The sequence below is a fragment of the Paenibacillus sp. 10L310 genome (assembly GCF_056395745.1).
On record NZ_JBFTKC010000007.1, the window covers coordinates 1 to 57,671 of the forward strand.

Sequence of the window (57,671 nt, forward strand, 5' to 3'; positions counted from 1 at the left end):
TTGCAGAAAGGCCAGCCCTACCAAGTGTAATCCATATTTAACCAAAACCTCCATACCCGTGGAGGTTATTCGTGTTGGTCGGAAAAAGTATACCACGAAAAGAGAACTCATCCAACCAGAAATGCTTGACAAACATTAGCTGGTTTTTGGTAGGTCTATATAATTTAATGACTAAAATTGTGGAGGCGAAATAACTGGAGAATATACTTACAGTATTAAAAGTGAAACATTACTATTTTTTTGATAATTTTATCATTTAATGAAACATTATGGGATATTTCACGTCTTAACTTATGAAGTGTTTTATTTTAATACTCTGATTGAAAGGAGGTCAAACTTTGAAGCAAGTATCCATCATCCTTATGATTTCTCTTATTCTATTTGGGTGCTCCAATCCTTCAATGGACAATTCTAATGCTCCTGATCAAATGCAAAGAGATGGTGATCAAATGATAGCGAGCAAACAAATTGGGGAATATGAGCTCCAATTGATCATTGAAGAAACAAAAGATCATACCTTCATTTTTCAACCAGGAATAAAGTATATAGGGATTGAAGCAGATAATGAAATTCTTCATTCCAAGCAAATCCTCGATGTAGATTTGCAAATAGATGGCGAGACAATTCTGCCACCAAGGTCAAGCACAAGTGAAGGGTTAACAACGAAATTAATGAAAGACCACTGGTATTCCGAAAAGTATGAGATCACATTAACATCAGAGCAAATTGAACAAATTAAGAATTCAGACGTAGATATTGTTCTAAATGCAGTATTCCAATCTGATCAGTCAAGCTTTGAAGACGAGAAAAAAATAATAATTAGTGCAGAAGAAGTTCTAGTAAACTAAACACTTGTAGGAGGTAAGTATGGGTCTCAAAAGAATCATTGCATTATTATTTAGTGTATCTCTTACATTATCTATTAGTGGAGTAATGTATGCTGAGAACGTAGAGAAAGATAGTCAAGCCCTTATCAATCAAAAGTACAACTTAGAGGAAAAGTTCAGAGATGAATTTGGCTTTAAAAACAATAATTATCAACTCCTATCTATTGAAAACGAGTCTTCTGTTCAAAAATATGGAGTTCATTTAACAGCTCAGGAAGAGGCGGAAATGGACAGAAGAGTTGAGGTTGAACAAAAATTTATACCTGACTTTGAAAAAGCGATCAGGGATTCATCTTTATCCAAAAATTACGCAGGAATGTATATACAACAAGCTCCTGAACACAAAATTATAGTAAGATTTACAGGGGAACCAACTAAACGTTTTATTAATAACAATCAAGAAGGAGAGTCATTTGTCGAAAATTTAAATCTTATTGTATCCAGACAAACTATAGATGCTGCTTATTTACTCTCCCCGAATGAGATTGTATATGAAACAGTCGAATATAGCGAAGAGCAACTAATGGGATTTGTAGATAATATCGTTAGTAAACTCAATCTTTTAAAAGAGAAAAATGTAAATGTTACAAAAATTCATTCTGACTTTCCTAACCAAAAAGTTGTGGTGTCGCTCGGAAATGATCTAAGTACTGAAAATCAAGAAATTATTCAATCCATGTTTAGCACATATCCACTTGATTTTAATGGGGACCTTGGACTAATTGAAGAAACTGCAAGAAATACGTATACAGGAACGATTATGGGTGGTCATGAGATAAACAGCACTGGAAAGTGTACGGCTGGTGTACCGGCAAAATCAAGATCAAATGGAAATCTGTTTCTCATAACCGCAGGCCATTGCGCAGATCAAGGAACAAATTTTCGTCAAGGAGGATATCTTCTTGGACCAATGTCTAATGTTTTCATGGGCTCCTATGTAGATTCAGGGGCTATAAGGTTAAGTGGTGGAAATCATACCCCAAGTAATGTCATTTACAATACCTCGGGAATTAATCCTGGAAACCCTACTAGACTCACGGGAGTTCAAGCTATTTCCTCCAGTAAAATAGGTGAAACTGTCATTAAATCAGGAGCAACGACAGACACAACTACTGGAACATTACAAGGCAAAGATGTATATTTCACTAGTAGCACAGGCCCTGGCAGATATCTTTTTGAAACAAGCACAATTTCACAGCCGGGTGACAGTGGATCACCTGTATTTGCAGGATCCGGTTTTAAAGGAATTGTTCACGGAAGAATTTTAAGCAATGATAGCATGTTATATTCTCATGCAGAAAGAATTTTGAATGGATTGAATATGGACCTCTATGTTCCATAAATAATCGTTTTGAATAGACAAACATTGAAATCGAAAATCTAGAGTCGTTAATCAACGACTCTAGATTTTTTTTATAGCGTTCAGGAAAGCTGCATTCACGAGGGGAAAAGCTTGAATCTCTGTAAGTGGTAATAAATAAACAGTCAGTGCAAATAATCAATAATTCAACTTATATAGTTGTATTCATTTTACAGGGCAATCGGATGTGTAGTGTGGAATATACATTTGTAACTAAGCGTCATCCTGCCGATTACGGGTTATTTTGTTGCATACAGATGATCTGTGGTAAAATGTCGTTAGCTGTGACGTCCGGAGCGTCCGTTGTTACGGGTGCCGGGCGATCTTGTTGTGAAAGAATGTTTAAAATTAGGGAGAAATAGAGAGACAACCTAGGAGGAACTACTGTATGAGTGAACTGAAATACAAATTGCTTGCATTGGATATGGATGGAACATTACTTAACGATAATCATGAAATTACACAGGAGACCGCCAAGTGGATTCAAATTGCCATTCGTCGGGGTGTACATGTGTGCCTTTCTACGGGAAGAGCGGTATTCCACGCCATGCCTTATGCGGTCCAGCTTGGGCTGGAGACACCGATGGTTACTGTTAATGGCAGTGAGGTCTGGAAAGCCCCGCATGATCTGCATATGCGTCATCTGATGGACCCGGCATTGATTCGCAAAATGCAGGAGATTGGTGAGAAATATAATAGCTGGTACTGGGCATACTCCGTGGAAGAACTCTTCAATCGTGACCGCTGGACGGACAACATTGAAGGTCTGGAATGGTTGAAATTCGGCTTCAATACGGAAGTGGATGAAGTGCGTCACCAGATCATGATGGAACTGCAACAAATGGGCGGTCTGCAAATGACCAACTCCTCACCCGTTAATATTGAGATCAACCCTGCCGGCGTATCCAAAGCCAGTGGTGTAGCTGAAGTCTGCAAGCTGCTGGGCATCGAGATGTCCGAAGTTGTTGCTGTCGGAGACAGTTTGAATGATCTGGCTGTCATTGAGGCCGTTGGTCTTGGTGTAGCGATGGGTAATGCGCAGGAGCAGGTGAAGGAAGCGGCTGATCTGATCGTAGCGAGTAACAATGAAGACGGCATCGTCGAAGTGATCCGTGAACATATTTTGAAGGGGGAGTAACCTTTGCTCGCAACCGTTGCCTGGATTTTAATTGTGCTGCTGTTTGCAGTGGGGATGGCTGGAACGGTATATCCCATACTGCCTGGTGCTGTAGCGATTTTCTTCGCGTTTCTGGTCTACGGCTGGTTCTTCAGCTTTGATCCGTTTGGTGTGTGGTTCTGGATCATTCAGATTCTGATTGTTGTTGTGTTGTTTGTGGCTGATTATGTCGTCAGTGCATGGGGCGTGAAGAAGTTCGGTGGCTCCAAGTTATCAACAACGCTGAGTACCATTGGTGTTATCATTGGCCCATTTGTCATTCCGGCATTTGGACTGGTGCTGGGACCATTTATCGGTGCATTTATCGGGGAACTGATCGGAGGGTCTTCACCTTCCAAAGCGTCGAAAGTTGGATTTGGTTCCGTTGTGGGGCTATTTACGAGTACTGTGATGAAAATTATTTTGCAAATCGTCATGATTGTTCTCTTTATTATCTGGGTGGTAAGATTCGCCTAAACGTTCAGGATTAGCTTCAACGGGATGCACGTCCGGTGTGGAGGAAAGAAGGGGAATTCGTTTGTCTAAGAAAGAAACATTCATTAGGGGTACGCTCATTCTGGCGGCCGCTGCACTGATCGCAAGAGTACTCGGATTGGTTCAACGGGTGCCGCTGGAGCATATCCTCGGCGATATCGGTAACGCATCTTTTACCATCTCCAATACGGTATATTTAATGCTGTTAACTGTAGCAACGGCGGGCATACCGAGTACACTTAGTAAGATGGTATCGGAACGTTATGCGCTCGGACGCGCGAGTGAAGCCCAACAGATCTACCGTGCAGCCCTGATCTTTGCCGCTGTGGCCGGGGTAGTCATGTCTGCTTTGTTGTGGTTCGCTGCACCTTATTATGCTACGTATGTGTCCAAAGTACCGGAGTCGGTCAGCGCCATTCGCGCCTTGGCTCCAGCGTTACTACTTTTCCCGGCTATTGCGATGATGCGTGGATATTTCCAAGGACGCGGCAACATGACAGCGGGTGGTATTTCACAGATTGTTGAACAGTTCGCCCGTGTAGGTACAGCCATTATCGTGGCTTATGTCATGCTGCAATGGAATTATGATGACCAGACGATTGCTGCAGGTGCTTCATTTGGTGGGGTATTAGGAAGTGTGGGTGCCTTCGGTGTCATGCTGTACTTCACCTTGAAGCTACGTCGTAGCGACCGTGCGGCCCAATTGAATTACGAGCGTGCAGAGCAGTTACCGATGCGAGGTATCTACAGTGATATCTTTAAGCTGTCTATTCCAATTGTGCTGTCTTCACTTGCGGTTCCAGCCATTAACTTCATCGATTCATCCCTTGTGGTACCGCTGCTTAGTGGCCAGATCGGACTCGAAGAAGCGACTGGTGTACTTGCGATCCTGGGTGCGAAAGCCCAAAGTATTGCGGGTATTCCTCCGATTCTGGCTATCGCTTTGAGTCAATCATTGGTGCCTGTCATATCGGCAGCATTTGCCCGCAAGGATGAAGCGCATCTGAAAAGTCAGGTTACACTTGCCTTGCGCATTTCGATTCTGACTGGTATGCCGATTGTCATTGCACTTTGTGCGGCAGCGTATTCGGTCAACGGATTGCTGTTTACCAATCTGGATGGAACGCCGATCATTGCCTTGTTAACATTCGGTACCATTTTCCAGATTACGATGATGACCACCAACTCTATTTTACTAGGGGTAGGGAAACCGCGGATTACGATGATCAGTGTCGCAGCAGGTGTTGTGATCAAACTGATCGCAAGTCTGATTCTGGCGCCGATCTTCGGCATTTACGGCATCATTATTGCAACGGCCCTCTGCTTCTTGGTCATCACGTACCTGAATCTGCGGGTCCTTCGCAAAATCGTTGATTTCTCCATCATGGGAGATCGTTGGAAAGGATTTATCATTACGGTCTTGCTTGCAGCAGGTGTAGGATTTGCAACGAACTGGATTGGCAATACGATCTTTGGATTGTTCCTGCCAGCGCGTGTATCCTTCTTGCTTACCTGCCTTGTGGTTGGTTTGCTTGTTGTGGTGGTGTATCTGGTTCTCATGGTTGTGCTGCGTGTACTGCGCAAGGACGAGCTGGGCAGTTACCCCCGTATTCTGCAAAAAATTCTTCGTCCACTTATGCGTCTTCAACGTGGAGCTGGGCAAAGAGGTTAAACATGCAAGGAGCATCATCCATGCTCCAATATTTTGTGAAAATAGGATACAAGCTCTGTCTGCTATTGAAGCGGACAGGGCTTTTTGTTTAGCTAAGGAGAGCTGAGCGACTGAACTCGACATTAGCCCAGCAAGCGAGGATTAGCGGTACATCGGATATCACATCATCCGTCTTTGCCTGCTCTATATAGTCTTCAGCATTAGTGTGTGATAGCTTTAGCATCATGAGCCAGTGCTGTTTTCAGCATGCCATACCGGTGTTCGTGACTCATCTCAAACAGCCATGGGCGACGCGGTGCCGTCAGATAACCGAGACAATCCCGAGTCTGAAGCCAGTCCTGTCTGGTGATCGGTTCATAAGGCGTGTCCCCCCATACGGAGAGCAGTTCCGGACTATATAATCGTTGCCCTTCTGGAAGCCATTCTTCATCCATTAGCTCCTGAGCATAAAGTGTATGTTCCCCTGCCTCGTCTTCACGATTGGTAAACAGCCCAGGCCAATATTCAGCGCGCGAGCCACGATGGGGAACCAAGCGTGCGAACTCCAACACTTGTGTGTGTACTTGCTCCACGCCAAACAACAGGGCATATAGCCCTTTACCAAACATGATTCGCTCATCTAGTTTGCCAAAATGTTCAATGACGCGTCCTGCGAGTCCTGCTCCCTGTCCAAGAGGAAAGACGATATGATTCAGACCGGCCAGATTATGCAGATGGAATGCGGGTTTGGAAAGTACTTCTTTTTGAAAATAAGGATGTTGCACCACCCGGCTCTCGATATAGTTCTGCTCATTAATAATTAATGCCACACTTAGCAGTGAACTGCATCGTTCCAGCCAAAAGCGTTCCCAAAACGGCGTCATAAACGCCGATACGTGAAAGTGCGACAAGAGATGGAAACAGCTACGTCCGATCCGGCGACTGTTCATATACAGCAGAAGCTGGGGATAGGCATCCTGGAAAATGAGTGCATTGCACCGCTCCAGCAGCCGATACATATGCTCGCGATCGCTTTGATTCTGTAGATTATGCATTAAGTCACTCTGAAGATCTGTCATGTGATATCCGCCGTTGCGAGAGACTATATGGGCCAGTAGTGCCCAATGCAGTTCGGGATATTGCTCATAACATTCCAGATAGGCTGCCGTGCGGGTGATATTACTCCGATTGTGCTCCTGAGTCAGTGTCTTAATCTCTTCCAGAATGATGCAATCTTCTTCGCAGACGAGTGCGCTTTGAACCTGGTCCGTGCGTGTAAAAGATTTGTTGCTGGTAGGTAACAAGCGCTCCACCTCAGACTGTAAGGCAGCTGCCGTATCGGTATCCCACTCGATGTCACGCAATGGGTGACGAAGCTGTGCTGAAGCTTGCCATGCAGCCTGTTTGCCACGCCAGATTTCACGGGCAGCACCCGGAATGGAACGGACCATCTGCAGAAGGGACCCGTGATGTTGTTCGCTGGAAGAATCGGTTCTGGTGGAAGTCATGATGTGACATCCTTTCATGATGTTCTGGGTTTATTTTCACAGACCATGTGGTTATTCTAAGTATGCGCTGATTATTTGACTTCCACTCGCCAATTTGCTTCACTTAGGGTAAGACAAGGTACAGAAAGGGAGATGAACTGAATGGAACAGATTACTTCCAAACCGGCTTTTGATGTAGCCATCCAATCCCCACGTTTGACGATTGCCGTATTCAAGGCACACTGGTGTGGTGACTGCAAATACATCGATCCGTTTATGCCTGAGGTTGAAGAGAAATATGCACGTGAACTGACCTTGATTGAGGTCGACGTGGATCAGGTTGGAACCGTTAGTGAAGAGCAGAATATTCTTGGCATTCCAAGCTTTGTGGCGTATACAGATGGCCGCGAACTCGTACGGTATGTGAACAAGCTGCGCAAGTCCAGAGAAGAGATTGAGCAGTTCCTGGATCGCGCAGTTGAGGTGTACAACACGATTCATAAATAATGTTATACAAGCTCAACTTTTACACAGGCACTCCGATGACAGAATAACCTTCCGATCGCTGTTATCCCCAGATTTCTTTGATCCCTTTTATAAAGGGGAGAAATCCGGGGATAAAGGCGAAGCATATGCTTCCGATGTAGCTTTCTTTCAGAAAGCTTTTAGCTCCGCTTCTTCAGGCTATTTCTGTCCTCTCCGTTATTGTGTAGATGTTTCATTGAACTTATATAAAAGTATGACAGGTTCATGTTGTAAAAGGGTATACTAGATGAAACGCCATTTCTCTTGAAATAGGGAAATGGCGTTTGCGTTTGTGTGTTCAGGATTCTGTTTAAGACACAATTGAACTGGCATATCCCTCAATTACATATCCTCAATGACCTGCGGGTCATTATTTCACCAGACGTTAACATTTTGTCACAAAGCGCGACGTCAATGAACATTTTATCCGGTATAATGAATTTAGTTGTGAAATAAGTGTCAAAGTACCGAAACAAGCGGAGAATATTCTTCGCCATCTTAAACCAACAGCGGGTGAGAAAAAATTGAAACACTTAACTTTGTTTAAATGGTTAACCGTATTAACCTGTCTTGTCATGTTTCTGGCTACTTTTGGTGGAGGCATCGTAACCAAAACGGAATCAGGCCTTGGCTGCGGAACAGAATGGCCTTTATGTAACGGAAAACTCGTTCCCGCACATACTGTGGCTTCACTCATTGAATATTCCCATCGCGCTGTAAGTGCACTGGCTGGACTGTTGTCCATTGCCTCGTTTGTTGCTTTTCTGCGGTTTGGCAAATCACGCCGTGACCTGCAATTGTTTTCTTTCTTAACTCTGGTATTTGTTATCGTCCAGGGAATCATGGGGGCTTTTGCCGTTGTCTTCTCCCAATCTTCAGCAGTCATGGCACTGCATTTTGGTTTTGCACTGATCGCTTTTGCGAGTTCTCTAATGATGGCGCTGGGCATAAGGCAGGAGGCAAAAGATGGCGGATTGGAGCGCCTGAATAAATACCCTCGGGTTAGCAAAAAATTCAGGAATCTGGTCTGGTTCTCCACCATTTACACATATCTCGTGGTATACACAGGTGCATTTGTGAGTCACACGGATTCTGCCGGCGGATGTTCTGGATTTCCGCTTTGTAACGGTCAGATTATTCCTGAGCTTTCGGGTGGGGTAGCGGTTGCTTTTGCTCACCGTGCAGCAGCTGCGTCGCTCGTGATTGTTATCGCGATCCTGGGTCACTTCGCTTACCGTAATCATCCGGACAACAAGGAAATGCGTACTCTGGGTGTGGTATCCGTTGTTCTTATTCTCATGCAAGTAGTCATTGGTATTTTCATGATGGTGACAATGAACCGTCCGGAAGTATACATGTTCGTAGCTCTTGCTCATATGCTGGATATCGCCATATTGTTCGGAGTCTTAACGTATATGAGTTTCCTGGTGTACAAGCTACATCGCCCGGCTAATCGTTTTTAAATATGAAAGTCCACCATCCAGTGATGTACATCATTGGACAGGTGGACTTTGTTTGATGTCAGAGGGATCAGGGCAACCTATGGCAAGCAGCAATTACACGGAATGAATGATGCTTCGTTTACGGTGATGAATTCTTGTTGATTTGGAAAAGAGGAGGTTAGATATGCTGCGAACGTTGTTGGGGGAAAAGCCGCGTATAAACGAAGGTAAATTGAAAGCAGCGATGGACGCAATGGCGCATACGCTTGAGCTATTTCAACGACAAATGCATGTGGACCATGATCCCACGCATGACTATCGGAAACTGTATGTGTGGACTCAGGGACTCATCTCCTCACTGGATGAACTGGAGCAAAGCTGTTTCGCTGCTGCTCATTTTCGTAAAAAGGTCGTTGCAGGTTCAACGGATGATATGACGCCGACTGAAAAAGCCGAGTATGCACGTTATGTGTATTTCTACAAAGATGGCTTTATCCGCTGCTTTGCCATTCTGGATAAAGTCGGCACAGTATTAAATGAAATATTCCAGCTGAATACTTCCAATACCAAAGCGCATTTTTCTTATTTTACTGTGTTAAGGCAGTTCGACTATGCAAGGGAGCATCATGATCTTGCATTGCAATTAATACAGATCAAGGACTCTTATCGTGAACCGATGAGCAAGCTGCGCAAGCGACGTAATATGGAAATTCACTACATGAACTCAGAAATGCACGATGACCTGTGGCAGTTACACCAGACCTTGCAAGGTAAAGTGAAATTGGAGGATCTGAATCAGCATGTGCAGGAAATGCGTCAGGGCGTGGATATGGTCTGTGAAACGTTAACAGCCTCTTATAGTTATATCAATAAAATATGGAAAAGAAATAATTCCCTTTGACAAATCGGAATACTTGGAATATACTGAGTTTCAATCGAATGTTACATGGATATAACTGATATTTCGGAAGTTACGTTCACATTATAAAGCATAAACTACATGAACTTATAAAATCCTACAACAACATATTTCTTATCGAGAGCGGCGGAGGGACAGGCCCGATGAAGCCCGGCAACCGATTTGTAATGACATGATACATGTATCATTCGTTATAGATGTTAGGTGCTAATTCCTACAAAATGGTGCAAGACACGATTTTGGCAGATGAGAAGGTATATTCTTTCACGTGAAGAGCCCTCTTTGTATCTGCAAAGGGCTCTTTTTTTGTACTTTAGGGGGAGTTTTCCTTTAGATCGGGTAAAGATACATGTAGGTGGTTGGAAAGGGGCAAGTGCGATTGATTGAATTAAAAGGTTTAACGAAAACGTACGGCAAAGGAACAAAATCTACAACAGCGTTATCCGAGTTGAATTTGAGCATCCAAAAGGGCGAAATCTACGGAGTGATTGGCCATTCCGGAGCGGGCAAAAGCACATTGATTCGCTGTATTAATTTGCTGGAACGGCCTACGGAGGGTGAGGTATGGGTTGACGGAATTAACCTGACTGAACTGAGCAAAACCGAATTGCAGCAACAGAGACGCAAGATCGGAATGATTTTTCAACACTTTAATCTGTTATCCTCGGCAACGGTATATGACAATGTAGCTTTTCCACTAAAACTTGTGAATACACCCAAGGAAGTCATTGATCGCAAAGTGAAGGAAATGCTCGCACTGGTTGGTCTGGAGCACCATAGCAGCAAATATCCGGCTCAATTATCGGGTGGCCAAAAACAACGTGTAGGGATTGCGAGAGCACTTGCAAGTGACCCAAATGTTCTTCTCTGTGATGAGGCTACTTCGGCACTTGATCCGCAGACGACAAATTCAATCCTTAAGTTATTACTCGACATTAATGAAAAGTACAACCTTACGATTGTGCTGATCACACATGAGATGCATGTCATTCAGAACATCTGTGACAAGGTGGCTGTCATTCATCAAGGTGGCATTGTGGAACAAGGACCTGTTACAGACGTGTTCCTGAAGCCGCAGCATGCGATTACGCGGGACTTCATGATGCGTGACCATGAAGCTGGACTTGCTCTGGAAGAGACCGCTCTGGCAAATGCAGGCGTTGAATTGCAGGCAGGTGCTGCTTCCAAACTTGTGAAGATATCCTTTCTGGGTAACAAAACGTATGAAGCGATTTTGTCTAGAACGGTACGTAAAACAGGCGTGGATTTTGCCATCCTGCAAGGTACAATCTCTACGATCAAACAGGTTCCTTATGGGCAGCTGACCGTTCGGTTCGAGGGTGATTCAAATGCGATTGATCGGACGATATCAGAATTAACCGCTGAGGGACTTGATGTGGAGGTGCTTCGTTAGATGGATTTTTCAACCGTACGTTGGGAAGAGGTTGGTAAAGCTTCCATAGAGACACTGCAAATTTTGGGTGTATCAGGCTTGTTTACCGTTATCTTAGGTTTACCGCTCGGAGTACTGCTGTTCATGACAGCCCGATCTGCTTCGATTAAGTCACGGGCAGTGTACACTATACTATCCCTGATTGTGAATATTTTGCGCTCAGTCCCATTTATCATATTGATTGTTGCTCTTATTCCATTCACTCGTATACTCGTCGGTACAGCTACGGGGGTGCTCGGCGTTATACCTCCTTTGGTGATTTCAGCAGCTCCTTATTTTGCTCGTTTGGTGGAGACGACGTTGCGAGAAGTTGATCGTGGTGTCATTGAAGCGGCACAGTCGATGGGTGCATCGACCGGACAGATTGTAAGACGGGTGTTACTGCCTGAGGCACTGCCTGGACTGCTTGCTGGTATAACGATCACCATTGTTACGCTCGTCTCCTATACGGCGATGGCGGGCATGGTTGGCGGTGGAGGTCTGGGAACACTGGCAATCAACTATGGATACTTCCGTTATCAAAATGAAATTATGATCATATCCGTAGTGTCGATGATCATTCTAGTGCAAATTCTCCAGATGGCTGGAGATCGCTTGGTTACATTTTTCACCAGGAAATAACACATAGATAACATGATGGATATGCATTAATGCAGATGCCACATGACAAAATGATTAGAGAAGGGGTTTTACACATGAAAAAATGGTCTTTTGCTCTACTTAGTCTTATGTTGATTGCGGTTCTCGCAGCTTGCGGAAACAACAAGGACGCCGATAGCGGCGCAGACAATTCAGCAGGTGCACCTCGTACAGTTGAATTGAAAGTTGGAGCTTCACCTACACCACACGCAGAGATTCTGGAAAGCATCAAGCCTGAACTGGAAGCACAAGGTATCCGTCTGCAAGTCGTTACATTCAACGACTATGTTCAACCCAATCAGCAACTTGCTGACAAAAAATTGGATGCAAACTTCTTCCAGCACCAACCATATCTGGACACAGAGAATAAAGAACGTGGATTCAACCTCGTTTCTGTAACACCTGTTCATGTTGAACCTTTTGGTGGATACTCCAAAAAGATTAAGTCTTTGGATGAATTGGCAGACGGCGCAAAAGTAGCAATTCCAAATGACCCATCCAATGGTGGACGTGCTTTGTTGCTGCTTGCGAAGGAAGGTATCATTACGCTGAAAGACAACACAAATATTACATCTACGATTCAAGATATCACAGCCAATCCGAAGAACCTGGATATCATCGAGCTGGATGCAGCCATGATGCCTCGTCAATTGGATGAAGCGGATCTGGTATTTATCAACGCTAACTATGCGCTCGAAGCGAACCTGAATCCGGCGAATGATGCTTTGCTGATCGAAGATCTGCAAGGTAACCCATACGCAAACATCCTCGTTTCCCGTGAGGACAACAAGGATGCAGATGCAATCAAAAAACTGGCTGCTGCTTTGCACTCCGAAGAAGTAAAAACATTCATCAAAGAACGTTATAAAGGTGCAGTTGAACCTGCAACTGAATAATTCACGATATGTATGATATGATGTGAAGCTATTAAGATTAAGCCGTATATCTCTTCTGAAGAGATATACGGCTTATTTTATGTTTCCTAATCTGTGCTGACGTGGGGATCAACAAGGGAAGGGTTAGGGCTTATCTTGTTTCTCCGCGTTGGATGGATGCCCAGATTGGAGGTAGTAGGATAATTCATTCTGATCAGCATACTGCTGTTCATCGGCTTCTTGCAGGTACGTCCTCTCGGAGGGAGAGAGTTTCTCTTCTTCTCCGTGTGAGCTTTTGATTTTGTATCTGATCCAACCGATTAACCCAAGGACGACAACGAGGATCAAAGCCCATCCTTTTTTGAGCAAAAGAAGAGCACTGAATTTTTGGGAAGCCGTGTACCCGATCCCGCCCATCAGAAGACTGTTGAGCCCTATGGTGGATGTTTTGTCAGTCGAAGCATTGTACTCCTCGTAGGTATATCCTGCATTGATGCTAAGTTGATTAAGGACAGTTTCCTCGAATACCTGGCGGCTCTGTTGAAAGTTGTCCGTATCGGTAACCAGAATGGCTGTGATGTACCCTTCGCGTGTCAGGAGTTTTACATTGTAATTGACCATGGCTTGCTGATCAGCATTCTTAAAACCGAGGGAGTAAACCAACTGATGTTTGGTACTGTCATATGTCGGTTCGATCTCCCACCCCGTTATGTACGTTCTATATTCAGGATCAAATTCTCTGTTATCTTCTTCTGTGCCTCGGATATAACTGCTTAACAGCTCTTCGGCACTTAAATTTTGATCGTCATCATGGATATGACCTGTCTTCACGTACTCGAACACAACATACCACGAGCCGAATTCACTATTGCTGGTTAGGCTTCCGATTTCGTTCCCATTAGGCTTTCCATCACTGTTAAGTATCGAGCGTTGGGTATTGGGCTTATCCAGATAGGAATGGCTTTCAGGGACTTCCAGGGTGGCCTTACCGTCCAAAGAGACAGATGCTGGTCCAGTAATCCAATCGTACTCATCAGGTGCTGGCTCATTCTCACTTGCCGCTGATACCTGTAAGGCACTAGAGACTGTGAATAAACTCAACATTAAAAGTGTAAGAAATAATATCCATCTTTTGTTCTTCATATTCGTGTAGAGGTCCTTTCAGGTTATATCCTCGACAGTACCATAGGTGTTTAATTTCAATCAAGATATATTTGGAATTAAAGGTGAATAATCCCTTGTGGATAAGCGAGTTGTAGGAGGACGATAAATCTTTTATACTGGATAGTGACTGCTCTTTGAAGAGGGGGATGAACGTGAAGGGAAAGATTGCCCTCATAACGGGAAGTGCCAAAGGTCTTGGTAAAATGACGGCCCTCAGTCTGGCAGATCAAGGGTGCCATATTGCCCTGAACTATGTACACAGCAGAACAGAAGCTGAGGCTTTAAAGGCTCAGATTATAGCCAAGGGTGTGCGGTGCATTGCCATCCAGGCTGATATATCCAAGGTGGAAGATATCTCTTCATTGGTTGAGCAGGTGGAAGGTAACCTTGGCAGCATTGATATTTTGGTGAATAACGCAGGTCCATTTGTCCGTGAACGACGATTATTTGCGGATTATTCTGAAGCTGAGGTCCAGATGCTCGTGCAGGGAAATCTGTTGGGACCGATGTTACTGGATCAGCGTGTATTGCCAGAGATGAGACGCAAGCAATGGGGACGCATTATCCATTTTGGCTTCAGTCATGCTGGAGAAGCGAGATCTTGGCCTCATCGCGCCGTATATGCGGCTGCCAAGGTGGGTCTGGTATCTTTTACAAAGACACTCGCGGTTGAAGAAGCCCCGTATGGAATTACGGTTAACATGGTATGTCCAGGTGACATTCGTGGTGCGAACAAAGAGAAAACGATTGATGAAATGGCAGGCATCATCGACGAGGAAACACCAAGAGGGCGTCCAGGCAGCGGTGAAGATATTGCACGAGTGATTACGTATCTGTGCCTTGATCATTCCGATTTTATAACAGGCAACATTATGGATGTATCTGGAGGACTTGATCCGATTCGTCCGACCATACAGCGTGAGGATACTTAAAAGGTGAATTGAAAGATTGTACGTGGAACGGGTCAAGGTGACTGTGAACATGGACTCTCTGCATATGCACACAAAAAAAAGAGCCCTCCGCTTCATGCGAAGCGAAAGGCTCTTGAGGTTTATTTCGTGAAGGATTGATTAGAATACTTGTACGACTTCTTGTACACCCTCAACTTCTTCGAGAAGGGCACGTTCAATCCCGGCTTTTAAGGTAATGGTGGAGCTTGGGCAACTGCCGCAGGCACCGACCAGTTTCAGCTTAATAATGCCGTCTTCCACGTCGACCAGTTCCACGTCACCGCCATCGCGTTGCAGAAACGGACGAAGTTTGTCAAGCACATCAATTACTTCATCATACATGGTGCTTTGTGCGTTTTCGCTCATTTTTTTCAACTCCTTTCCCCTATATTATATTACAAATGGCCACAAATTAAAATGGTCAAACAAAGCAGGTGAACCTATATGAGACCGATTATTGAATTTTGTGCCAATAATATGCATTTTGGCACAGATGAAGTCATGGATCAACTGGAAGAAAATCCAGACTATGACGTGATTGAATACGGCTGCCTCACCAACTGCGGCCAATGTTCTATGACTCCATTTGCACTGGTGAATGGCGAAGTTGTCATCACGGACAAAGTGGAAGATCTATATAACGCCATTCTGGCCAAAATTGGCGAAGCCGATGCCTGGGACGAGCTCGATCTCGACTAACCGAGATGGCGCTTGGACATCCAGAGCACACCACTTTTCAAAATACGAGGTACACGTCCCATCATGGACGTTTTGCCCATCAGCCCAAACCCAGACTTCTTGCCGAGTGCACCCAGTGTGCCACGAAGCTTGAGTGGATGTGGATTGGGCTTTTCGCCTTTCCAGAGGGCATGCTGAATATGGGCGATCTGCTCACCCTGTACTTCCGCAGCTTGACCGCTAGGTGCATAAGGTACACTGGCACAGTCACCAACGACATACACATCGGTATATTCCGGGATTTGGTAGTATTCATTCAAGACGACACGTCCTTGAGGGTCTTTGGTTACGTCCAGATCCTGTACCACTTTTACTGGCTGAATGCCTGCAGTCCATACGACAGCATCTGTTAGAATCTGTTCATCCCGGTTATAGATGGCATTAGGTTCAACACGTGAAATGGCGATATGCCCGCGTGTCTCTACCTGATGTTCGTTGAACCATTCATGCACATACACGGATAGACGTTGCGGGAAAGCGGATAATACACGTTCACCACGATCCAAAATGCTGATGTTCAGATCCGGTCTGCTCTCACGAAGTTCGGCTGCTATCTCGACACCACTTAATCCGCCACCTACGATATGCACATTGCCATAGGCTTTGACTTCATTAAGGCGCAGGTAGGTCTCGCGTGTTTTGCTAAAGCTCTGAATGGTACAGCTGTAGTCTTCGGCGCCTGGTGTGTTGTGGAAACGGTCTGTACAACCAAGTCCAATGACAAGTTTGTCGTACACGAGCGGGTCTTGGCCTTCAAATTCAATCTGACGCTGTTCCAGGTCAATCGAAGTAACTTCTCCATAACGGTAAGTGACTTTATCGCTCACTGGAAATTGGATACGCAGGTCATAATCAGATACGGTTCCTGCTGCGAGTGCGTAATATTCTGTCTTTAATCCCTGAAAGGGGCTGCGGTCCACCAAAATAATTTGTGTATCGGATGGAATTTTACCCTCCAGAAGTTCCTTGATGATGGTGAGGCCGCCATAGCCGCCTCCAAGAATGACGAAATTTTTCATGACTCGGCTTCCTTTCTGCATCAGTCCCACTGAAATGGGGCTGTAAACTGTGGAGCAGCTATGCAATAACATAGCTGCTCCTTTTGTTATGATTTAAATAATTGAAAAGTAGATATTGAAAATTGAAGATATTAATCAGCAGTTTGCACCACTCGAATTCAAACGTCTCCCTATAATGAAAGCTGCGTTCTGGAGTGGTGCTGGTGCAATATTGGTTGTAAATGGAGTTATATCCTATTCGTACACTTGAATTTCATTGTAGAACGTATCACGTTCTACCGGAATACGTCCTGCACCCTTAATGAGCCATATGAGCTCTTTACGTGTAAGGCCTTCAGGTGTGAGTGCACCTGCCGCATGACTAATCCGTTCGCGAACGATTGTGCCGTGTGCATCCGAAGCACCGAATCCAAGGGCAACTTGAGCCAGTTGTGGACCGATGTTAATGAAGTATGCTTTGATATGATCGATGTTATCCAGCATCAGACGGCTGATCGCAATTGTTTTGAGATCCTCATAAGCCGAGTTACGACGCATAATGCTCGCGTTTTTACTTTTTGGCTGCATGGAAAGCGGGATAAAGACCATGAATCCGTTGGTCTCGTCTTGTAATTCACGGATCTGCACCATGTGGTTAACGCGGTCCTCATAGGATTCAATCGATCCATACAGCATCGTTGTATGGGTACGCATGCCCAGGTTATGAGCAGTACGGTGCACCTCAAGATAACGATCCACGTTCGCTTTGTCTACACGCATTTTTTTGCGATATTCATCTGACAGAATCTCAGCGCCGCCACCAGTCAATGTTTTCAAACCTGCTTTTTGCAGCTCTTGCAGGACTTCCTTAATACTAAGTCCGCTGATGCGAGTGAAGAAATCAATCTCGGCTGCTGTGTAGGCTTTCAGCGTAACATCCGGATATTTCTCGTTTAAAGCACGCAGGGAATCGACATAATATTGAAAAGGAACATGGTTGTTATGTCCGCCTACGATATGGAACTCACGTACGCCTGGATGAATATGCTGTTCCACATAATCGATCATTTCCTGACCGGATAATGTATAGGAGCCTTCTTCACCTTGGTCTTTACGGAAATTACAAAAAGCGCAGTGAGCTTCGCATACGTTTGTAAAATAAAGACTCATGTTTTCGATGAAATATACTTTCTTGCCATTTTTCCGCAAGTTGGCCTCATTGGCCAGCTGGCCCAAAGTTAGCAGATCATCTGTTTCATACAGATATACGCCGTCTTCTACGTTCAGCCTTACGCCGTTCTGCACTTTCTCAACGATTTCAGCCATTCTTTTGTCTGTGAACGGTGTTACCAATGTGGACATACTGTTTCCTCCTGTTCTTAACCGGATTTGAGTTGTGTGTAGGATCTGCATACAGAACTACATAGCAAAGATGCGGTCAACTGCCGCCTTCTTATATGGACTAACTCTTATTTACCCGGTGCAGCGTGTGCTGCGTACGTAAAGCTAATTTTTTCATTAAAGTGAGTCTTGTGACTCTATATGCATTGGGGACTGCGGACAGTCTCGAAATGTGAAAAAAATTACAACTCTATATATGATCGTCACCTGAATAAGTCATGGCAAAATATCGACATTTCAGTGCGACCACTTATTCATTATAAACCTCGTGTCGCGGGGGTTCAATACACTGGGAAGAAAAAGGAGTTCAGGGGGAACGCGGAAAGAGGCAAACATGACTTGAGACCCTTGACGGGGTGGAGTATAATTTAAAGAAGAGTTAATGAAAGGTAGTTCAAAAAGTCCGCTTTTGATTACGAAGGATGCCTAGCGGCATCTCAGCGTCGAATATGGGATTCAGCCGAAATGTCCGTTGCTCACGTAGTTTTGCCTACGCTCCGCTACTCCATTTCTATCTTCATCCCATCTTCTTGGTACTGAAAAGCGCCCTTTTTGAACATGATTTTATATGAAAAAGGAGAGTGACCTGGCATGATTAACATCAGCGAAACGGCTGCTGACAGATTGAAAGAGATGCTTGCACAGCAAGAGACACCTGGTATGTTCCTGCGTCTTGGCGTAGCACCGGGCGGTTGCACCGGATTTTCGTACGCCATGGGCTTTGACGATAAAGAGTCCGATGAGGACCTGTATATGGATATTCAGAGCATGAAGGTTGTAGTCGAGAAGGAAAACCTGAAGTATCTGGATGGTCTCGAAATTGATTTTGAAGAGTCCGGTATGACGGGTGGTTTCACTATCCATAATCCGAACGCGGTAGCCACTTGTGGCTGTGGATCTTCTTTCCGTACGAAGGAAGACGCGGGTGTGCCTGATAAGGATTGTTAAGAACTGAGTTGTACTGCGGTTTCCCAATCTTGTTTTAAAATAAGCAGTATGCAATCCCTTTAATAGATAGCCTCTGAATTGTATCCGTTTTGCACGGGCATGATATCAGGGGCTTTTTTGCGTGTACTGATTGTGCATGGTTGACAAACTTAGTTGTAACAACTATAGTTACAATATAAAGTTCAAACATAAACAATATCGATAATTTAAAGGAGAGATCATGATGAACATTGCAATCATTGGTGCAACAGGCAAAGCAGGAAGTGTAATTTTGAAAGAAGCAGCAGACAGAGGGCATAAAGTAACGGCAATCGTTCGTAATGCATCCAAATTGGAAGATAAAAGCCTGAATACGCTGGAGAAAGATGTATTTGATCTTACAGCTGAAGATGTTAAAGTGTTTGATGTGGTTGTAAATGCATTTGGTGCCCCAGCGGGTAAAGAAAACCTGCATGTGGAAGTAGGACAAGCGTTGATCAACATCCTGAAGGATGCACCAAACACTCGTCTGATCGTGGTGGGTGGAGCAGGAAGCCTGTTCACAGACGAGTCCAAAACATTGCGTGTCTTTGAATCCCCAGGATTCCCGGATGCTTACAAAGCAACTGCAACGAACCAAGGCCAAAACTTGCAGGATCTGCAAGCATCTTCGGGTATTCAATGGACATTCTTGAGCCCGGCTGGATTCTTCAATCCGGAAGGCGTACGCACAGGCAAATACCAAGCGGGCAACGATGTTATTCTCGTGAACAGTGAAGGAAACAGCTACATCAGCTATGCAGACTATGCGATTGCTTTGGTTGATGAGATCGAGAATCCACAACACAAAAACGAGCGCTTTACCGTTGTTGGTGAAGTGAAGTAACACTTTTAAATGATAATATGGAACATACAAACGGACGCTGATCTCCACAGATCGGTGTCCGTTTTTTTATGTTATCGAAGAGGGATGTTCTGCAATAACGTTAGACAGGTTAGATGATTATCGTTCAACTTCCAACTACTCCTTTGAATCTATGTTATATTATTCTAAAGATGGGAAGGAAATGTGATTATGTGAGAACCATCATCTCTTCATTGGAATTGCTGCGAGTTCAAAAGTATAAGGGAGTGAACAGTTGTGAAGATGTATTCCAAAGGAGTTATACTATTGATCTTTGCGGTTTTTATGATTAGTGTATCGAGTGGTTCAGGGTTATCCCAATATACAAACGTTAAAAATACGATGAATCAATTTCACATCACTTCTCTTTATCCGAAAAATAAGAATGGACAGACATATGGTTCTGCCGCATATGCGACTTCTCCAGAAACGGAACCTGATTTAATCTTGGCTACTGGTGTGGATGGTACAGACGGATATCTGCTGAAAAAAGACATGGATGGCGAGCAACCCAAAACACCTGAAGAAGCTATTGCGATACAGAACAGCAGATCACCAGATGGTCGTGATATTCCACTGTATGACAAGGATGGTGAAACCGTAATTGGTGTGTTTCATGTTGGAGGAAAGTGAAACGTTACTGAAATGAACACCATTCGGCAGTTGATTAAAAGGGTCGGCTGTTTTTTGATTTTAAGATTTATTTAGTTTGCTAAAGGACGTGAAGGTAATATGAAATACTTCATTGGAATTACCCCTCCAGATGATTATAAAGAAAAAATTGTGGCATTTCGTGATCGTTGGTCCAGTAATCGTCTTAATGATGTAGTCGAGCCTCATATCACTGTAAAAGCGCAGGGTGGTCTTACCGTTGATCTTCATTGGTTAGAAAGTGTGAGACAGACATGCTCTTTAATGCCAAGTTTTCAATTATCATTATCAGAACCGGGATCGTTTGGAAGTGCTGTTACATTTCTTAGTGTTGAAACGAGCAATATCATTGAGTTACATCGAAATTTGGTAAAAGCGATTTCTCCATCACAAGAACTTTTAGACCGTTACTTTGAAATGGATAAATATCATCCTCATTTAACCTTGGGGCAAACCTATTGGGGTATGAACGAGACTGAGATAGAAGAAATGAAGCTCTTAACAAGTAAGGAATTGGCTCCTTTTCCAACCTTTGATGTCAATTATGTACGCGTATATAAAGAAGTTGAACTGAATACATACCTACCATTTGAAGACATCCAATTGGGAACTTAAAAGTAAAGCGATTCAAATAACAGGAGCATTAGTTCAATAAAACAAGGAAACTCCCGATCAAAGGAATTGGCTGTTTCCTAGTTTATGTAATGGCAGAATAACGCAACCAGTTAATGAACGAATCATCAAAATGATGAATATACTTCTGCACATTGGAGGGAACTTGATGTATTTTAAACCTATCCGTATTGTATTGGGGCTAGTTTTTTTTATCATTGCTGGGTGCAATAACGAGGTCACGATGTTGGGTACAGATGAACTCACGATCACAGGTGATCAAAAGACTGCCACAGAATATGTTGAGGCAAAAGGTTATAAAATTTCTTCGTACGAAGGTCAAGTTCAGAAGTACACTCTAAACAAAGACAAACTACTCTACGGGATAACGGAAACGATACCATATAGACAGACCTGGGGGGTTCAAAAAGTAGAACCCGAACAGTATTTCGGGATGGAAATATCGGTATATAGCTTTACAGTAACAAACCATCCTCTGGGAACGTTTAACGATAGTAAATCCAAAGTTTCAATATTACTTTGTGAAGGCAAAGTTATAGGGGGGACATCCTTCCCAAATGCAGCAATGGATGGGGCACCATATTCGTTGGATGGAAAAACATTGGAAGAAGTAACGGGGAAAAGTTTTCAAAAATGGAGTGAAGAATGGGAAAAGAAATACGGGACTTAAAAAGTCAAAGCTAACGGACAGGATATTTACAACATAATATCTTCGAACATTACGAGAAACTTAATTGCGCACAAATAGTTGCGATACGAAAACCTAACGAAACTATACTTTTGTTGAGAGGAGGGATGAGATGGATTGGCTTATGAGGATGAATCGGGCATTGGATTATATTGAAATGAACTTGGTCGGCGAGATCGAGTTGAAGGAAATTGCTCAATGTGCTTATTGTTCTTCACATCAGTTTCAGAGAATGTTCTCGTTCATTACCAATGTTTCACTTGCGGAATATATACGAAGAAGACGGCTGACTCTCGCTGCAATTGAATTGCAGAATAGTGATAGGAGAGTTGTTGATATTGCCATAAAGTATGGGTATGAATCACCGGTATCATTCGCAAGAGCTTTTCAATCATTGCATGGTGTTAATCCAGCGATGGCTCGTGAAGAAGGGACTGCTCTCAAAGCCTATCCTCGGCTTTCCTTCCTTATTTCAATTAAAGGGGAAGAGCCTATGAACTATCGTATCGAAACAAAAGAATCTTTCGAAATATTTGGAATCGAGAAAGTGTTTCAATTAAACGGGGTAGAGACACCAGCAGAATTATGGAAGCAAAGCCACGAAAATGGCGAGGTTGAAAGACTTGCTACAAATGCCGGTGATCTACCAAACTCTTTGAATTCGAATTATCATAAAGTGCATGCTGTGTGTAGCTACAAAAAAACTGGGGAGGATACTTTCCCATACATGTTGTGTGCATTTAAAGGTGAAGCAAGTAAACCCGATGGTTACACAAGTATAACGATACCAGCACACACGTGGGCGATCTTTTCCTCTGATCCCTTTACATGGGATAAATTCGATGAAACCATTGAAACCCTGTATAGACGATTTTTTTCTGAATGGCTTCCTACTACAGGATATGAACAGGTCGACGGAATGGAATTTGAAATTACTGGAGTTAAAGATGGACTGAATTTTGTTGAGTTATGGTTTGCTGTAAGAAAAATATCTTAGTTTTATTTCTTTTAGATTAGTCTTGAATAATAACTTAATAAAGAAGATGTACCAATTAACATTATGAGAAGAAGGTGGAAAAACTGAAGCTTCGTATAATCACGTTAATTTTTTTTATATCTAGCGTGTTTTTTATCTCAAATGCACAAGATGTTAACGCTTTGTCATGTGTTGAATCGGGAAGCCCCCAAGAACAGTTAGAAATATATGATGGAGCTGTTTATGGTGAAGTAAAGCAAGTAAAGGTCGACTTGAAGCAAGAGGGGTTTACGGGGACCAAAGAGAAAATTAGATATATTTTAGTGGAAGTTGAGAGGAGTTGGAATACTGAAGTTGACTCTCAACTAATTATCGCAACCAACTTCACATGGGGATTTGATTTCAAGGAAGGTAACAAATACTTAATATACTTTAGCGAAGTGGATGGTGAATTAAGTAGTAGTCCGTGCAGTTCAACCATCGAAATGAACAATATTAATCAAGCAACTGAACTATTCGGGGAAGGCTTTCCACCAAAACAACAAGTAAACTTAGAACACAAAATGTGGTTTATGTTTGAGCAAGATATTGATTTGTTTATCGTAGGTGTGGTCGTATTTGCGGCTATCTTTACCTTCATCATGAGAGTAAGAAAGAAAAAGCACAAAGTATAATTTGGTAGCGCTAAACGGGGAATTTTGCTCAAAGAAAAAGTCATTTGAACTAGGCATGGATTCCGGTATGACCTATTACCCCCTTTACTTAAACGAGGATCGAGGCGTATAATCCGTTGAGATATCAGAGCAATAAGAGGGGATACAGTTATGAATAGTGGATTAATCAACGCGATCATTGCGTATATCATGTGGGGAGTTCTCCCGCTGTATTGGAAGTTGTTTGAAAATGTACCGGCAGGCGAGATTTTATCGCACCGGGTTGTCTGGTCATTTGTCTTTATGGGGATTTTCGTTGCCGTCCAACGTCGTTGGAGTGACATGAAGCGCATTCTGACCAGTCGTTCGACCCTGCTGTCCCTTACCGCGAGTGGGCTGCTAATTGCTATTAACTGGCTTATCTTCATTTGGGCGGTTAACAACGGTCATGTCGTTGAGACAAGTCTGGGCTATTATTTGAACCCGTTGCTGAACGTGTTACTGGCGGTTGTCTTTCTTCATGAAAAGCCAAACCGTGGACAGTGGATCGCGATTGCCATCGCTGGTGTCGCGGTGCTTATCATCGCCATCGACTACGGACGTTTCCCATGGGTTGCGATCTCACTGGCCGTGTCATTTGGCTTGTACGGTCTAGCGAAGAAGAAGATCAAACAAGACGCTTCAGTGGGGTTATTTTCGGAGACAGCTGTAGTTCTGCCCGTCGCACTCGGCTACTGGATCTACTTGGCCGTTGTAGGAAAAGCAACGGCATGGACGTTGCCTGCACCGATGTTCTTCGAACTGCTACTTTCCGGTGTGGTGACGGCGTTGCCGCTGCTGTTCTTTGCACGGGCGGCTGCTCGAATGTCGCTGTCCACACTCGGCTTTGTACAGTATATTGGGCCGACAATTATGCTGATCCTGAGTGTGTTTGTGTTCAAGGAAACGGTCTCGCCAGTTCTGCTTGTTGGTTTCGCTCTCATCTGGACAGCGCTCATCGTATACGCTGCCGCATCGATACGTGCTACGAGACTCGCTAAGGTAAGCTGAACGGATGTATCTGGTAGCGCCATAATTGCCCTTCCCGCCAATGAGGTGGAGAGGGCAATTTTTTGTTTGTGGGGTAGCGATAGGTCGATAAAAACTAAAAAGGAAGGCTGATCAACGTTATGGTAAAATACAGGAGTAGTAATCAAAAATAGTAACCAAACAGAGTGATAGAAAAACGAGGAGGCGACAGATATATGATGGTTAATAACCCTTACCGCAAACGTGATCCATTCTTTGTAAAGAATGCTGTAGTTCAGATACTATTTCAGTTTGCAGTTTCAGCAATAATCGGTAGTATATATGGGTTCATGATGGTCAACGAGACGATAGGTAGATATATTAATAAACTATTACCGAGCACGGATGGTCCGGATCTTCATTTATATCTGCCTGTTGTGATAACGGTGTTCATCTACTCGTGTTTAATTCAGAAGAAACAACGGATTTTACTTGAAAAAATCTCATTTAGTTGTCTCCATATTTTTGTTGCCCTGCTAGGCTGTATTTCTTCAGTTGTTGTGTTATTGGTGATCTAATCCAAATCCCTACGTATCTACACCTTCAGCCCCATCAACTGCATCAATGATACCGACAGCGAGTGTTGTTACCGCAGCAGCAGCTAAAAGATTCTTGGCACCAAGCTTCACTCTGTCCTTATCTTCCTCTTTCATGCCCACAACAACATCTTTACCGCTGTTATATACGTACTTTGCTGATATCGCTACACCTTTTGCAGTATTGGTTACAGCACCTCCAATATCGGCAAGCCCCGCGTCAATGGCGATATCATCTTTTCGAATTGCACCACTGGCAAGATCATATGTCCCGCTAGCCAGTTGTCCAACGGTTTTGCCTGTATTAATTGTGGCTTTCTCTACGCCGTTCCCGATTTCTTTGATAAAGGGACTTCCTGCAATTTCACCAACAACCCTCACGCTGCCCCCCAACACTTTACCGGTAACTTCCCCAGCTAACTGACCGAACCCTTTTAAAAAACTCATCCGTATGCCTCCTCTCCAATTAGAAGTTGATCCTATGTGTTATCTCAATAAACTTATTATATTCATATGTAAGCCAAAAGAACATCAGTCTCCAGCCCGAGTGATGAACCCCTCCTCGATTGATTGCGACACGCTTTAGGAGTGCCCGAACCGCCCCCGGAACGCCGACCACGCTGCCCCCTCAACGCACTTCATCACCAAAAGGCGCTAATCCCCCCGGGAACAGCGCCTCAAGCTCTTGTTTTACTTTACTACTTACCATTTGACTACCCACGGTTTTAGAAGTGCCTCATAGAGCAGCAACGTAGTGGAGGGGGCGGAATCGATTCTGAAGAAGCGAAGCGGTCGCCTTTATCCCCGGATTTTCCCCCAATAAGGGGAATTCATAAAAATCTGGGGATAACAGCGATCATAAGAACGATCCGCCACCGGAACGCCACCACGCTGCCCCCCAAAGCCCGCACTTCTACCCAACGTACCTAGTCAATAAATCCTTCCATGACAACAGTTGGCATCATATTCGACTGCCAAGCGCCCTTACCATATCCACTGTTATAACCTGGTGTAGCCTGAGGCTCCCAGTAGAATACACCTTTACCTTTGCCATTTGGCAGATTGCGAATTTGGTTTTTCATCGCGGCAACAAAACTTTTGCCAGCTGCAGCCTGGTTATTGTCCATGCCAATTTCGGAGATGATGATCTCTTTGCCATAACGGTTGATCATATCCTTGGCGTTGTTTACCGTATTTGTCACAGCAGTGTTCCAGCCGGAAGCTGAAGGATAGAGGGACATGGCGATCATGTCAAAGTTAGCTCCGTTATTAATCAGACCACCAATATTCCATACATAGAGGGCGTTATCATCCCCACCTGCCAGATGCACAATGGTTTTGGTGCCGCTGCTCAGGGATTTCACTGCGTTATGGCCTGTATTCACCAGCCACGCATAGTTTTTCATGTTGGTGGATGCTTTGCCATCTTCCCATAACATACCGTTGCTTGTTTCATTACCGATCTGTACCCAGTCAGGGGTAACGCCTTTGCTTTGCATCGCCGTCATAACTTCACGAGTGTGGTTCCATACCGCATCCATGAGCTGTTGGAACGTATAGTTTTTCCAGGCAGCAGGTTTGGTTTGCTGACCAGGGTCTGCCCAGGAATCGCTATAGTGCAGGGTAAGCATCACACTCATGCCAGCATTCTTGGCACGTTGTGCGAGTGCAGCCGCACGATCCTTATTCATGTAACCGTTCCCATAATCATTCGAAGGATTAACAAATACCCGAATGCGAACGGAATTGATTTGATAGTCTTTTTTCAAAATATCAATGATGTCGCGCTGTACGCCGTTTTTATCTTTCCATTTGTAACCCTGGGCTTCCATTCCGGGAACCCAACTGATGTCGGCTCCTTTGGCGAAACTTGGTGCTGCGCTGGCATGCTGACCTGCGGGCAACATGATGGAGGTGAATAACAAAACAAAAGCCAACATGATGGATGTCTTGAAACCCCTTACATTTTTGAACATTACAAGATGCCTCCTCGGATTTAGGTTGAGTTGCATCCTAATTATAGCCATCCTGGTTTACTCTACTAAAGGGTCCATTTCCAATATTTTGGGTGTTTTATCAACCTCTCTACAGAAAATGAGAAAACAAAAAGCCGTCCGAAGACGGCTTTTCTACCCGTGGCGCTTTTTGAAACATTGATCCGTATCCCGCGCCTCCACCAGACTCTTTTAATTTGAGCTAGTGGATCGGGTAAGGGACACGTTCAACATGACATTAGAAATGTTGACGCACCTCCTTTCCTTGTGGCAAGAGTATACAACACCTTGTTTCGGAAAGCTAGTCTTTTTTACGTATTTACGAAAAATTATTTTTCAGTCTGGAACATCGTGATATCTCGTGCATAATGGCTCTTGGTTCCGTCATTGTTTCGGATGCGCACACTGTCTTCACTGATCCGCTCCACAATGCCACAACCGACCTCGCAATAGACGCCAGCCGGGTCTTCCTGCCATGCGCTTACCATACATTGGGATAGTGCAGCCGTGAAAAACTCTATATTTTTTTGTAACGTTCTAGGTTTGTTGGATTTCATTATATACTCCTTTAATCAACTATATTTGGAATGAGAACAAGCAACCGGACCAAATCACACTGTACTTCACTTTACTCTGTCTATTGACCTTTGTAAAGGGATGGAAAAAGTTGCGGCCATGAGGTATCATTTACATAAATTTTACGTAGCGTTTACACTGCGCTGACGCTTGATGATGATTACGAATAGTACAATTATATGAGAACTTCTAACCAAGAATAGATATGCAACACATTCGGAGGCCATACATGCATAGAGACGTCAAAACAGGCAACTACGTTAATCGTGATTTGAGTTGGGTTGAATTTAATCGGCGCGTACTTCAGGAGGCCCAGGATCCAACAACGCCTCTGCTGGAACGCATGAGATTTCTCGGCATTGTCGCTAGTAATTTGGACGAGTTCGTCAGTGTAAGGGTGGCGGAGACAAAAGAGAAGATCAAGGCCGGATTCACGCAAAAAGATTTTACAGGATACACGCCTTCGGGATTGTACCGCAGATTGATCAAACGAACCGGGACCATGGTCGCCGAACAGTATAAAACGTATCGTGAACTCATTCGTCTACTCGCCAAGAAAGGCGTGAACATTCAGGAATATACAGATCTTAATGTGACACAGCAGCGCGCAATGGACCAGTACTTTCATGAAATTATTTTTCCGGTACTCACACCGATGGCGATTGACCAGAGTCGTCCGTTCCCACTGGTACACAACAAGTCTGTCTATCTGTCCGTGATGCTTCAGAAGGAAGGGGAGCAAGAGGGCGAGCCATTTATGGCTATTGTTCAGGTACCTTCCAATCTGCCGCGGGTAGTTCAGGCTCCCATTCGGGCGAATAGCAAAAAGAAAACATTCATACTGATTGAAGATCTTATCAAACATCATATTCATACGCTCTTCAGTGGATATATCTCGCTTGCTGCACAGGAATTCCGTGTGACCCGCAATGCGGATCTGTTCATTAATGAAGAAGAAGCGGAAGATCTGCTTGAGGCTATTGAAAAAGAATTGCGCCGCAGACGCCGCGGGGCTCCTGTACGACTGGAAGTCTGTAAGGATTTTCGTCCGGATGCTTTATTGGAATTGCAGGATGAATTTGATATTCAGGACCCGGTATATGAAATTGATGGACCACTTGATCTGAGTTTTCTGGCGGGATTCGTAGACAGTCTGGAAAGTTTCTCACATCTGAAATACAGTCCGGTGAAGCCAGTCTACCCACTTGAGTTTCTGCCAAGAGAAAGTCATTTTGAGCTGCTGCGCAAACGCGATGTACTGGTGCATCATCCGTACGAATCGTTTGAACCAGTCACTGATTTTATATTGGAGGCTTCGGAAGATCCAAGAGTTCTGGCGATCAAGATGACATTATATCGGGTCAATGGCGATTCACGCCTTATTCCGGCACTTGCACTTGCCGCTGAGAGTGGTAAGCAGGTCACGGTGGTGGTGGAACTGAAAGCCCGGTTTGATGAAGAGCGAAACATTGCTTGGGCCCGTAAGCTGGAGAAAGCTGGTTGTCACGTGGTTTATGGACTGGTTGGACTCAAGACCCATGCCAAAATCATTCTTGTCGTACGCAGGGAACAGCAGGGGCTGAGACGTTATGTCCATGTAGGAACCGGTAACTATAATGAGAGCACAGCCAAAGTGTATACGGACGTGGGACTGTTCACTTCTAATCCAATTATTGGGGAAGATGCATCCGAATTGTTCAATGAGATTACCGGATACTCCGGTCCGAAGGCATTGCAGGCGTTCCGTGTAGCTCCGGATGGTATGAAGGATGAGTTGTTTGCACTGATTCGTAGAGAAACAGAGCACGCGCTGAAAGGCAAACCTTCCAGAATCATTGCCAAGATCAACTCCTTATCCCATCAGGAAATGATTGATGAATTGTACGAGGCTTCTCAAGCCGGCGTGCAGATCGATCTGATTGTGCGTGGTGTATGTTGTCTGCGTCCGGGGGTAGAGGGGCTCAGTGAGAATATTCGGGTCATTAGCATTGTGGATCGTTTTCTGGAGCATTCACGGTTGTTTTATTTTGAAAATAGCGGCAACCCCGATGTATTCATCTCCAGTGCAGACTGGATGACACGTAACCTGAATCGAAGAATTGAACTGATGTGCCCCGTATTTGATCCAGAGCTGAAAAAGATGCTAGTGGATATCCTTAATCTGTCCCTTATGGATAATGTCAAAGCGAGACAACTTATGCCTGGTGGCAATTATGTATTTGTAGAAAATGAAAAGCCCCCGCTGAGAAGTCAGACGGAGGCCATGGGTATTATCCCTTGGAAGCCTGCTGAATGGAGTGCGTTAACGTAACTCCCCAGGCTTCCTTCAGATCCTTGACGGCCTCTTCCAGGCCATCAAGTTCCAGTAACGGCTCAGCTGTACAGGTGAATTGCACCTGCAGCGAGTCGTTTTCTTTTGTTGCTTTGATCGCAGCGATGCTCTCGGATCGATTGATGGCTTCAGCTACGCGCAGCAGAGAGCCTAAACGATGAGCATGCCGCTCATCCGAGTTTTTCAGAATGTCCCGGTGCTTATTCAGTAGCTGGGGCGTTCTTTTTTTGGGATGATAATCAGCTGCACTGGCACTTAGAATGGTCTCCCGATGAGAAAGTCCATAGATGCTTGAATTCATGATCCAATAGGCCGAGTGCTGTGTATAACGGAAATAGTTAATCTGCTTACCAGCCATGTGCAACATGGAGGATGCATACAGGATTCGGGCATCTGCTTGATCAGGAGGGGTACCTTGTAATGCTGTATACAGGGTAACCATATCCTGATGAATCCGTTGCAGACGTTTCTCTGGAATAGGTGGACCAAAATGGATAAAGTTGCGGATACTGTCCTTCAGCGCGTCTGGAACGACCGGCTGCCCTCCAGCCATGTAATCACGCAACAACCCGTCTCGTAGACCCGCGCCACTAACCACATAACGATCTCCCTGTATTATCTGGAAGACAGTTCGTAGGATCAGTACGCCGGGCACAATGATGTCAGCGCGATCTTTGGCGAGCCCAGGTACCTTTTTGCGCTGTGCCGAGGTGAGATGTGGTAAGGAGCGAGCGATGTTCTCCATCGCTTCCTCACTGATCTCATAATGATGGCTGACAGGCAAAGAATACTGGGTGCGCTTCTGTTCCACTTTGGCGAGTGTACGCATTGTGCCGCCAAGTCCGATGAGTGGCAGACCAGGATGCTCACGAATCCAATCCTGTCCGCGGAGAGCCTCAGTGACTTCGTTGCATAATGCATTTGCATTCTCCTCAGTCCACTGATCTTCGCCCCCGTAACGGGCATGTGAATTCACAGCACCAATAGGGAGGGAGATGCTATGTAACCTTTTCCGATCCCGAAAGACCGTGATCTCTGTGCTGCCGCCTCCAATATCCACGACGTAACCGTCTGCCAGATCAATGGATTGAGTGACACCAAGGAACCCATAATAGGCCTCCCGATCTCCCGATACACATTCAATGGTAAGCCCCGTCTCGGTCTCCAGCCATTCAATAATCTCCAGGACATTGCTTGCATTACGAATAGCTGCGGTAGCTGCTGCGCGAATCAGTTTGGTCTGATACGCTTCACAGGTCGCTTTGAATTGACTCAAGATGGTGATGGCTTTATCCAGAGAATGGCGCAGAATGGTTCCATCGGCCTCAACAACGCTGCTCAGACGAGCGGCGTATTTGTCTTCATGAATGATGCGATAGGCTTCGTCCTGGTCCAGTTCATAGATAACCAGACGAATGGAGTTCGAGCCGATATCAATAATTCCTAAGGTTTCATTAGTACGTGTCATAAGCATCTCCTTCTACAGAGGTTCAACTACCCGAAGTGAAGAAGGGCAGCCATGGCTTCCGGTGAACCCGGCGGTGTGGCAGAGAAGGGCGTAGTTAACATAACAACAATGATAAAGACGATGAAACAGGCAAATATAAGACAACTCACGGCAAAGCCGCGATTACGCTTTTGCATAAACAGTCGAATACCTGTGACAAAGAGAAGTACCGTAACAGCTACCAGAACGATCGACATTGCAAAATAGGCTACGCCATAAAGTGATTTGAAAAATGCTTCCATTTGTTCTTAACGCTCCTTAGATCCTCATATTTAAGCCCTTCCAAGCCATTCCTTAGTAGCATACGACAGATTGACTTGTTTGAAAAGTAAACCGGGCGCTTGTTCCCGGTTCCGCCATCACCCCTGGGACAGGTTACATGGAAAAGGGGCCTTTGCCGTGGACAGACATCCAAGAAAGCAAGGCTTCTGTTGAGTATGTATAAGGAAGGACTATTGTTTCAAGGAAGGAGATCAACCCATGTCGAGACAACTTGCAAGCAAATGGCGGAAGACAGCGGCTCTGATGAAATACCCGGTAGCTGCTGTCCATATCCCACAGACCAAGGCATTCAACTCGGGTAATCTGCTGCAAATGCTCAGTCGTTATGGAATGGTGTATGTCAAACCTATTGTAGGAGGCGGAGGTTACGGTGTTATTCGGGTATCGGCCAGCGGTGGGGCTTATCGATACACCCATATGAAGACGACCCGTTCTTTCGCCAGTTTCAGCCAGATGTATCGCTCTCTGGTTCGTGTAAAGGCTAGACGCAAGTACTTGATCCAGCAAGGCATTCATCTGGCAACAATTCAAGGGAGACCTGTTGATTACAGAGTCAAAGTTGTCAAAACCCAACGAGGCTGGGTATTCCGTTCCTTAGTAGGACGACTCGCTCGTCCCGGACTCTGTGTGACGAATCTGAGCAAGGGTGGCACCATGTTATCAGGAAGGCGAGCTCTTGGTTTATCCCTGCCACATATATCCGGTCGGCACAAACGCCGGGAGATGCGTTCACTTACACTGACATGTACGTACATTATGGAAAGTCAGTTTCCTGGTGTAGGTCAGCTTGGATTTGATTATGGACTGGATTATTCAGGCAAGATCTGGATTCTGGAAGTGAATACCAGACCCCAATAGAAAATGAATGGGAAAACTCAAGAAAATTCAAGAAAAACCGATAATATATAAAAGAAAACGGTATGAAAACCGTTTGAAATTTTACATTACCGGGTAATTTACTCGCAACAAGTCTTGAAACTATGAATTTATTCCAAAAAAAATACGCTGATAAACGTTCTGATAGTAGTACAAACTCCCTGTGCATAAATATTGTCCACACTATACACGTTGACTACTCTATATTTTTTCCATTTATCAACAAACTATGCACAGGATTTCCACATATCGTTGTGGATAACAAGAACGCTTGTTCTCTATATGAATCTCTGATATGATAGTTTTGAGGAAAAAAAAGGAAAGGTTGTGGCGGGAAATGGCTATGTTATCCGATGAGATGTTGTTGGATTCCTACCATAAAGCGATTGAGTTGAATCTCGAACGAGATTTCATCGCACTGCTGTTGGCAGAAATCCATAAGCGCAAACTGGGTACCGACGTATCTGCCATTCTTCACTAGAGATCCTCATTGCAGGCAATGTTACAGGTTTCCGGACAAGTCCCATAGTGAGACTGGCCATGGCGTGCTCGTCTGACAATGGTGACAGTACATCACATGATTGCAAACGTTTTCGACTTCGTCTGCCGTGTCAGAGGAAGGTTGGAATACGTAGGGGCTGTATGGTCCGGTGTAATCATCCAATTTGCCGCATTCTAACAGTCCCTGAAGGCAGTGGGGGCAAGCCTGCTCCGGTACAACCAGACCGTTACACAGCGGGCATATATAAGACAAGGGTATCCCTCCTGATATGGATTCACTCAGGAGTAAGATACCCTTTTTTGTATCAATATATGTTATTTCAGCAAAACTAGCGTTTCATGTTACTGCTGTGTCCTGGGGACAACTTGGCATCCGGATCGAAGTACACCTTCGCATTGTTGACGGCTGTTGGAGCTTCGCCGAATCCGACAGCGATCAGCTTCAGTTTACCCGGATATGTTGTGATATCTCCGGCAGCGAAGATTCCTGGAATAGATGTTTCCATGCGGGAATCAACAACGATGGAGTTACTGTCAATTTCGATACCCCACTCGGCAATCGGTCCGAGAGAAGAGACAAATCCGAAGTTAACGATCACGTCATCTACTTCGATTTCCTGAGTTTCTTTGGTTTTCACATGAGAAAGGGTTACCTTGGTAATCGTGTCATCCCCATGAAGTTCCGTGATTTCGGTCGGTGTAACGACATTCACCTTGGAATTCATCAGGTTTTCGACACTGTGCTCATGTGCACGGAACTTGTCCCGGCGATGGATCAGTGTCACTTGCTCAGCGATAGGCTCCAGCATGAGTGCCCAGTCTACCGCGGAGTCACCGCCGCCACTGATCAGTACTTTTTTGCCAGCGAAGGCATTCAGATCACTGATGAAGTAGTGCAGGTTGCTCTTCTCGAACTTGGCAGCACCTTCAAGCTCCAGGCGACGTGGTTCGAATGCACCTACACCAGCTGTAATAATGACGGCTTTGGCATGATATTCATTCTCATCCGTCTTCACGACGAAATGTTGCTCATCCTTTTTCTCCACCGATACAACCTTTTCTTCAAGCCGGATGTTCGGGTTAAAATGATTCATTTGCTCAACGAGGTTATTCACCAGTTCCTGAGCTGTTACTTTCGGGAATCCGGCTACATCATAGATGTATTTCTCCGGGTAAAGAGCGGCAAGCTGTCCACCAAGCTGTGGCATACTTTCAACCAGTGTAACGGATGCCTGACGCATCCCACCATAAAACGCGGCGAACAGACCCGCAGGGCCCCCACCGATAATAAGTAAATCAGTCATATCATGACTGGAATTTTGTGCAGTCAAGAATCAACAACACCTTTCATATTTTAATAGGTAGTTAACAGAAAGAATGTGCAGGCTACGTATCGTAACCGGCATGGGTGCTGAACTGTCTTTCCTATTATAAACGGTGTATTCAGGGTTGCAAAGTTAGCGGCGTCACGAAACTGGGAACAATTGATGAAGATCAGATGAGAATAGGATGAAATTGGAAATGAAAGGTTATGAAAAATAACAAAAAAAACCTTGATCTTTACTAGAAATACAGATATCCTTGACCTGTACTATGTGTTTTTTTGTCTAATTTAGAGTCAATATGTAATATGAAGACAGATCCCGTGTTTTGTAGAATCTTGTGGTTAATTTCACAACTTGAAACGATAACTTGCGTGCAAACGTATCAATTTCATAAACCCTTTAGTTGCTTCAATCAAGTCTAGATATAGATCAAAACGGTTCGATACGTCGATATCTAGTTTCATAAAATCCATTTTTAGTGAGTTATGAAATTGATGCAAACGTTTAAATAAATTCGCGAAGTTAACATTTGTCGTCATAATGGGCAAGACCTCATCAATATTTGTAAGTATGTGCATTTTGCATCTCACCCAAGATCGGGCTGATGCAAGTGAAACCGGAAGGGGTATAGACATGAGCAGTATTCCCAAAATCGTCATCCTCGGCGCGGGCTATGGCGGGATTCTGACAGCCCAGCGGCTGCAGAAGGAATTGAACTATAACGAGGCCGACGTCACATTGGTGAATCGGCATGATTATCATTATATTACTACACATCTACATATGCCGGCAGCCGGCACGGATACCATTGAGCATGCAAGAGTGCCCATTTCCAAGCTGATTGATGAGTTCAAGATTGATCTGGTCAAGTCTTCCGTGAAGGAGATTCGTCTGCAGGATCGGAAGATTATTCTGGAGGACGGCACGTTATCCTATGATTATCTGATTATTGGACTAGGCGGTGAGCCTGAGACCTTCGGTATTCCGGGGATGCTCGATCACGCCATGACAATCCGCAGCATTAACTCGGTCAGACTGATTCGAGAACACATCGAATATCAATTTGCGATGTACAAAAACGATAACAAACGAAATCGTATTCGGTTTGTCGTAGGTGGAGCGGGTTTCAGTGGTGTTGAATTCGTAGCTGAACTTGCAGATCGTATTCCACAGCTGTGCAAGGAGTTCGACGTGAATCCGAAACATGTGCACATCTATAATGTAGAGGCAGCGCCTTCGGCCTTGCCTGGATTTGACCCGGAATTGGTAGAACATGCAATGAATGTGCTCAAGAAAAAGGGTGTTACTTTCAAAATTGGTGTTCCAATCAAGCAATGTCTCCCGGACGGGGTTATTGTGGGTGAAGGTGAAAAGCTCGATGCAGCTACAGTCGTATGGACCGGCGGTATTCGCGGTAACTCACTGCTTGAACAGGCAGGTCTTGAAGTGATGCGAGGACGTGTGAAAGTAGACGACTACTTGCGTGCTCCAGGGCATGAGCATGTCTATGTCATTGGTGATAATTCACTTGTCTTCAACGCGGAAGGACGGCCTTATCCGCCAACAGCCCAGATTGCGATGCAGCAGGGTGTGAACTGCGCCAAGAACGTTGTGGCATCCATTCGCAAGAAACAGCCACAACCTTTTGTATTTACGAGCAAAGGCACGGTTGCATCACTGGGTAAAGGTGAAGCTATTGCCGTTGTGGGCGGCAAGAAATACAAGGGCTGGAAAGCGGCTCAGTTGAAGAAGCTGGTAGATCTGCGTTATCTGTTCATCATTGGTGGTATTCCGTTAGTCCTGAAGAAAGGGCGGTTTTTTGGATGAGACATTGCAGTGTTCAGGTCCGGGGACTATTAACACGTGAAGAGCTGGATCGTTACAACGCCCTGATGCAGGTCGGTGGTTATCTGGAGGAACAGGATCAATATGATCTGGCCTACATCGTGCAGAAAGAAGTGGATATTCTCATTATGCCTGCGATTGAGCGGCTTAAAGAGAAGGGTCGTGACCGTGACCGGGCCACAGCCGAATTCCTCGAATCGCTGAAAGCGGTAGATGATGAGGACGAGGATTAGAGACGATATAAGTTGAACTAAAGATGTTTACACATACACTTCAATGACAGAATAACCTTCCAATCGCTGTTATCCCCAGATTTTTTTGATTCCCTTTTGTTAAAGGGAAAATCCGGTGATAGCGTATGCTTCCGATGCAGCTTTCTCCCAGAAAGCTTTTAGGCGAACGCTTCGCTTTTTCAGGTTTTTTCTGTCCTTTCCGTTTTTGTGTAAATAAATAGTTCAAACAATATAGATCTAAATCAAGCTTGAGGTAGTAGAATATAGATAGATAATAAAGCACCGCAGACAGTATCCTTTACAGGAGATGTCGCGGTGCTTTATTGTGTTTTGTACTATTTTTATAGCTTAAGCATGTCTTCCAGTGTTCCTTCGTTCAACAGACTTCCCACATAGAACGAACCGAATTCGCCATAACGGGCGCTAACTTCATCGAAACGCATCTCATAGACAAGTTTCTTGAACTGAAGTGCGTCATCCGCAAATAGCGTAACGCCCCATTCCCAATCGTCGAAACCAACAGAGCCGGTAATGATCTGTTTTACTTTACCCGCATAGCTGCGGCCAATCATGCCGTGACTACGCATCATGGTGCGACGCTCGTCCATGGACAGCATGTACCAGTTGTCATTCAGCTCACGTTTTTTGTTCATCGGATAGAAGCAGATGTATTGTCGTTGTGGCAGAACAGGTTTCAGACGGGCGATAATATCCGGATTTTGCATCGGGTCTTCGCCTTCTTTGCCAAGATAGTTGCTCAGTTCCACTACACTGACGTATGAATACGATTTGGTTGTGTATTGGGCAAACATCGTTTTGTTAAACGCGTTCTCAACAGCCTTCAGATCTTCCAGCGTTTCACGCAGGTGCATCATGACGAGGTCTGCTTTTTGACCTACAACCGTATATACAACGGTACTTCCTTTGGATGAATCCTCGACTTCTTTCCATTCTTTCCAGAATTCCTGAAGCTCGTCCAGTGCAACAGCGCGTTCTTCATCATCTGCTGCTTTCCAGGCGGCCCAGTTAATCGAGCGAAAATCATGCAGGGCGTACCAGCCCTCCAGTGTTGATGCGGCTTCGTTCATTGGTTGTGTTCCTCCTGCAAGGTATATTTCCAAATCCCTATAAGAGGTTGTTCAAAAAGTCCGCTTTTGATTACGAATCATGCCTGGTGGCATCATCAGCATCGAATATGGCATTCAGCCGAAATAAGTGGATGCTTACGAAGTATGTTTCCTTCGGAAACATTGTAGTTGCTCACGTAGCTCTATCTACGCTCCGCTGCTCCATTTCTAACTTCATTCCATCTTCTCGGTACTGAAAACCAGTCTTTTTGAACACGCACTATAAGGGACGGGTGAGTGCTTTATCGTTTACATTGTATCCCAACATGAAGCAGAAGGGCAAATGAACAGAGTATAAATATAGGGAAATTTGTCCAGAAAGTTCGTTGCTTCGCCACATTTTTTGCGGTACACTAACTACTATCCAGAAGTGAAACCTGAATGTGTGAAAGAAGAGGTGAATGTCGCCCGATGCAATTTATACCTGTGTTAGTATTGATGGTATTATTTTTCGTTATGATGTTTGGTATCGGTTTCATTCTGAACATGCTGATGAAGACAACCTGGTTTCCTTCCTATCTGTTCATTATTGTAATTCTGCCTATTGTTGTGTACTCTCTATGGGATCAGTCGTCATCTCTGATGTCACATCTGGGTTCTTTCCAGCTTGTAGACTATATGACGGGCATCGCTGGACTGGCTGGTGCGATAATCAGTGGCTGGACGATCCAGAAGTTGCGACTGGGTGGGTACAGAATGTTTTAGATTGTTGGAAAGAGGCAACACATGCCACTGTAATCGCGTGAAAGTCTTGTCTTTGTCGTAAACGCTTACGAGTACAAAGGGAAGGCTTTTTTGCTATTCATTTATATTAGAAGGATTATTGTACACTTGTACTTCATATACATCTGGAGAACATTCTCTTTAGATATTCCCTTGTATTCTGCTGCTAGAGCTTTTATAGTATTCTAGCGGCTCTCGACATTTTATTTTAGAAATTTGCTGAATTCGGCGAAAACGTGAATGATGTCGACCTAGGACGAAACGGAACGAGAACAGGCCATCTTTTTACCTGTTTTTGAGCATTTGAGGATCAGACATTTATGATAGAATAGATAAACATACTTTTGGGGAGAAGGAGATCAGGCTATGCGCATGAAGAATCTGCACCATTATACTGAACATCATCGCTACTGCGTATACAGGGAGTTTGGACTTAGCGCCCTGGATGACCGTATGCTTACAGGAGCATATCAGCCCATGGTAGGTGCTTTTGCGGTTGGCTTGTATCGGCTGTTGTTTCAGCATCTTCCCGGTGAACAGGTCGGTTATTCGCCGCTTGAACAGCAACGGAGGCTGTTCATGACGCTTGGCTTGGAGCCAAGTGAGAAAGGGCGCAAATATTTGTTAGAGCAGACATCCAAGCTTGAGGCAGTGGGGCTACTTCAGACTTCACGGCTATATATACCGGAAAATGATGATTACATCTACGAATATGAGCTGCAACCGCCGCTTTCTCCGGCAGAGTTTTTCCGGACACAGCATTTGACACTGCTGCTTCGTGACAAGATTGGCAAATTCGCCGTCCTTTCCCTGCGTTCCGGTTTCTCGGCAGTGGAAAATGGGGACGCACCTTATCCGGCAGCCAATAAAGAGAATATTTCCGTTCCCTTTTACGATATATTTGAATTGAATACCCACGTAATTGATTACGAGTTGGAGCAAGCATTGTCGGAAGTATCAACTACGGCCCAGCGGACAGGCACGAATGATGCAGCGGAAGAAAACAGTTTGAACTATGCCGACATTATTTTGCGTTTCCCGCGGGAGTCGGTCAATCGTCGTCATGTAGAACAGCTGCGGTTTGATCATGAACAACTGGGCATTGTAAATTATGTAGTAAACAAGTTTAATCTCAGTGTGCAGGATGTATGCCGTCTGCTGGATGAAGATGATATCTTCAGCCCGCAGGGCCAGCTGATTCTGGATGATCTTCAGCATAAGGCGAGCATGCAGTTCAGACAGACGAAGAAGCGTCATGAGCAACAGACTGTACAGGCGGCCAAGGTCGTGGCACTGAGACAGCATATGGAGGAGCCAGAGCGGAAAGAAGACTCCGGTGAACCACCTGTTGAGCATGGAGTACAGATGGAATACTACGTCGAAGTACCTCCACAATTTATGACCAAGTGTGATATTCATCAATATAATATGATGTTGCGCAATGAGCCATACACACGTCTGTTACAGACGTTCTTCCCAGGTGCAGTACCGGACAATCTCATCGATATATTTGAGAAAATTGATCTGAGTTACAAGTTGCCTGGTGAAGTTATCAATGTATTGATTCATTATTTGATGGCATTGCTTGTATCCGGCGGAGAGCAGCGGATTAACCGTAACTTCGTTGAGGCCATTGCCTCCAACATGTTGCTCAAGCAGGTGAACTCATATGAGAAAGCTGTGCAATATATTCGTGATCAGGCCAAGGTCAAAGGCAAACAGGCTGCTGGTGCAGCTGGAACCCGTACCCGTACATACGGCAAAGGAACCAAAGCCAAGCCCGAAATTCCGATTGTACAAGACATAAGCACCGATGGGGACGCCGTATCCGAGGAAGAGTTCGAAGAGATGATGCGATTTGCCCAGCAGATGCAAGCGAGTAAGCAAAAAGGAACTTCTTAAATATTTTAATAAAGCCAAAAAGGCGAGCCCCCCGATTAATGGAGACTCGCCTTTTTGCTATATAAATTGAACTGAAGAAACGTATTTTACGTTTAATCCAATTTTTTATTATTTTGTAGGATATTTATCTAATCTAAACCACTGTTGAAATTCCTTTTTGGTGATTCTTTTTACAGGCTTAACTTTTTTGCTTCCTGTATCGTATCTGAAAAGAATCCATTGATCTGAAGGATACTCACTAATATAATCAATACTTTTTCCGTTCTTATGCCATAATATTAGACCTGTGCTAATATAGTTGGTTGCCCGAGGGAGATAAACAACACTGTCTTTCATAGTGTCGTATATTGCTAACGTGCTTTTCTCCGTACTTCCATAAGAAAATGCAATGATGTCTTCTTTTGGTGACCAATTATATGATGAAATGGTTTCTACATTTTGTTTACCTGCTTTTTCAAGACGTTCGTTTATAATTGTGTAATTTCCTGTTTTAAGGTTCACGAGAATGAGGTTGCTGCCGGCACTTTTTTCTACTTGGATAGCAACCCATTCATTCGATGGAGATTCAGCAACACTACTTATATCCAATAATTTCACTTCAAAATCTCCTGTTTGTAGGGTGTGCTTTTCTTTACCATGAGTAACTACAATGGTGTCAATGATGTTTTGCTCAAAATCGGCAGCAGCATCTAGCTTTAAGGTGTTCGCGGTTATCGTGATGTCGTCACCTCTCCAGACAATTTTGTTTGAGCCTTTTGTTTTTTCAAACTTAGATATACTCTGGTATGTCGAAGAGTTCACAGAAATTGATTTAGCAGCAATGTGTGCTACTTTATTAGAAGTATGAAATGAAGATGATGCAGTTGATAACATGCCCATGCTTCCTAAGACAATTACGCTTGATAATAAAACATTGGTGTATTTCATTATTATCTCTCCTTCATTTTGGAAATTCGATTTACATGATGTGATTCCCTCCAGAACTATTCCAATCTTTGCTTATCGTTATAAATTTGTAAAGATATGAAATCATAGAGATGATATGAAATGAGATTTCAAAAAGGGTGATTAGTCCTGTAAGTAACAAAGCTGAAAGGTTGAATACATATTTATTTTATATTTATGTGGCCTTCTGACTCTCTCTGGTGTCTAATTCATTGTAAATCAAGAGGAGGTTCTTACCATGTCAGGAGCTCATGACACAAAACCTGTTTATCCGGATAAACAGGAAAGCATCACTAACTTTGAAAACACTTATGAGCTGTATCGTCAAAGAATTTGCAACTACTTTTCCCTGAAATTGAACCCGATGGTTGCAGATGATTTGACTCAACAGGTGTTTTTAAAAGCAGTCGAGAATCTTCACCGATTCCAAGGGAAATCAAATTTATTTACATGGATATTCAAGATTGCTCAGAATACAGTGAAAAACGAATATCGAAGATTATCGCGGAAAAAAGAAACGCCGTTTGATTTTACGGGATATGAATCACAGTCGATCTCCCTTGAATTTACGAAGTATGTTGATTTTCGAATTGATATCGGAGTTGCGCTGAAAAAGTTAAATGAAACCGACCAGGAAATCATTGCATTACGCTTTTTTGTGGACTGCACATTGCTTGAAATTTCTAAGATTGTAGGGATGCGTGAGAGTGCAGTAAAGAACAGACTCTATAGAGCTTTGGAAAAACTTAAAAAGGAACTGAAAGAATGGGGAGGCGTTACGATCATGTCTATTCAAGATTTGATTTCAATTGTTAATCAGGGTGAAAACGAGGGATTGAACAATACGCCTAATAAAGTACACCATGATTTGTTCAATGAACTAAGTGATCATATTGAACGAATCTCGTTAAAGTACAATTATCATCCATCGCGAAAAGTAACGATTGAAGTATATCCTGATATGCCATCGTTTCACCAAGCGGTCGGAGAAGCAGATGCTCCGAATTGGTTCATGGGTACCTATGAAGGGAGTATTCTTAAAATTGTATCTCCATTAAATCCAGGACCGGAGCATACCTATCCATCGATTCTTAAAGGTACGGTTCACTTGTTCACCATGTGGCTAATAAGTGAAATCAATCCGAAGGCTCCGAAATGGATAAGGCAAGGAATTGGTGGATATGAAGCCAAGCTGATGACTCAGGACTATATTGAAGGTACAACAGAAGAGGCTATTCACAATTTAGAGATCCCAACGTTCGAACAATTAGATAATGATACCTGGGATTTCGAAACGATGAAGGGTTTTCAGTTTTCGTTCCTATTTGTGGAGTTTGTTGTTCAACAATATGGAATAGACCAGTTAAACAAATTGATCCGTAACCCCCAGGATTTTAATGGTATCTTTCAATGTTCCGAGAAAGAATTACATCAGAAGATGGTAGAATTTATAAGTAAGTAACCCATACAAAAATGTAAGTCGCCCGGGGGGAAGAACCGGGCTTTTTTTAACGTGGTTAGAGTTATGTTAAAGGTACTATCAATTAATTGGATTATTTTGTATAATGCATATAAAAAGAGGTTGTATATGAATCCTATGGATGAATGTAAATAATACATATGGAGGTAATTAAGTTTGAAAACTCACTACTATTTCAGTTGGTTTAATCATTTTTTTCCTGAGAAGCTGGTCCATTGTTTACAGGAGGATATACAAGACAGAAAATCGCTTGTTATGATTAGTGCTAATCCGTCTGGTTATAAAGATGAGCAAGTTAACTTTGATGATGTTTCTGAATGGACATGGTTGAATCAGGCTAACATTATTTTTGATGAATATCATTTCATCGATTACCGTATGCAGAAAGAAGATGCTCAGCGATTCATTCGGAACGCTTCTGTCATTTTTTTATGTGTTGGATATCCTGTTTTACAGAACGATTTTTTGTTGGATTATGAATTATCGGATGTTATTAAGAATAGCAATGCCATTATAATGGGTGCCAGCGCCGGTGCGTTAAACATGGCTGCAAAATGGTTAAGCTTGAATAACACTGATGAAGTTGAAACAAGTACTATTTATAATGGTATTGGTTTTGATCATTTTGCCTACGAATCTCATTCTCAACGCGACTACGCCACGTTTGTTCAAGGCTACCTGTCCCCCTTGTCTGAAGCGATTGATGTTTATGCGGCAGAACAGGAGAGCGCTATACGTGTAAAGGACGGCAAAATAGAAATAATGGGACCTGTATATTTAATTTCCCACTCAAAGATTCAGAAGTTGGTTGAGACGCTCTAATTAGGGTGAGTGGCTGTGACCTTACATAAGTAATTCCTTATAATGTATAAAATCATGGCTAACAGGTGATCATCTCAGATCTCCTTTTTATAATTGGAATACTGTTTGTAAACAGATGCAATCTTAATACTCCTAGGGCCTATAGTCGGCAGGGTTTCAAAGTGATCATCTGCTGTTTTCAACTAGCGGACGGACAATAGGAGCGTTGCAGAAATGCTGAAGCTCCTTTTTTGTATACCTTTACAGAAAGTAGAGAACAGGAAAATTATATTAGGATGATGAGCACCTCATTAAGCTAACGGGCAGGATAGTTTAATGATTGGGGCTATAAGGCTGTACTAGATAGAACATGTATAGTGTACTGTTGAGCTACGGGAGACCATAACAAAACCACCTTTTCGAAGGTGGTTTTGTTATGGTCAAATACTAGTATCAAAATTTAACATAGCCTAGATTTTAAATATTGCACCCACATCCCGTGCAACTCAGCTTCCGATACTTGAAATGCGCCTTGAAAATCAGTGGCATCGCGTATGAATTTGTTGAGCGCATCTAAACTGTATGAATGGATGAGATATTCTACGATCAAGTGCGAGAATGCATATCCCCCTATCTTCTCGAAATCCCAGGTATCATTAGTTAATGCTTGAAAGCTAGGGACAGCGTTATTTTGAATCGATTCGGAAGTTCTATACTGGATATATTCTTGTGACGTTTGTTTGGCTTCATGCCCGCCGAGACCGTGTGTAAGCCATTTCGGTGCCAACGGATTAATATCCTTCACTAACCACATCGTAAACAAGCTTAGAGTGTGCCGTAGTACCGATTGATAGGTATGTTCAGGGCCTGGGTTGAGTGGGGATACGATTTTAATTTTATTGTCTTCATAGGTTCCCATAAACCAATTGGGCGCATCCGGCTCGTTTATTGCTTGATGAAAAGTGGGCAGATCCGGATAGATCTCAATAGCGATTTTCTGAGAAGGTCGATGACGATAGGTTATAATAATTCGATCTACATTGCTTTTCAACTCTTCAAATAAGTCATGGTATACCTTGTTCATACCATCATTCTTGGAGGGAGCCTCGTTTTTATCCACAATTGATATCAATTCTTTAATAGACATGATTGTAATGTCACCCCATTCTTTTAATTCTTTTTTTAGTTTGTTTAAGGCACGATAGAGTCTATTCTTGACTGCGCTTTGAGGCATCCCGATGATTTTGGATATTTCCAATAAAGTGCAATCGACGAAAAAACGCAATGATATGATTTGTTGATCTAATTCATTCAATCGGGCTAATGCAGCACTAATATCAAGACGAATATCGACATCTCTAGCAATATCGAGGGATATCGATTGGGACTGAAAATCGATTACTTCGTGCAACATTTCTTTATTTCGTGATTTCGTGCGATACTCGTTTTTCACAATATTTTGAGCGATTTTGAATAGCCAAGTAAATATACTGGAGTTATAGTTAAACAAATGAAAGTTTTCCATTGCTTTTAAAAAAGCTTGTTGCGTTAAGTCATCGGCAGTTGCCGAATTTGTCTTTACTGCAATATAATTTCGAATTCTATCTCGATATTGATTATAAATGGCTTCGAAATGCTGGATGTGCTCCTGATCCTCCGGAAGAACAGGGATTTTCTTTTTGTCTTGAGCTCGTGACACCAGTAATACCTCCTCCTGAACTTACAATTCATTAGACACCGAAGGGAGGTAAAAAGCCACATCGTTTTAAAATAATTTTACACGACGCCACTCCACTTTTTTTAAACCCCGAAAAAGCAAAGCGTAAGGGCAATTCGGCTATGTGGTATTAAGTGAGGATTATCAATGGAGAAAGAGATGCAGGAGCTAAAAAAACGTATTGGCTTTCTGGGAAAGCAAGTTGTGGAGCATCTGGCCTCTCACGGTTGATTGCGGACAAGAAAGATAAAAATCGTAAGGTAAAGGAGAAGTCTGGCAGATATGATTGCGATTAAAAACTACCCATGACGCATATGCGTCATGGGTAGTTTTTAATCATTTCCATACGTTCAGGAGGGGGCCGTGTGAAATAGCGATGACCTAATCACTTCGTTGGACAGACAGAGTTTTGTGTAAAAATGGCCACCGTCCGGGAACGACTATTCTTCGTATCATTTCCGAACTGACTTACTTGACCGGCCCCATCCAGGTTGAAATCGTCTTCTGCTGGTGCGGCAACGGCGGTTTCAACTTCCCGTTATCGATCAAATGCTTCAAAATATAAGCGACAAGCCGGCCTCCGCCGGTGTTGCCTCTCACCATGTAAGCAAGCTGCGGCTCCAAATGCTTCGGCTGATTTTGCAGGAACAGGTTGAGCATTTTATCGTAGAGCTTGCCGACAGCAGGCGCGTACAGAGCGGACAAATCAGGCATTGCCTTGTTCAACCGATCCAACGTTTGCGGAGAGTCGATCCAAACCGCATTGAACTTGTACCCCTCCTCCGTCTTGCGGATGTACCCCTTCTCCAGCAGGAACGAATATTGCTCGGCGTTCTCTTCGTTGTCGGGCAGTTCCCCTTGTTGGAACGCATGACAAATCTCGACATTCCGGTATTCCAGGAAACGCCAATCCATCTGGCGGTCGCTCCAGTACGTATTGAATTGCCACAAGTATAAGGGAGTGTCTTCGACGTAGCGGAGCGACGGACCGAAGGTGACGTAACTACTCAAATCAAAACCCGGATCGGAACTGTGGCTCTGGTTTAACGCCGCATAGGCAATATACTGACCTCCGTCCTTTCGCATTGGTGCGACCGCATCGAAGTTTTCGCCCGCCGGCATGCTCCGCCATGATTGCTCCTCGACGTTCTTGGGCAGCAAGGTCCAGAGCAGGAAGTTATAGTCGCCGTCCGGAACGTACACTCCGCTATCCTCGACTTGCCGGCGAACTTCCATTAACGCGTCGAAATGAACATCGGCCACTTCGGCGGCGCAATCTTGCCAAAATTGATGACCAGCTACGGCCAACTCGAAGAGGTCCCAGACGATGGTATTGCTTTGATATTTGCCGGGAGAGGTTTGGGTGAGAAAATTGTAATCGGCCAGGTGCCGGACTTCACCTTCCAGTAAAGACGGCGGCATTCCTAGCTCCTCCGCGATTTGATGTACAGTACGCGCCTTATGATAAGCCGCGTAAATGATATTTTGCGCCAAGGCGCGTCCAAGAAAATCGTTGGTTTCGCCCAGGCTACCGGCCGAACCGGAATGGCCCATTTCTCCCATGCTGATCGGATTGACACTTAAAGTTCCTGTTGCACGCATACGTTTCATCCCTTTCCGTAACTTCTTTTTGGCCTCGCTCAAATGCCACTTCACCGTGTTGACAGGAATGTTCAGAGCAATCGCGATATCGCCGATTTTAAGCTCGTCGTAGTAATGCATGACCACGATCCTGCGATGGATGTCGGACAGAAACGCGACTTCTCGGCGCAGCTCGCGGTAAGCTTCGGTTACCAGCAACCGGTCAAGCGGCTCTCGGGAAGGGGCGGCCGACAGTTCGGACATGCCGTTGATTTCGATCGCTTGGGGAGCGTGCGCACGCTTTTTCAACCAATTCACCCAAGTGTATCGGGCAACCGTCCAGACGTAAGCGTCAAGGCTTCTAATGTCCCGCACCCCGGAGAAGGATTTTAACAACTGCAACATAATCTCCTGAGCCAGATCCTCCGCCTCGGCCCGCTGCTTGACCCGGTTTAACGCAAAACCGAAAATCGGTTTGACATAGCTCCGAATTGCTTCCGCCGCTTCTTTTCCGTTTTTACCAATTGAATCCATCTTTTGCCTCCATAGTTGCATCTGTAATTCCTGACAATTATATAGTGTGCCAGGCGAAATAAAGGTTGGGATTATTTTTTAAAAAATTTGGACGTCCTAACGGATCGCTCATACATGTATAATTACAAACATCAACATCATGAGTAGGTTATTTAAATGGTTAAAGAGACGTTATGAACTTTTTGTTAAACGAGATGAAGATTACTTTAGATGTAAAGGTCTCACTTTTAGTATATAAAGATACTTCTTTTCCGTTCAACTATGGGAGGATACAAACTAGGAGCACGAGCCGAAGTTCTTCTTCGGGTACTTGGGGTACTCCTTCGTTCCGTAGTTAACAGGAGTGGTCTCGATTAATTATTCAAATGCATAATTGAGGTTCATTATACTAACGAGAAACGTTAGCTTAATGCTCAAAGAATCGACGTAATCAACTGCGGTTTAGAACTAACGGATGACAATAGGGATCGTTGCAAAATGCTAAGGATCCTTATTGGTATACCTTTAGGGGGGGATGTACTCCAGAAAATACGGACAAAAAAAGCCCAAAAGGGCTACTTCGATAATTGTCATAGTAAACTTTTCCTAGTACTCTAACTGGAAAAAAAATTACATCCTTAACTTTCCCTTGTAGGAGTATGAGTAGCAACTTTCCATTTACCTTCCTCATAGGTTAAAGTTATTTTTGCAGAGAGCGACCCCTCATTGGCACGATACTTACTGACCTCTATGGCAATGTTATTATCTGATTGCTTCTCCTGCTTTTCAATTTTCAGTAAAATCCCTTTTAGCGTGTTTTCAGACTGTTCTGACAGTCCTTCTTCAATCAATTCTTCATAGGTTAGGTTATAAATTTTTACGTTATATTTGCTGTGAAGGTAATCCTCAATGCTTTTCTTATCAGAATCCTTTAATGGAATTCCTTTATCAAAATCTAATGAGATATACTCCATGTTTTCATTAAGAGCCGTATCTGTTGAAATTAACTCCTCCAACGCCATACGATAAGGTTCACCTAGTTCATTCTGCTGACTAGAGCCAGTAACAACACCTGCGCAAGCTGATAGTAAAAATAACGCTACAACACTGAAAATAAAATGCATTGTCTTTACTTTTATGACAATCCCCTCCTGGGTACTCGTTTCCTAAATAAACGTAATGATAAACAGAAATGTTGTATTTCAGTTTAGAAAGAAGCCCAATTTGATCTGCCTAATTAAGCTAGCAAGTAGGTTAACGGCAAGGATCGTCTGTGAGCAGAACTGTAATATCAGGAGAATTTATGGTTTTAATAGAGGATAATGATTACTTATTATTCCAGATATATGCTACTCTCTTTTTATTCCATAGTTTTCTTAACGGAGAAATGGAAATTTAAATGTTGGGGGTAATTGCTTGCTTCTATCCGAACGATTGCCAATTGCAGCAAGTCTGTACCCTGAGGAACCTGCGTTAATGAGACATGGGCAAACGATGAGTTATGGGGAGCTTTACGGTCTGGTTGAAAGATTCAGTCATACCCTGTATGTTGAAGGACTCCGGGCCGGTGATCGTATTGCCCTTTTAGGTGATCCAGATCCCCAGCTCGTTGTTGCGTTTTATGCAGCAGTTGGGATCGGCGCTATACCACTCGTTCCTTCTCCTATGCTAACAGTACCTGAACTCGCTGCCATATTTCAGGATGCAGAACCACATATGGTTATTCATGATGACCAACATGCTAAAGTAGCTATTGCCACGGTAAAGCTTCTTGGGTATTGTCCAAAACTGTTCACGATAGACGAAGAAGGGACGAATAGCAGTTCGCTCGCTGCTCTTTTACAGCAGGAACCTGCGTTCTCTCCAAAAGACCATTCCAAACGAAGTGTAGACGATACGGCAGTCCTGATTTATACGGGTGGGACAACTGGTCGACCAAAAGGGGTCATGCATTCGCATCGTGGTATGGCTGCTTGGAATCAACTTACGCCTTCTGCAGGCTTCGGTCATGATCTCAAGCGTCGTGTGTTAGTGCTCAACTTATCCCATCTGGTGGGTCAGTTCCAGTTGTGGGCGACCATGGCTGCTGGAGGCTGTCTTGTATTTCTAGATGAATACCCAGCGGATGTACACCGCATTATGGAAGCTATTGAACGTGATCAGATTACACAACTCAGCACAGTAGGCCAACTGCTACGTGATCTTACCCGCGAGGTATCCGTAGGAAGTAGAAACTTGAAGAGTCTATCGCTTATTGGCTGCGGAGGGTCCATTATTTCCCCGGATACACTACAGGAGGTCGTATCGCAATTTCCTGAAGTTATCATTGTGAACAACTACTCACAAGCGGAATGTGGAATGTCCATAAGCCGCCTTTTTCCTGCTCAGCATATGGGCGATCCCCATCGCCTTCGATCCGTAGGTCGTCCTGCTGACTTGGCTGCCCAAGGTGAGCAGGCCTTTGAAGTTCGGATATTAGATACGGACGGAAGTGAGACAGTTACGGGCGAGGCTGGAGAAATCGTTGTTCGAGGTGCACAGACCATGCTGGGGTATTGGCGCCAGTTGGAGGTTACTGCCGAGACCATGTCCGATGGCTGGATTCGAACTGGGGATGTCGGTTGTCTGGATGCCGAAGGTTACCTTTATGTGTTTGATCGCTTGAAGGATATGATTATTGTGGACGGTTCCAATGTGTTCTGTACCGAAGTGGAGCATGTTATTGTGAGCCATGAGTCGGTAAGCGAGGCGGCCGTAATCGGACATCCTCATCCCGATGAAGGCGAGGAACTTGTCGCTTTCATAGTGTTACGGGACGATGAAAATATGGATCTGACGCGGGTGCGGGCGTTTTGTGAGCCACACCTTGCTCCGTACAAATGGCCGACTCAACTGTTCATTGTGGATACTTTGCCGAGAACAGCCGTGGATAAAATAGACAAAAAGCAGTTGCGTAAGCATCTATCCTTAATTTCATCCGAAGGACTAGGCTAACGGGAATGCTGTTTAATAGCTGTTGGGCAGAATATTTATTGTTAGATCAACAAAAACAGCCCTTCAACTTCCTTTTGGAAGTGAAGGGCTGTTTTTATCTCAACTGGTATGCAGGCGTGCACGAAAATACCTTGCAGTATTACCTCAAAATCGTACTGGCCTGATTGCCCGCATAATCCTCAATGACCAGCTTCAAAGAGCTGTTGCTGGACGCTGGCGTGAAGGTCAGTTCACTCAGCTTTGTTCTTCCCCGAATGATATACGGGAATTTCTGCGAAACGTAAGTGACTCCGAACTCGCGTGGTACCCCATTTTCATATACATAGATCTTATACCAGTCCTCCAGATCCGGGAGGGCTAATGTGTACTTTCCATCTTTTACCGTGACCTTTTCCTTGGCGTATGGTGTAATCTGAAGATCTGCGAGCTGTCCGGTATGGGTTACCGGGTTCTGCCCGCCAATGGCGATGTTCAGCACGTAATGCTCACCGTTGGTCGGAAGTCCGGTCAGGACGGCAGATTGTTTTCCTTTTTTGACCTGAAGCGACTTGGTGAAAGGCTCTTTTGTGTATTCTGTTTCTAGTGTGAGTTGAATAGACTCGTTGCCTTTTCCTTTGTCTTTATTTTTATCCTTGTCCTTATCCGTATTCTTATCTTTATCTTTGCCTGAATCTTTCGCTTTCTTCGGGTTTTTCCAGCTTACAATAGCATCGCCATTCTTTTTGAATTTCACATCAATATCCTGAACGGCTGCATTCAGATCGTAAGGCAGGACGGTTGCTTCACTTTCGGTACCGTCTGCACCAACCGCACGTATAGACAGTTCACCAGATGGCTGTTTTAGCGATTTGATATAAAAAGTGGAATCATACACGCCGCCTACATAGGCGCCATTTTCATATAAATTGTATTGTTTGACCTCTGAATAGTCCTTCATGTCCCATGCAACAACCAGTTCATCGGTGTTGGTCAGTGCTTTGGCAATATGGAATCCGGTCGGTGCATCCGGTACAGCCGCTGAACCGTCGGACATACGGATCTCGCCTATATTCATCTGGTAATTCTCAATCTCCTTGCCATTCGGGTCGAAGGATAATCCCATAGCGGCAATGGTTTTGCCATGATATGCACTCAAATCCAGCGAAGTTGTCTTCCAACCTGTAGTATGCTGGCCTGACTGAGGCACTTCCACATTGACCACGTTGAATGGATCATCTTCGAAGATCAACCCAACATGCAGGGAGGAAGCGTCACTAGTCGACGGTTTGTTATACGTCAGTTCCAGTTTCGATTGTCCGTTGACGGACAGGTCGGTCTTGTACAGGCGCAGGAAGTTCTCCGCGTTCAGTGTGCCGTTCACCACGAGAGAGCTGCCGCCATTAAACGCGCCAATGGAGTCATAGTTGTACCTTGCGCCTTTCTCATAAGAGGGACCATAGTCAAAATCAACACTGAGCTTGTCGCCTTCACTATCCATCCACCATTGCCAAGTGACAGGGATATCCTGAATGTTGATATTGGACCATTCTTTATCGTTCGAGACAGCACCGTCTTCATAATATTTCAGGCCGTGGCCCGTATTGAAGTTGGTCGCAAAATTGGAGCCGTTGATGACGGATCGCTCGGTAAGATAAGCGGCAATTCCATCCCAATTTGCACCGGAAGCATACACATCCGACAGATCGGCAGACGCATTACGACGTGCATCTGTCGGGTCTTGATTTGGACCAGACCACCAGGCACGATCACGTACAAAGGTCATCCACTGGTACTCATCTTCCGCACGATGATTGGTGCTGCCATCGCCCATCTCTTCATCCAGAGCGTTGTGGGTGAAGTCGGCACCTAATGTCGCGATGCTGTTCATGGGTTGACCGTTCTCATCCAGGTTATGGCGCAGGTCATAGGATTGCTTCCAGCGGCCGAATTTGTCATGTCCACCTTCGACACCAGCAAATACGGTTTCCAGTGGATCCAGTCCCAGGCTAAGGGCATGATCACGGGAGTCGCGGAGCATCTTGTGGTTCCACACATAGTTCAGGAAGATGGAATCCGAGACTCTGCCGAGAACGGAATCTTGTACAAAGGGGCTGTTGAGCCCATTGAATTGGTTCTGGTATTGAATTTTGCCTGTTGTATTGATGGTGGAATCATACCACTGAACGTACAGGCCTTTATCTCTTAGATATTTCATGAATTTCTTGTAGGATGCGATATCTTCAGGGGCTACACCCCGGGCAACTTCTTCCTGATTGAAGAAATATCCATCGTAGTTGTAGTATTCTGCCATCTCGGCCAATTTCTCGGCCACAGGAAAATTACCGTTTTCATCCTGGATCAGCATTTGTTTATAGGTTTGTGGGCCACGGTCATTGTCCGAGAAAAAGATGTTAGCAATGGACTTAACGCCGTTCTTGTGGGCTGCATTGGTGTAGGCCGGATTCGGAATGTTCAAAATGCCAAACTCGAAGTATTTCTCCGTCCACTCTTTACTCGGATCGTACAGCTCCTCAGGTACTCCCGCAGAGGCCATGCCGTGCCAATAGCTGTAGTAGTCTGTATATTGCCAATAATTAAACAGGTACTGGCTGAATTCATTGGTATAAGGTGTGCTATCGAAGAATGCATTGCCATAATCACCACTCATTGTGAACAGTTGGGTGTCCGGGCTAAGCTCAGGATAAGCCTGTGTGGCAGCGAACGCTTCATTACGGGGCTGCAAGGGAACATGGGCACGAAGGAGATCACCATGGATATCACTTTCCGGTGTCCAGTTCAGAATCTGGGCCGAGGTGTACCCGTGTTGATAGGGCTGATTCATCCCTTTGGCGCTTTCGCCTGTGTAAGGGAGTGTGTCTCCGGCATAAACGGATGATGCAACAACTTGTCCAAGCAGAGCCGTAGTCAGGACCATGGCAGTGACCTTGGGAATGATGCCTTTTGCTTTGAGTTTGCGTGTCATGCTGTTCCTCCTTCAAGTGGAATGAATGTAAGGTATTCTTTTACACAAAGCTAAACTTATGGTTAACGATAGTGGATGAAAGCGTTTTTAAATAGGGTAAAATTAAAGAAACACAGATATAAACTAAAGAAAAGTTGCAGGTGACAAGTTAATGTCAGAAGCCTGATGGTATAATTCAAGTCAGGAAAACAGCATCGGAGGGAACATGCGACTTGAAAATTGTTAGCGTTTACAATAATTTCTTCAAAAATAATATGTTTATGAAAATGCTCCTGATTTTCTCGATGATATCGATTGTCACGATCATTACGTTATCTTATATCATCTTCCTGTCGGTGTCCGACTCCACGATTCGCCGGGAACTGGCGATCCAGAAAGCGGCGATGGAACATGTGGACCGGTACATTCATCAGCAGTATGAATCGGTACAAAACATGGTGAGGGACATGCATCAGAATGAGGCGCTGTCCGCCAACATTACGTACCTGATGAATCATTCGTACGCTGAATATGTGCAGCACATGACCAATGGATATTACGCCAATCAGGATGACTATTCGGCCGATGTATTGAAACATTTTCAAAATATTATGGATCGCAATTCGCAGATTAACCAACTCATGTTGTATAGCGCTGAGCAGCAGGATTTGTCTACCTTTAATCAACACAAGCAGTTCCGCAAGCTGGACGCCAATGTAGCTCATTCCTATATTCCGGACGTGATGGCGATGGAAACGCCCAATATCAGTGCACCCAACTACTGGATTCGCAAAGAGATTAATCAATGGGACCCTGCGCTCTACTCCATCCGCGTACCGATTAACAATACACAGACTCTTCGGAATCTGGGCCAATTTCTTGTCTTCTTTGACTCAGAAGGAATCGGTAATGCGCTGGATAACTACGAGAGTAATCTCAAAGGAGACATCGTGGTGTTATCGGCGAAAGGTACAGTGTTATTTGACTCCAACGATCATTATTACGGTAAGCAGTACCCTTATGTGAATGTGGCCGATTCCCTGTTTGATCAGACGGATATGGATTCAATGAAAAAGGAGCAGAACATGTACGTCAACAAGTTTGTCTCCGCCGATCAGGGGTATGTGGTCATTGGTACCGTTCCGGTGGAAGAGATGGCTGAAACCTATGCGGGGATTCGCAATACCATTATCTCGATCAGTATCGTATGTATTTTGTTTGCCGTGCTGGTTCCGGCATTTTTCATTATTAACTTTGCCAAACGAACCCGTCGAATTATTCGCTTCACCCAAAAAGTGAAATATGGCAACTTGACGGCTCGCATCGACGATCCGCGAGATGATGAACTGGGGCAGATCTCACATAGCTTCAACGACATGCTGGATGAGCTGAATCTGTATATTGAACGGGTCTACAAGGCCGAGATCAAACAGAAGGAGACCGAGCTGGTCGCATTGCAGGCGCGCATCAACCCTCATTTTCTCTACAATACGCTTGAAGTGATTCGGATGAGGGCGATATCCCAAGGGGCGAGAGATGTTGGCGAGATGATCTATAGTTTATCCGTATTGTTCAAGAGCCTGGTACAGCAAAAGAAAAATTATACGCTGAAGGATGAGATGGAAGCTTGCCGCTTGTATCTGGAATTATTCCGAATCCGCTACAAGGATATTTTCATATATACGATCCAGATCGATGCTGCATATTATCAACACCCTGTGGTCAAACTTTCGCTGCAACCTATCATTGAGAATTATGTTGTACACGGCATTCAGACAGAACGTTCGGATAACCGATTATCCATTGTTGTGGAAGAGACAGATGATGTGGTGCAAGTGGAAGTCAAAGATAATGGCAAAGGCATTGATCCGGCACGCCTGACGGAAATCCTTGAAGAACTGGAACGTCCTGAAGAGTCTGGTCAGATGTTCGGGCTACGCAGTGTCCATAGTCGATTGCGCTTCCTGTATGGGCCAGAGTTCGGTATCACCATAGAGAGCACCCTCGGAGAAGGAACACGGATCAGGGTGCGTTATCCACATACAGAAGGGACAGGTGTTTAACATGTACAAGGTGTTTGTTGTGGACGATGAGCCATTCATCATTGAAGGTTTATACGATATTGTGGATTGGTCTTCATTTGGTATGGAAATTGTGAGTCATGCAGGTAATGGGCAAGCAGCGTTACAAGCGCTCTCTTCTCAGCCTGTGGACATTCTGATTACGGATATATCCATGCCACTCATGAATGGTCTCGATCTGATTCGGGAAGCAAGGCGAGTGCAACCTGAGCTTAAGGTCATTATCCTCAGTGGTTTCAATGAGTTCGAATATCTGAAGGAAGGCATGCAATTGGGGATCGAAAACTATCTGCTCAAACCGATTAATGTAGAGGAACTGGAATCCACGCTGAGCAACACGGCGTCCAAGCTGGATCATACGGTATCACCTCAAGCCGATGATGCGTATGGCATCCAGATTCTGAAAGATAACATTCTTCATCGATGGCTTACGGGGCAGATTGCAGCTACTGAATTTGAAGAACGTGCCCAGTTCATGAACCTTTCGCTGGATGCACCGGACGTTGCTGTGGCCATTCTGCGTGACAAAGGGCAAGTACCTGGCATGTTTGAACGTGTAGAAGAGATGCTGAGAGACAGACGCCATCTGAACGTATTTCATGATATCGATGGAGACATCGTCATTATTGCCAACATTCAGGGTACGAGTGACGAGGAACAGAAGTTGATGGATGGCTTGCAGGCATTATCTGATGAGATAACCGTAACCCATCCGGCGGCACGCATTGGAGCAGGCAGATTGATGAAAGGGTTATACCATGCGCCGACCAGTTATGCCGAGGCCAAAAAAGCACTCCAGTATGTGATGATTTATCCCGACCTTAAAGTCATCGACCATGCCATGCTGGAAAGGTGCGGAAATTCAACGGCGACCTTTTTCATTGAATGGAGGGAGTATGCCAAACTCATTCTGTCCCGCAATACTGAACAACTTGCTGACCGGATTCGCATGGATTTTGAACAGCATCGCGATGGGCTTACACCTGGGGAGTTACAGAATACCGCACTGGAAGTTGTGATTCGCTTCAAGATGGAACTGGAGAGCATCAAACACTCGGATGAGTCTGCCATATACCAACAAGGGCTTCAACTTGTACTGGACAGTGGCACTTTTGATGAGCTCGTGCGGGCGCTTCAGCAGGTTGGGTCGCAGACGATCCAATCCCTATTGCAGGATCTGAAAAATCCAATTGTAAACCAAGTGCTTCAGCATATCGACAAACACTACGCAGAAGAGCTCTCCTTGAAGCTATTGGGTGCCCACTATCATCTGCATCCGGTGTATTTGGGACAATTGTTCCATAAGGAGACAGGGGAGACGTTTGCCGAATACATCAACAAATACCGAATTGAACGTGCGAAGGAGCAACTACGCAATTCCAATCTGAAGGTACATGAGATCGCCCGAAATGTAGGGTATTGGGAGACGGGGTATTTCTATAAACAGTTCCGCAAATATGTAGGGATTTCACCGACTGATTTCAAGGTGTTTGGTTAATTCGGTGACGGGTAGATCCAACCATGCGGACAGAGAGCCAAGAGACATACCGGGAACAGGAATGGCATGGTAGAAAATCATGGCATACGTTACCCGGCATGTCTCTTTTATGTAAGCGATTTATTTAAATAGGTACAAAATAGATGCCCAAGGACGATTTCTCTTTAATTTGTACCTCGAAAACTTAAGTTTATCTTCTTTTTGTAAATGCTTTCATTCGATAAGGTTAAAGCAGTTAGTAAGTAGAGCCTAAGGGAACACGAAAAGGGAGGATCAAAGAAATGAGTAAACAAAGAAAACACTTCTCACTCGTTCTTGCATTGTTAATGGCCGTTACACTTGTTCTTAGTGCCTGTGGAGGAAGCAAAGATGCTTCAGAATCCGGGGGAGCTGGAGATGACGCGGTAGAGTTGATCTGGTATACCATCGGTACCCCTCAGAAAGACGTCAATAAAGTGATGGAAGAAGTGAGCAAGTATACCAAAGAGAAAATTAATGCCACGGTAACGATGAAGATGGTTGACTGGGGTGACTACCCGCAGAAGATGCAGGTTAACGTAGCATCCGGTGAGCCAATGGACATTCTGTTCACTTCTTCTGGTGGATTCGATTATGTACAAAATGCTAGAAAAGGTGCATTCCTTGAATTGGATGACCTGCTTGCTGAATACGGTCAGGATCTTACCAAGACCATTGATCCTGCATTCCTCAGCGGTTCCAA

52 protein-coding genes and 1 riboswitch (1 of these 53 running past the window's edge) are annotated in these 57,671 nt (G+C 44.3%); of the genes, 34 read left to right on the forward strand and 18 right to left on the reverse strand.

Features of this window, described 5'->3' with window-relative positions; genetic code table 11:
* Positions 1–338: 338 nt before the first annotated feature.
* The 5 genes from AC1DE7_RS16645 (at position 339) to AC1DE7_RS16665 (ending at position 5,570) form a co-directional block, all read left to right on the forward strand.
* Entirely contained in the window at positions 339–848 is a 510-nt protein-coding gene (locus tag AC1DE7_RS16645) for a hypothetical protein (RefSeq protein ID WP_477534826.1), read from the forward strand.
* 19 nt (positions 849–867) lie between these two features.
* Positions 868–2,229, forward strand: coding sequence for a S1 family peptidase (locus tag AC1DE7_RS16650; protein ID WP_477534827.1), 1,362 nt, complete (start codon positions 868–870; stop codon positions 2,227–2,229).
* 406 nt (positions 2,230–2,635) lie between these two features.
* The gene (locus tag AC1DE7_RS16655) at positions 2,636–3,385 is read left to right on the forward strand and encodes a Cof-type HAD-IIB family hydrolase (RefSeq protein WP_047841303.1); all 750 of its coding nucleotides are present in this window, start codon (positions 2,636–2,638) and stop codon (positions 3,383–3,385) included.
* Between the two features lie 54 nt (positions 3,386–3,439).
* Positions 3,440–3,880 (forward strand): DUF456 domain-containing protein, encoded by a 441-nt coding sequence (locus AC1DE7_RS16660; protein WP_047841365.1) that lies wholly within the window; start codon positions 3,440–3,442, stop codon positions 3,878–3,880.
* A 61-nt stretch (positions 3,881–3,941) separates the two neighbouring features.
* Positions 3,942–5,570 (forward strand): putative polysaccharide biosynthesis protein, encoded by a 1,629-nt coding sequence (locus AC1DE7_RS16665; protein WP_076328978.1) that lies wholly within the window; start codon positions 3,942–3,944, stop codon positions 5,568–5,570.
* Positions 5,571–5,770: 200 nt separating this feature from the next.
* On the opposite strand, the gene AC1DE7_RS16670 is transcribed toward AC1DE7_RS16665, so the two are convergent.
* On the reverse strand, positions 5,771–7,057 hold the full coding sequence (locus tag AC1DE7_RS16670; RefSeq protein WP_477534828.1) for a DUF2515 family protein: 1,287 nt from the start codon (positions 7,055–7,057) through the stop codon (positions 5,771–5,773).
* 141 nt (positions 7,058–7,198) lie between these two features.
* On the opposite strand from AC1DE7_RS16670, the gene AC1DE7_RS16675 reads away from it, so the two are divergent.
* The 6 genes from AC1DE7_RS16675 to AC1DE7_RS16700 all read left to right on the forward strand — a co-directional run bounded on the left by AC1DE7_RS16675 (position 7,199) and on the right by AC1DE7_RS16700 (position 12,910).
* Positions 7,199–7,543, forward strand: a complete 345-nt coding sequence (locus AC1DE7_RS16675) for a thioredoxin family protein (protein WP_477534829.1) — start codon at positions 7,199–7,201, stop codon at positions 7,541–7,543.
* Positions 7,544–8,136: 593 nt separating this feature from the next.
* Positions 8,137–9,024, forward strand: a complete 888-nt coding sequence (locus AC1DE7_RS16680) for a COX15/CtaA family protein (RefSeq protein WP_243391500.1) — start codon at positions 8,137–8,139, stop codon at positions 9,022–9,024.
* A 163-nt stretch (positions 9,025–9,187) separates the two neighbouring features.
* Positions 9,188–9,904, forward strand: a complete 717-nt coding sequence (locus AC1DE7_RS16685) for a Cthe_2314 family HEPN domain-containing protein (protein ID WP_017692405.1) — start codon at positions 9,188–9,190, stop codon at positions 9,902–9,904.
* A 129-nt stretch (positions 9,905–10,033) separates the two neighbouring features.
* A riboswitch (SAM riboswitch) is annotated at positions 10,034–10,175 on the forward strand.
* 126 nt (positions 10,176–10,301) lie between these two features.
* Positions 10,302–11,336 carry a methionine ABC transporter ATP-binding protein gene (locus AC1DE7_RS16690; RefSeq protein WP_036605746.1) on the forward strand — a complete coding sequence of 345 codons (1,035 nt, stop codon included), beginning with the start codon at positions 10,302–10,304 and terminating at the stop codon, positions 11,334–11,336.
* Complete coding sequence (locus tag AC1DE7_RS16695) at positions 11,337–11,996, forward strand: methionine ABC transporter permease (RefSeq protein ID WP_036673326.1); 660 nt, start codon at positions 11,337–11,339, stop codon at positions 11,994–11,996.
* Between the two features lie 74 nt (positions 11,997–12,070).
* On the forward strand, positions 12,071–12,910 hold the full coding sequence (locus AC1DE7_RS16700; RefSeq protein ID WP_076319818.1) for a MetQ/NlpA family ABC transporter substrate-binding protein: 840 nt from the start codon (positions 12,071–12,073) through the stop codon (positions 12,908–12,910).
* Positions 12,911–13,033: 123 nt separating this feature from the next.
* On the opposite strand, the gene AC1DE7_RS16705 is transcribed toward AC1DE7_RS16700, so the two are convergent.
* Positions 13,034–13,993 carry a DUF2167 domain-containing protein gene (locus AC1DE7_RS16705; protein WP_477534830.1) on the reverse strand — a complete coding sequence of 320 codons (960 nt, stop codon included), beginning with the start codon at positions 13,991–13,993 and terminating at the stop codon, positions 13,034–13,036.
* A gap of 212 nt (positions 13,994–14,205) precedes the next feature.
* On the opposite strand from AC1DE7_RS16705, the gene AC1DE7_RS16710 reads away from it, so the two are divergent.
* Positions 14,206–14,985, forward strand: coding sequence for an SDR family oxidoreductase (locus tag AC1DE7_RS16710; protein WP_076328983.1), 780 nt, complete (start codon positions 14,206–14,208; stop codon positions 14,983–14,985).
* 138 nt (positions 14,986–15,123) lie between these two features.
* Here the strand turns inward: AC1DE7_RS16710 and AC1DE7_RS16715 are convergent, their stop codons facing one another.
* The gene (locus tag AC1DE7_RS16715) at positions 15,124–15,369 is read right to left on the reverse strand and encodes a NifU family protein (RefSeq protein WP_017692412.1); all 246 of its coding nucleotides are present in this window, start codon (positions 15,367–15,369) and stop codon (positions 15,124–15,126) included.
* A 78-nt stretch (positions 15,370–15,447) separates the two neighbouring features.
* Between AC1DE7_RS16715 and AC1DE7_RS16720 the strand changes: the two genes are divergently transcribed.
* The gene (locus AC1DE7_RS16720) at positions 15,448–15,702 is read left to right on the forward strand and encodes a YuzB family protein (protein WP_076328984.1); all 255 of its coding nucleotides are present in this window, start codon (positions 15,448–15,450) and stop codon (positions 15,700–15,702) included.
* Here the strand turns inward: AC1DE7_RS16720 and AC1DE7_RS16725 are convergent.
* A complete protein-coding gene (locus tag AC1DE7_RS16725; protein ID WP_036605751.1) occupies positions 15,699–16,760 on the reverse strand; it encodes an NAD(P)/FAD-dependent oxidoreductase in 1,062 nt (353 codons plus the stop codon). The genes AC1DE7_RS16720 and AC1DE7_RS16725 overlap by 4 nt on opposite strands.
* Before the next feature lie 234 nt (positions 16,761–16,994).
* Complete coding sequence (mqnE, locus tag AC1DE7_RS16730; protein ID WP_047841294.1) at positions 16,995–18,101, reverse strand: aminofutalosine synthase MqnE; 1,107 nt, start codon at positions 18,099–18,101, stop codon at positions 16,995–16,997.
* Between the two features lie 630 nt (positions 18,102–18,731).
* Here mqnE and AC1DE7_RS16735 point away from each other — a divergent pair.
* From AC1DE7_RS16735 to rarD, 8 genes are all read left to right on the forward strand, one after another.
* Entirely contained in the window at positions 18,732–19,088 is a 357-nt protein-coding gene (locus tag AC1DE7_RS16735) for a HesB/IscA family protein (RefSeq protein WP_036605753.1), read from the forward strand.
* Positions 19,089–19,311: 223 nt separating this feature from the next.
* Positions 19,312–19,953, forward strand: coding sequence for an NAD(P)-dependent oxidoreductase (locus AC1DE7_RS16740; protein WP_477534831.1), 642 nt, complete (start codon positions 19,312–19,314; stop codon positions 19,951–19,953).
* Positions 19,954–20,238: 285 nt separating this feature from the next.
* Entirely contained in the window at positions 20,239–20,604 is a 366-nt protein-coding gene (locus AC1DE7_RS16745; protein ID WP_477534832.1) for a hypothetical protein, read from the forward strand.
* A 99-nt stretch (positions 20,605–20,703) separates the two neighbouring features.
* On the forward strand, positions 20,704–21,237 hold the full coding sequence (locus tag AC1DE7_RS16750) for a 2'-5' RNA ligase family protein (RefSeq protein WP_477534833.1): 534 nt from the start codon (positions 20,704–20,706) through the stop codon (positions 21,235–21,237).
* A gap of 166 nt (positions 21,238–21,403) precedes the next feature.
* Positions 21,404–21,925, forward strand: coding sequence for a hypothetical protein (locus AC1DE7_RS16755; RefSeq protein WP_477534834.1), 522 nt, complete (start codon positions 21,404–21,406; stop codon positions 21,923–21,925).
* 130 nt (positions 21,926–22,055) lie between these two features.
* Positions 22,056–22,940: an AraC family transcriptional regulator gene (locus AC1DE7_RS16760; protein WP_127548290.1), complete on the forward strand. Its 885-nt coding sequence runs from the start codon at positions 22,056–22,058 to the stop codon at positions 22,938–22,940.
* A 74-nt stretch (positions 22,941–23,014) separates the two neighbouring features.
* Positions 23,015–23,593, forward strand: a complete 579-nt coding sequence (locus AC1DE7_RS16765) for a hypothetical protein (protein ID WP_477534835.1) — start codon at positions 23,015–23,017, stop codon at positions 23,591–23,593.
* Between the two features lie 150 nt (positions 23,594–23,743).
* Positions 23,744–24,622 (forward strand): EamA family transporter RarD, encoded by an 879-nt coding sequence (rarD, locus tag AC1DE7_RS16770; protein ID WP_101314222.1) that lies wholly within the window; start codon positions 23,744–23,746, stop codon positions 24,620–24,622.
* Positions 24,623–25,167: 545 nt separating this feature from the next.
* Here the strand turns inward: rarD and AC1DE7_RS16775 are convergent.
* The 3 genes from AC1DE7_RS16775 to AC1DE7_RS16785 form a co-directional block, all read right to left on the reverse strand.
* Positions 25,168–25,623: a hypothetical protein gene (locus AC1DE7_RS16775; protein WP_477534836.1), complete on the reverse strand. Its 456-nt coding sequence runs from the start codon at positions 25,621–25,623 to the stop codon at positions 25,168–25,170.
* A 479-nt stretch (positions 25,624–26,102) separates the two neighbouring features.
* Complete coding sequence (locus AC1DE7_RS16780) at positions 26,103–27,152, reverse strand: glycoside hydrolase family 53 protein (protein WP_036605759.1); 1,050 nt, start codon at positions 27,150–27,152, stop codon at positions 26,103–26,105.
* A gap of 347 nt (positions 27,153–27,499) precedes the next feature.
* Positions 27,500–27,727: a hypothetical protein gene (locus AC1DE7_RS16785; protein ID WP_017692425.1), complete on the reverse strand. Its 228-nt coding sequence runs from the start codon at positions 27,725–27,727 to the stop codon at positions 27,500–27,502.
* A gap of 248 nt (positions 27,728–27,975) precedes the next feature.
* On the opposite strand from AC1DE7_RS16785, the gene ppk1 reads away from it, so the two are divergent.
* A complete protein-coding gene (gene ppk1, locus AC1DE7_RS16790) occupies positions 27,976–30,057 on the forward strand; it encodes a polyphosphate kinase 1 (protein WP_036605760.1) in 2,082 nt (693 codons plus the stop codon).
* On the opposite strand, the gene AC1DE7_RS16795 is transcribed toward ppk1, so the two are convergent.
* Both AC1DE7_RS16795 and AC1DE7_RS16800 read right to left on the reverse strand, forming a co-directional pair.
* Positions 30,017–31,546, reverse strand: coding sequence for a Ppx/GppA phosphatase family protein (locus AC1DE7_RS16795; RefSeq protein WP_282320276.1), 1,530 nt, complete (start codon positions 31,544–31,546; stop codon positions 30,017–30,019). The genes ppk1 and AC1DE7_RS16795 overlap by 41 nt on opposite strands.
* A gap of 26 nt (positions 31,547–31,572) precedes the next feature.
* Positions 31,573–31,827, reverse strand: a complete 255-nt coding sequence (locus tag AC1DE7_RS16800) for a hypothetical protein (protein ID WP_017692428.1) — start codon at positions 31,825–31,827, stop codon at positions 31,573–31,575.
* 238 nt (positions 31,828–32,065) lie between these two features.
* Here AC1DE7_RS16800 and AC1DE7_RS16805 point away from each other — a divergent pair, with 238 nt between their 5' ends.
* Both AC1DE7_RS16805 and sda read left to right on the forward strand, forming a co-directional pair.
* Complete coding sequence (locus tag AC1DE7_RS16805) at positions 32,066–32,725, forward strand: YheC/YheD family protein (RefSeq protein WP_076253234.1); 660 nt, start codon at positions 32,066–32,068, stop codon at positions 32,723–32,725.
* Between the two features lie 355 nt (positions 32,726–33,080).
* Positions 33,081–33,224: a sporulation histidine kinase inhibitor Sda gene (sda, locus tag AC1DE7_RS16810; RefSeq protein WP_017692430.1), complete on the forward strand. Its 144-nt coding sequence runs from the start codon at positions 33,081–33,083 to the stop codon at positions 33,222–33,224.
* A gap of 21 nt (positions 33,225–33,245) precedes the next feature.
* Here sda and AC1DE7_RS16815 read toward each other — a convergent pair whose 3' ends face one another.
* Together AC1DE7_RS16815 and AC1DE7_RS16820 are read right to left on the reverse strand one after the other, a co-directional pair.
* Entirely contained in the window at positions 33,246–33,497 is a 252-nt protein-coding gene (locus tag AC1DE7_RS16815) for a hypothetical protein (protein ID WP_074096361.1), read from the reverse strand.
* A gap of 76 nt (positions 33,498–33,573) precedes the next feature.
* Positions 33,574–34,548, reverse strand: coding sequence for an NAD(P)/FAD-dependent oxidoreductase (locus AC1DE7_RS16820; RefSeq protein ID WP_207765610.1), 975 nt, complete (start codon positions 34,546–34,548; stop codon positions 33,574–33,576).
* A gap of 654 nt (positions 34,549–35,202) precedes the next feature.
* Between AC1DE7_RS16820 and AC1DE7_RS16825 the strand changes: the two genes are divergently transcribed.
* A complete protein-coding gene (locus tag AC1DE7_RS16825) occupies positions 35,203–36,396 on the forward strand; it encodes an NAD(P)/FAD-dependent oxidoreductase (protein WP_036605766.1) in 1,194 nt (397 codons plus the stop codon).
* On the forward strand, positions 36,393–36,647 hold the full coding sequence (locus AC1DE7_RS16830; RefSeq protein WP_036605767.1) for a hypothetical protein: 255 nt from the start codon (positions 36,393–36,395) through the stop codon (positions 36,645–36,647). The genes AC1DE7_RS16825 and AC1DE7_RS16830 overlap by 4 nt, the downstream gene beginning before the upstream one ends.
* Positions 36,648–36,988: 341 nt before the next feature.
* Here AC1DE7_RS16830 and hemQ read toward each other — a convergent pair whose 3' ends face one another.
* Positions 36,989–37,735: a hydrogen peroxide-dependent heme synthase gene (hemQ, locus tag AC1DE7_RS16835; RefSeq protein ID WP_036605768.1), complete on the reverse strand. Its 747-nt coding sequence runs from the start codon at positions 37,733–37,735 to the stop codon at positions 36,989–36,991.
* A gap of 450 nt (positions 37,736–38,185) precedes the next feature.
* Here hemQ and AC1DE7_RS16840 point away from each other — a divergent pair, with 450 nt between their 5' ends.
* Both AC1DE7_RS16840 and AC1DE7_RS16845 read left to right on the forward strand, forming a co-directional pair.
* Positions 38,186–38,479 carry a YuiB family protein gene (locus tag AC1DE7_RS16840; RefSeq protein ID WP_036673352.1) on the forward strand — a complete coding sequence of 98 codons (294 nt, stop codon included), beginning with the start codon at positions 38,186–38,188 and terminating at the stop codon, positions 38,477–38,479.
* Positions 38,480–38,863: 384 nt separating this feature from the next.
* Entirely contained in the window at positions 38,864–40,399 is a 1,536-nt protein-coding gene (locus AC1DE7_RS16845) for a replication initiation and membrane attachment family protein (RefSeq protein WP_036605770.1), read from the forward strand.
* A gap of 108 nt (positions 40,400–40,507) precedes the next feature.
* Here AC1DE7_RS16845 and AC1DE7_RS16850 read toward each other — a convergent pair whose 3' ends face one another.
* Positions 40,508–41,326, reverse strand: coding sequence for a hypothetical protein (locus AC1DE7_RS16850; protein ID WP_477534837.1), 819 nt, complete (start codon positions 41,324–41,326; stop codon positions 40,508–40,510).
* Positions 41,327–41,582: 256 nt separating this feature from the next.
* Between AC1DE7_RS16850 and AC1DE7_RS16855 the strand changes: the two genes are divergently transcribed.
* Positions 41,583–42,806, forward strand: coding sequence for an RNA polymerase sigma factor (locus AC1DE7_RS16855; protein WP_477534838.1), 1,224 nt, complete (start codon positions 41,583–41,585; stop codon positions 42,804–42,806).
* 174 nt (positions 42,807–42,980) lie between these two features.
* On the forward strand, positions 42,981–43,646 hold the full coding sequence (locus AC1DE7_RS16860) for a type 1 glutamine amidotransferase family protein (RefSeq protein WP_477534839.1): 666 nt from the start codon (positions 42,981–42,983) through the stop codon (positions 43,644–43,646).
* A 439-nt stretch (positions 43,647–44,085) separates the two neighbouring features.
* On the opposite strand, the gene AC1DE7_RS16865 is transcribed toward AC1DE7_RS16860, so the two are convergent.
* The 3 genes from AC1DE7_RS16865 to AC1DE7_RS16875 all read right to left on the reverse strand — a co-directional run bounded on the left by AC1DE7_RS16865 (position 44,086) and on the right by AC1DE7_RS16875 (position 48,560).
* Positions 44,086–45,324, reverse strand: coding sequence for an RNA polymerase sigma factor (locus AC1DE7_RS16865; RefSeq protein ID WP_127547007.1), 1,239 nt, complete (start codon positions 45,322–45,324; stop codon positions 44,086–44,088).
* A 486-nt stretch (positions 45,325–45,810) separates the two neighbouring features.
* Entirely contained in the window at positions 45,811–47,457 is a 1,647-nt protein-coding gene (locus tag AC1DE7_RS16870; RefSeq protein WP_477534840.1) for an RNA polymerase sigma factor, read from the reverse strand.
* Positions 47,458–48,074: 617 nt separating this feature from the next.
* A complete protein-coding gene (locus tag AC1DE7_RS16875; RefSeq protein WP_253503116.1) occupies positions 48,075–48,560 on the reverse strand; it encodes a hypothetical protein in 486 nt (161 codons plus the stop codon).
* Between the two features lie 292 nt (positions 48,561–48,852).
* Here AC1DE7_RS16875 and AC1DE7_RS16880 point away from each other — a divergent pair, with 292 nt between their 5' ends.
* Positions 48,853–50,430: a class I adenylate-forming enzyme family protein gene (locus tag AC1DE7_RS16880; RefSeq protein WP_253503114.1), complete on the forward strand. Its 1,578-nt coding sequence runs from the start codon at positions 48,853–48,855 to the stop codon at positions 50,428–50,430.
* A gap of 139 nt (positions 50,431–50,569) precedes the next feature.
* Here AC1DE7_RS16880 and AC1DE7_RS16885 read toward each other — a convergent pair whose 3' ends face one another.
* The gene (locus tag AC1DE7_RS16885; RefSeq protein ID WP_477534841.1) at positions 50,570–53,392 is read right to left on the reverse strand and encodes an endo-beta-N-acetylglucosaminidase; all 2,823 of its coding nucleotides are present in this window, start codon (positions 53,390–53,392) and stop codon (positions 50,570–50,572) included.
* Positions 53,393–53,604: 212 nt separating this feature from the next.
* Here AC1DE7_RS16885 and AC1DE7_RS16890 point away from each other — a divergent pair, with 212 nt between their 5' ends.
* The 3 genes from AC1DE7_RS16890 to AC1DE7_RS16900 all read left to right on the forward strand — a co-directional run.
* Positions 53,605–55,434, forward strand: coding sequence for a sensor histidine kinase (locus tag AC1DE7_RS16890; RefSeq protein WP_127547017.1), 1,830 nt, complete (start codon positions 53,605–53,607; stop codon positions 55,432–55,434).
* Between the two features lies 1 nt (position 55,435).
* Positions 55,436–56,950: a response regulator transcription factor gene (locus tag AC1DE7_RS16895; RefSeq protein WP_127547020.1), complete on the forward strand. Its 1,515-nt coding sequence runs from the start codon at positions 55,436–55,438 to the stop codon at positions 56,948–56,950.
* A gap of 281 nt (positions 56,951–57,231) precedes the next feature.
* On the forward strand, positions 57,232–57,671 hold the 5' end (the start) of the coding sequence (locus tag AC1DE7_RS16900; RefSeq protein WP_477534842.1) for an ABC transporter substrate-binding protein. 1,033 nt of this gene lie beyond the right edge of the window; 440 of the gene's 1,473 nt are visible here — the first part of the coding sequence; the start codon lies at positions 57,232–57,234; the stop codon falls past the right edge of the window.

What these genes read in the sequence shown, in the direction of transcription:
- AC1DE7_RS16650 (WP_477534827.1), top strand. Translation starts at nt 868, where the DNA reads ATGGGTCTCAAAAGAATCATTGCATTATTATTTAGTGTATCTCTTACA.
- AC1DE7_RS16655 (WP_047841303.1), top strand. Translation starts at nt 2,636, where the DNA reads ATGAGTGAACTGAAATACAAATTGCTTGCATTGGATATGGATGGAACA.
- AC1DE7_RS16660 (WP_047841365.1), top strand. Translation starts at nt 3,440, where the DNA reads ATGGCTGGAACGGTATATCCCATACTGCCTGGTGCTGTAGCGATTTTC.
- AC1DE7_RS16670 (WP_477534828.1), bottom strand. Translation starts at nt 7,057, where the DNA reads ATGACTTCCACCAGAACCGATTCTTCCAGCGAACAACATCACGGGTCC.
- AC1DE7_RS16675 (WP_477534829.1), top strand. Translation starts at nt 7,199, where the DNA reads ATGGAACAGATTACTTCCAAACCGGCTTTTGATGTAGCCATCCAATCC.
- AC1DE7_RS16680 (WP_243391500.1), top strand. Translation starts at nt 8,137, where the DNA reads ATGTTTCTGGCTACTTTTGGTGGAGGCATCGTAACCAAAACGGAATCA.
- AC1DE7_RS16685 (WP_017692405.1), top strand. Translation starts at nt 9,188, where the DNA reads ATGCTGCGAACGTTGTTGGGGGAAAAGCCGCGTATAAACGAAGGTAAA.
- AC1DE7_RS16695 (WP_036673326.1), top strand. Translation starts at nt 11,337, where the DNA reads ATGGATTTTTCAACCGTACGTTGGGAAGAGGTTGGTAAAGCTTCCATA.
- AC1DE7_RS16700 (WP_076319818.1), top strand. Translation starts at nt 12,071, where the DNA reads ATGAAAAAATGGTCTTTTGCTCTACTTAGTCTTATGTTGATTGCGGTT.
- AC1DE7_RS16705 (WP_477534830.1), bottom strand. Translation starts at nt 13,993, where the DNA reads ATGTTGAGTTTATTCACAGTCTCTAGTGCCTTACAGGTATCAGCGGCA.
- AC1DE7_RS16715 (WP_017692412.1), bottom strand. Translation starts at nt 15,369, where the DNA reads ATGAGCGAAAACGCACAAAGCACCATGTATGATGAAGTAATTGATGTG.
- AC1DE7_RS16720 (WP_076328984.1), top strand. Translation starts at nt 15,448, where the DNA reads ATGAGACCGATTATTGAATTTTGTGCCAATAATATGCATTTTGGCACA.
- AC1DE7_RS16725 (WP_036605751.1), bottom strand. Translation starts at nt 16,760, where the DNA reads ATGAAAAATTTCGTCATTCTTGGAGGCGGCTATGGCGGCCTCACCATC.
- mqnE (WP_047841294.1), bottom strand. Translation starts at nt 18,101, where the DNA reads ATGTCCACATTGGTAACACCGTTCACAGACAAAAGAATGGCTGAAATC.
- AC1DE7_RS16735 (WP_036605753.1), top strand. Translation starts at nt 18,732, where the DNA reads ATGATTAACATCAGCGAAACGGCTGCTGACAGATTGAAAGAGATGCTT.
- AC1DE7_RS16740 (WP_477534831.1), top strand. Translation starts at nt 19,312, where the DNA reads ATGAACATTGCAATCATTGGTGCAACAGGCAAAGCAGGAAGTGTAATT.
- AC1DE7_RS16750 (WP_477534833.1), top strand. Translation starts at nt 20,704, where the DNA reads ATGAAATACTTCATTGGAATTACCCCTCCAGATGATTATAAAGAAAAA.
- AC1DE7_RS16755 (WP_477534834.1), top strand. Translation starts at nt 21,404, where the DNA reads ATGTATTTTAAACCTATCCGTATTGTATTGGGGCTAGTTTTTTTTATC.
- AC1DE7_RS16760 (WP_127548290.1), top strand. Translation starts at nt 22,056, where the DNA reads ATGGATTGGCTTATGAGGATGAATCGGGCATTGGATTATATTGAAATG.
- rarD (WP_101314222.1), top strand. Translation starts at nt 23,744, where the DNA reads ATGAATAGTGGATTAATCAACGCGATCATTGCGTATATCATGTGGGGA.
- AC1DE7_RS16775 (WP_477534836.1), bottom strand. Translation starts at nt 25,623, where the DNA reads ATGAGTTTTTTAAAAGGGTTCGGTCAGTTAGCTGGGGAAGTTACCGGT.
- AC1DE7_RS16780 (WP_036605759.1), bottom strand. Translation starts at nt 27,152, where the DNA reads ATGTTCAAAAATGTAAGGGGTTTCAAGACATCCATCATGTTGGCTTTT.
- AC1DE7_RS16785 (WP_017692425.1), bottom strand. Translation starts at nt 27,727, where the DNA reads ATGAAATCCAACAAACCTAGAACGTTACAAAAAAATATAGAGTTTTTC.
- ppk1 (WP_036605760.1), top strand. Translation starts at nt 27,976, where the DNA reads ATGCATAGAGACGTCAAAACAGGCAACTACGTTAATCGTGATTTGAGT.
- AC1DE7_RS16795 (WP_282320276.1), bottom strand. Translation starts at nt 31,546, where the DNA reads ATGACACGTACTAATGAAACCTTAGGAATTATTGATATCGGCTCGAAC.
- AC1DE7_RS16800 (WP_017692428.1), bottom strand. Translation starts at nt 31,827, where the DNA reads ATGGAAGCATTTTTCAAATCACTTTATGGCGTAGCCTATTTTGCAATG.
- AC1DE7_RS16805 (WP_076253234.1), top strand. Translation starts at nt 32,066, where the DNA reads ATGTCGAGACAACTTGCAAGCAAATGGCGGAAGACAGCGGCTCTGATG.
- sda (WP_017692430.1), top strand. Translation starts at nt 33,081, where the DNA reads ATGGCTATGTTATCCGATGAGATGTTGTTGGATTCCTACCATAAAGCG.
- AC1DE7_RS16820 (WP_207765610.1), bottom strand. Translation starts at nt 34,548, where the DNA reads ATGACTGATTTACTTATTATCGGTGGGGGCCCTGCGGGTCTGTTCGCC.
- AC1DE7_RS16825 (WP_036605766.1), top strand. Translation starts at nt 35,203, where the DNA reads ATGAGCAGTATTCCCAAAATCGTCATCCTCGGCGCGGGCTATGGCGGG.
- AC1DE7_RS16830 (WP_036605767.1), top strand. Translation starts at nt 36,393, where the DNA reads ATGAGACATTGCAGTGTTCAGGTCCGGGGACTATTAACACGTGAAGAG.
- hemQ (WP_036605768.1), bottom strand. Translation starts at nt 37,735, where the DNA reads ATGAACGAAGCCGCATCAACACTGGAGGGCTGGTACGCCCTGCATGAT.
- AC1DE7_RS16840 (WP_036673352.1), top strand. Translation starts at nt 38,186, where the DNA reads ATGCAATTTATACCTGTGTTAGTATTGATGGTATTATTTTTCGTTATG.
- AC1DE7_RS16845 (WP_036605770.1), top strand. Translation starts at nt 38,864, where the DNA reads ATGCGCATGAAGAATCTGCACCATTATACTGAACATCATCGCTACTGC.
- AC1DE7_RS16850 (WP_477534837.1), bottom strand. Translation starts at nt 41,326, where the DNA reads ATGAAATACACCAATGTTTTATTATCAAGCGTAATTGTCTTAGGAAGC.
- AC1DE7_RS16855 (WP_477534838.1), top strand. Translation starts at nt 41,583, where the DNA reads ATGTCAGGAGCTCATGACACAAAACCTGTTTATCCGGATAAACAGGAA.
- AC1DE7_RS16870 (WP_477534840.1), bottom strand. Translation starts at nt 47,457, where the DNA reads ATGGATTCAATTGGTAAAAACGGAAAAGAAGCGGCGGAAGCAATTCGG.
- AC1DE7_RS16875 (WP_253503116.1), bottom strand. Translation starts at nt 48,560, where the DNA reads ATGCATTTTATTTTCAGTGTTGTAGCGTTATTTTTACTATCAGCTTGC.
- AC1DE7_RS16885 (WP_477534841.1), bottom strand. Translation starts at nt 53,392, where the DNA reads ATGACACGCAAACTCAAAGCAAAAGGCATCATTCCCAAGGTCACTGCC.
- AC1DE7_RS16895 (WP_127547020.1), top strand. Translation starts at nt 55,436, where the DNA reads ATGTACAAGGTGTTTGTTGTGGACGATGAGCCATTCATCATTGAAGGT.